The sequence below is a fragment of the Dorea sp. MB18-49 genome (assembly GCF_023669465.1).
Taxonomy (GTDB): Bacteria; Bacillota; Clostridia; order Lachnospirales; family Lachnospiraceae; genus Dorea_A; species Dorea_A longicatena.
The window spans coordinates 1-57,671 of record NZ_JAMOYX010000003.1; the positions used below are offsets into that span (position 1 = coordinate 1).

47 protein-coding genes and 3 pseudogenes (1 of these 50 running past the window's edge) are annotated in these 57,671 nt (G+C 41.8%); 13 read left to right on the top strand and 37 right to left on the bottom strand.

Features of this window, described 5'->3' with window-relative positions; all coding sequences use genetic code 11:
* Positions 1 to 70 precede the first annotated feature (70 nt).
* The 4 genes from murC to NCY30_RS02350 all read left to right on the top strand — a co-directional run bounded on the left by murC (position 71) and on the right by NCY30_RS02350 (position 4,949).
* Positions 71 to 1,450: a UDP-N-acetylmuramate--L-alanine ligase gene (gene murC, locus NCY30_RS02335; RefSeq protein WP_139009166.1), complete on the top strand. Its 1,380-nt coding sequence runs from the start codon at positions 71 to 73 to the stop codon at positions 1,448 to 1,450.
* Positions 1,451 to 1,595: 145 nt separating this feature from the next.
* Positions 1,596 to 2,714 carry a DnaD domain protein gene (locus NCY30_RS02340; protein WP_006427503.1) on the top strand — a complete coding sequence of 373 codons (1,119 nt, stop codon included), beginning with the start codon at positions 1,596 to 1,598 and terminating at the stop codon, positions 2,712 to 2,714.
* Between the two features lie 50 nt (positions 2,715 to 2,764).
* The gene (locus NCY30_RS02345) at positions 2,765 to 3,778 is read left to right on the top strand and encodes an ATP-binding protein (protein ID WP_055195390.1); all 1,014 of its coding nucleotides are present in this window, start codon (positions 2,765 to 2,767) and stop codon (positions 3,776 to 3,778) included.
* Complete coding sequence (locus NCY30_RS02350; protein WP_055195387.1) at positions 3,765 to 4,949, top strand: ribose-phosphate pyrophosphokinase; 1,185 nt, start codon at positions 3,765 to 3,767, stop codon at positions 4,947 to 4,949. The genes NCY30_RS02345 and NCY30_RS02350 overlap by 14 nt, the downstream gene beginning before the upstream one ends.
* Positions 4,950 to 5,035: 86 nt before the next feature.
* Here the strand turns inward: NCY30_RS02350 and NCY30_RS02355 are convergent, their stop codons facing one another.
* The 5 genes from NCY30_RS02355 to asnS form a co-directional block, all read right to left on the bottom strand.
* Positions 5,036 to 6,604: an ATP-binding protein gene (locus tag NCY30_RS02355; RefSeq protein ID WP_139009167.1), complete on the bottom strand. Its 1,569-nt coding sequence runs from the start codon at positions 6,602 to 6,604 to the stop codon at positions 5,036 to 5,038.
* 9 nt (positions 6,605 to 6,613) lie between these two features.
* Positions 6,614 to 7,669 (bottom strand): metallophosphoesterase family protein, encoded by a 1,056-nt coding sequence (locus NCY30_RS02360; RefSeq protein ID WP_139009168.1) that lies wholly within the window; start codon positions 7,667 to 7,669, stop codon positions 6,614 to 6,616.
* Entirely contained in the window at positions 7,596 to 8,819 is a 1,224-nt protein-coding gene (locus NCY30_RS02365) for a sensor histidine kinase (protein WP_022415293.1), read from the bottom strand. Before NCY30_RS02365 ends, NCY30_RS02360 begins: the two co-directional genes overlap by 74 nt.
* Positions 8,809 to 9,498, bottom strand: coding sequence for a VanR-ABDEGLN family response regulator transcription factor (gene vanR, locus NCY30_RS02370; protein ID WP_022415292.1), 690 nt, complete (start codon positions 9,496 to 9,498; stop codon positions 8,809 to 8,811). The genes NCY30_RS02365 and vanR overlap by 11 nt, the downstream gene beginning before the upstream one ends.
* A 104-nt stretch (positions 9,499 to 9,602) precedes the next feature.
* Positions 9,603 to 10,994 carry an asparagine--tRNA ligase gene (gene asnS / locus NCY30_RS02375; protein ID WP_006427511.1) on the bottom strand — a complete coding sequence of 464 codons (1,392 nt, stop codon included), beginning with the start codon at positions 10,992 to 10,994 and terminating at the stop codon, positions 9,603 to 9,605.
* A gap of 164 nt (positions 10,995 to 11,158) precedes the next feature.
* Here asnS and NCY30_RS02380 point away from each other — a divergent pair, with 164 nt between their 5' ends.
* Together NCY30_RS02380 and NCY30_RS02385 are read left to right on the top strand one after the other, a co-directional pair.
* Positions 11,159 to 12,382, top strand: a complete 1,224-nt coding sequence (locus NCY30_RS02380; RefSeq protein WP_022415291.1) for a 6-phosphofructokinase — start codon at positions 11,159 to 11,161, stop codon at positions 12,380 to 12,382.
* A 235-nt stretch (positions 12,383 to 12,617) separates the two neighbouring features.
* The gene (locus NCY30_RS02385; RefSeq protein WP_022415290.1) at positions 12,618 to 13,106 is read left to right on the top strand and encodes a QueT transporter family protein; all 489 of its coding nucleotides are present in this window, start codon (positions 12,618 to 12,620) and stop codon (positions 13,104 to 13,106) included.
* 69 nt (positions 13,107 to 13,175) lie between these two features.
* On the opposite strand, the gene NCY30_RS02390 is transcribed toward NCY30_RS02385, so the two are convergent.
* The 4 genes from NCY30_RS02390 to NCY30_RS02405 all read right to left on the bottom strand — a co-directional run bounded on the left by NCY30_RS02390 (position 13,176) and on the right by NCY30_RS02405 (position 20,296).
* Positions 13,176 to 15,623, bottom strand: coding sequence for a hypothetical protein (locus tag NCY30_RS02390; protein ID WP_022415289.1), 2,448 nt, complete (start codon positions 15,621 to 15,623; stop codon positions 13,176 to 13,178).
* A complete protein-coding gene (locus NCY30_RS02395) occupies positions 15,624 to 16,835 on the bottom strand; it encodes a class I SAM-dependent methyltransferase (RefSeq protein ID WP_130096743.1) in 1,212 nt (403 codons plus the stop codon). It abuts the gene before it with no gap.
* A 143-nt stretch (positions 16,836 to 16,978) separates the two neighbouring features.
* A complete protein-coding gene (locus NCY30_RS02400; protein ID WP_250818443.1) occupies positions 16,979 to 19,585 on the bottom strand; it encodes a sensor histidine kinase in 2,607 nt (868 codons plus the stop codon).
* 12 nt (positions 19,586 to 19,597) lie between these two features.
* On the bottom strand, positions 19,598 to 20,296 hold the full coding sequence (locus NCY30_RS02405; RefSeq protein WP_330371007.1) for a response regulator transcription factor: 699 nt from the start codon (positions 20,294 to 20,296) through the stop codon (positions 19,598 to 19,600).
* A 283-nt stretch (positions 20,297 to 20,579) separates the two neighbouring features.
* Between NCY30_RS02405 and NCY30_RS02410 the strand changes: the two genes are divergently transcribed.
* Positions 20,580 to 20,939, top strand: a complete 360-nt coding sequence (locus NCY30_RS02410; RefSeq protein WP_081019696.1) for a sporulation initiation factor Spo0A C-terminal domain-containing protein — start codon at positions 20,580 to 20,582, stop codon at positions 20,937 to 20,939.
* A gap of 286 nt (positions 20,940 to 21,225) precedes the next feature.
* On the opposite strand, the gene NCY30_RS02415 is transcribed toward NCY30_RS02410, so the two are convergent.
* The 11 genes and pseudogenes from NCY30_RS02415 to NCY30_RS02465 form a co-directional block, all read right to left on the bottom strand.
* On the bottom strand, positions 21,226 to 21,555 hold the full coding sequence (locus NCY30_RS02415; RefSeq protein ID WP_173784885.1) for a cupin domain-containing protein: 330 nt from the start codon (positions 21,553 to 21,555) through the stop codon (positions 21,226 to 21,228).
* A 268-nt stretch (positions 21,556 to 21,823) separates the two neighbouring features.
* Positions 21,824 to 21,994, bottom strand: a complete 171-nt coding sequence (locus NCY30_RS02420; protein ID WP_155115982.1) for a hypothetical protein — start codon at positions 21,992 to 21,994, stop codon at positions 21,824 to 21,826.
* A 127-nt stretch (positions 21,995 to 22,121) separates the two neighbouring features.
* Positions 22,122 to 22,244: pseudogene (locus tag NCY30_RS15290) on the bottom strand (GntR family transcriptional regulator); the annotation flags it as partial.
* A gap of 94 nt (positions 22,245 to 22,338) precedes the next feature.
* Positions 22,339 to 23,271, bottom strand: a complete 933-nt coding sequence (locus NCY30_RS02430) for an alpha/beta fold hydrolase (RefSeq protein ID WP_022415285.1) — start codon at positions 23,269 to 23,271, stop codon at positions 22,339 to 22,341.
* Entirely contained in the window at positions 23,268 to 24,647 is a 1,380-nt protein-coding gene (locus NCY30_RS02435; protein WP_081022617.1) for a citrate/2-methylcitrate synthase, read from the bottom strand. Before NCY30_RS02435 ends, NCY30_RS02430 begins: the two co-directional genes overlap by 4 nt.
* Positions 24,644 to 25,522: a 16S rRNA (adenine(1518)-N(6)/adenine(1519)-N(6))-dimethyltransferase RsmA gene (rsmA, locus tag NCY30_RS02440; protein ID WP_055182256.1), complete on the bottom strand. Its 879-nt coding sequence runs from the start codon at positions 25,520 to 25,522 to the stop codon at positions 24,644 to 24,646. Before rsmA ends, NCY30_RS02435 begins: the two co-directional genes overlap by 4 nt.
* A gap of 176 nt (positions 25,523 to 25,698) precedes the next feature.
* A pseudogene (locus NCY30_RS15295) lies at positions 25,699 to 26,456 on the bottom strand (alpha-amylase family glycosyl hydrolase); the annotation flags it as partial.
* Positions 26,457 to 26,619: 163 nt separating this feature from the next.
* Entirely contained in the window at positions 26,620 to 28,806 is a 2,187-nt protein-coding gene (locus NCY30_RS02450) for an alpha-galactosidase (protein WP_055182252.1), read from the bottom strand.
* 44 nt (positions 28,807 to 28,850) lie between these two features.
* Positions 28,851 to 29,693: a carbohydrate ABC transporter permease gene (locus NCY30_RS02455; RefSeq protein WP_055182250.1), complete on the bottom strand. Its 843-nt coding sequence runs from the start codon at positions 29,691 to 29,693 to the stop codon at positions 28,851 to 28,853.
* Complete coding sequence (locus NCY30_RS02460) at positions 29,693 to 30,571, bottom strand: carbohydrate ABC transporter permease (RefSeq protein ID WP_178413685.1); 879 nt, start codon at positions 30,569 to 30,571, stop codon at positions 29,693 to 29,695. The genes NCY30_RS02455 and NCY30_RS02460 overlap by 1 nt, the downstream gene beginning before the upstream one ends.
* Before the next feature lie 45 nt (positions 30,572 to 30,616).
* Positions 30,617 to 31,900, bottom strand: coding sequence for an ABC transporter substrate-binding protein (locus NCY30_RS02465; RefSeq protein WP_022415278.1), 1,284 nt, complete (start codon positions 31,898 to 31,900; stop codon positions 30,617 to 30,619).
* A gap of 235 nt (positions 31,901 to 32,135) precedes the next feature.
* Here NCY30_RS02465 and NCY30_RS02470 point away from each other — a divergent pair, with 235 nt between their 5' ends.
* A complete protein-coding gene (locus tag NCY30_RS02470; protein WP_022415277.1) occupies positions 32,136 to 32,999 on the top strand; it encodes an AraC family transcriptional regulator in 864 nt (287 codons plus the stop codon).
* 83 nt (positions 33,000 to 33,082) lie between these two features.
* Here NCY30_RS02470 and NCY30_RS02475 read toward each other — a convergent pair whose 3' ends face one another.
* The 6 genes from NCY30_RS02475 to NCY30_RS02500 all read right to left on the bottom strand — a co-directional run bounded on the left by NCY30_RS02475 (position 33,083) and on the right by NCY30_RS02500 (position 39,497).
* Positions 33,083 to 34,489 carry a subtype B tannase gene (locus NCY30_RS02475; protein ID WP_195369409.1) on the bottom strand — a complete coding sequence of 469 codons (1,407 nt, stop codon included), beginning with the start codon at positions 34,487 to 34,489 and terminating at the stop codon, positions 33,083 to 33,085.
* 63 nt (positions 34,490 to 34,552) lie between these two features.
* Positions 34,553 to 35,893, bottom strand: coding sequence for an MFS transporter (locus NCY30_RS02480; RefSeq protein ID WP_195369408.1), 1,341 nt, complete (start codon positions 35,891 to 35,893; stop codon positions 34,553 to 34,555).
* A gap of 197 nt (positions 35,894 to 36,090) precedes the next feature.
* Positions 36,091 to 36,981, bottom strand: a complete 891-nt coding sequence (locus tag NCY30_RS02485; protein ID WP_195369407.1) for an AraC family transcriptional regulator — start codon at positions 36,979 to 36,981, stop codon at positions 36,091 to 36,093.
* Between the two features lie 19 nt (positions 36,982 to 37,000).
* Entirely contained in the window at positions 37,001 to 37,378 is a 378-nt protein-coding gene (locus NCY30_RS02490) for a prenylated flavin chaperone LpdD (protein ID WP_022415275.1), read from the bottom strand.
* An 18-nt stretch (positions 37,379 to 37,396) separates the two neighbouring features.
* On the bottom strand, positions 37,397 to 38,032 hold the full coding sequence (locus NCY30_RS02495) for a UbiX family flavin prenyltransferase (RefSeq protein ID WP_022415274.1): 636 nt from the start codon (positions 38,030 to 38,032) through the stop codon (positions 37,397 to 37,399).
* Between the two features lies 1 nt (position 38,033).
* A complete protein-coding gene (locus NCY30_RS02500; RefSeq protein WP_022415273.1) occupies positions 38,034 to 39,497 on the bottom strand; it encodes a UbiD family decarboxylase in 1,464 nt (487 codons plus the stop codon).
* Between the two features lie 171 nt (positions 39,498 to 39,668).
* On the opposite strand from NCY30_RS02500, the gene NCY30_RS02505 reads away from it, so the two are divergent.
* Positions 39,669 to 40,544 carry a LysR family transcriptional regulator gene (locus tag NCY30_RS02505; RefSeq protein ID WP_022415272.1) on the top strand — a complete coding sequence of 292 codons (876 nt, stop codon included), beginning with the start codon at positions 39,669 to 39,671 and terminating at the stop codon, positions 40,542 to 40,544.
* A gap of 95 nt (positions 40,545 to 40,639) precedes the next feature.
* On the opposite strand, the gene NCY30_RS02510 is transcribed toward NCY30_RS02505, so the two are convergent.
* From NCY30_RS02510 to NCY30_RS02540, 7 genes are all read right to left on the bottom strand, one after another.
* A complete protein-coding gene (locus tag NCY30_RS02510; protein WP_022415271.1) occupies positions 40,640 to 41,401 on the bottom strand; it encodes a TatD family hydrolase in 762 nt (253 codons plus the stop codon).
* Positions 41,402 to 41,742: 341 nt separating this feature from the next.
* Entirely contained in the window at positions 41,743 to 43,683 is a 1,941-nt protein-coding gene (gene metG / locus NCY30_RS02515) for a methionine--tRNA ligase (protein ID WP_022415270.1), read from the bottom strand.
* A gap of 311 nt (positions 43,684 to 43,994) precedes the next feature.
* Positions 43,995 to 44,144 (bottom strand): hypothetical protein, encoded by a 150-nt coding sequence (locus NCY30_RS02520; protein ID WP_006427528.1) that lies wholly within the window; start codon positions 44,142 to 44,144, stop codon positions 43,995 to 43,997.
* A gap of 52 nt (positions 44,145 to 44,196) precedes the next feature.
* On the bottom strand, positions 44,197 to 45,186 hold the full coding sequence (locus NCY30_RS02525; RefSeq protein ID WP_022415269.1) for an aldo/keto reductase: 990 nt from the start codon (positions 45,184 to 45,186) through the stop codon (positions 44,197 to 44,199).
* 247 nt (positions 45,187 to 45,433) lie between these two features.
* A complete protein-coding gene (locus tag NCY30_RS02530; protein ID WP_022415268.1) occupies positions 45,434 to 46,066 on the bottom strand; it encodes a hypothetical protein in 633 nt (210 codons plus the stop codon).
* 13 nt (positions 46,067 to 46,079) lie between these two features.
* On the bottom strand, positions 46,080 to 48,113 hold the full coding sequence (locus NCY30_RS02535) for a S8 family peptidase (protein ID WP_022415267.1): 2,034 nt from the start codon (positions 48,111 to 48,113) through the stop codon (positions 46,080 to 46,082).
* 15 nt (positions 48,114 to 48,128) lie between these two features.
* Positions 48,129 to 49,382: a hypothetical protein gene (locus NCY30_RS02540; protein WP_250818444.1), complete on the bottom strand. Its 1,254-nt coding sequence runs from the start codon at positions 49,380 to 49,382 to the stop codon at positions 48,129 to 48,131.
* 112 nt (positions 49,383 to 49,494) lie between these two features.
* Here NCY30_RS02540 and NCY30_RS02545 point away from each other — a divergent pair, with 112 nt between their 5' ends.
* The 4 genes from NCY30_RS02545 to NCY30_RS02560 all read left to right on the top strand — a co-directional run bounded on the left by NCY30_RS02545 (position 49,495) and on the right by NCY30_RS02560 (position 52,769).
* Complete coding sequence (locus tag NCY30_RS02545) at positions 49,495 to 49,710, top strand: helix-turn-helix domain-containing protein (protein WP_022415265.1); 216 nt, start codon at positions 49,495 to 49,497, stop codon at positions 49,708 to 49,710.
* Between the two features lie 96 nt (positions 49,711 to 49,806).
* Positions 49,807 to 50,574, top strand: a complete 768-nt coding sequence (locus NCY30_RS02550; protein ID WP_022415264.1) for an AzlC family ABC transporter permease — start codon at positions 49,807 to 49,809, stop codon at positions 50,572 to 50,574.
* On the top strand, positions 50,564 to 50,875 hold the full coding sequence (locus NCY30_RS02555) for an AzlD domain-containing protein (protein WP_006427531.1): 312 nt from the start codon (positions 50,564 to 50,566) through the stop codon (positions 50,873 to 50,875). The genes NCY30_RS02550 and NCY30_RS02555 overlap by 11 nt, the downstream gene beginning before the upstream one ends.
* Positions 50,876 to 50,987: 112 nt before the next feature.
* On the top strand, positions 50,988 to 52,769 hold the full coding sequence (locus NCY30_RS02560; RefSeq protein WP_243857004.1) for a DUF885 domain-containing protein: 1,782 nt from the start codon (positions 50,988 to 50,990) through the stop codon (positions 52,767 to 52,769).
* Between the two features lie 28 nt (positions 52,770 to 52,797).
* Here the strand turns inward: NCY30_RS02560 and NCY30_RS02565 are convergent, their stop codons facing one another.
* From NCY30_RS02565 to NCY30_RS15035, 4 genes and pseudogenes are all read right to left on the bottom strand, one after another.
* Positions 52,798 to 53,787 (bottom strand): hypothetical protein, encoded by a 990-nt coding sequence (locus NCY30_RS02565; RefSeq protein ID WP_022415262.1) that lies wholly within the window; start codon positions 53,785 to 53,787, stop codon positions 52,798 to 52,800.
* A 330-nt stretch (positions 53,788 to 54,117) separates the two neighbouring features.
* Positions 54,118 to 56,010 carry an extracellular solute-binding protein gene (locus NCY30_RS02570; RefSeq protein ID WP_022415261.1) on the bottom strand — a complete coding sequence of 631 codons (1,893 nt, stop codon included), beginning with the start codon at positions 56,008 to 56,010 and terminating at the stop codon, positions 54,118 to 54,120.
* Positions 56,011 to 56,015: 5 nt separating this feature from the next.
* Positions 56,016 to 56,852 carry an ABC transporter permease gene (locus NCY30_RS02575; RefSeq protein ID WP_250818445.1) on the bottom strand — a complete coding sequence of 279 codons (837 nt, stop codon included), beginning with the start codon at positions 56,850 to 56,852 and terminating at the stop codon, positions 56,016 to 56,018.
* Between the two features lie 499 nt (positions 56,853 to 57,351).
* Positions 57,352 to 57,671, bottom strand: a pseudogene (locus NCY30_RS15035) (ABC transporter ATP-binding protein) (its annotated part continues 760 nt past the right edge of the window); the annotation flags it as partial.

Below are 57,671 nucleotides of genomic sequence, written 5' to 3' on the forward strand. Positions count from 1 at the left end.
AATAATATGAAGAACATGTAGTTTTTATGATGATCTTTTTACCTATATTATTAAAAAAGGATGGTATATTATGTATAAAATTAATTTTGAAAAACCTGTACACGTACACTTTATCGGAATCGGCGGTATCAGCATGAGTGGTCTTGCCGAGATACTTTTAAAAGAAGGTTTCATTATTTCCGGATCTGATAATAAAGAATCCGCCCTCACAGATCATCTGGAAAAGCTGGGGGCCAAAGTATTCTACGGACAGAAAGCTTCTAATATTATTTCCGGCATCGATGTTGTTGTATATACTGCCGCAATTCATCCTGATAACGAAGAATTCGCAGAAGCTGTAAAACAGAATCTTCCTATGCTGACCCGTGCAGAACTGCTCGGACAGTTAATGACCAACTATGATGTACCGATCGCAATTTCCGGTACCCACGGCAAGACAACGACAACTTCTATGCTGTCACACATTTTACTTGCCGGAGAAATGGATCCTACCATCTCTGTCGGCGGCATCTTAAAGGCTATCGGCGGTAACATCCGTGTAGGTAATTCTGAATATTTTGTCACAGAAGCCTGTGAATATACGAACAGTTTCCTGCATTTCTTCCCGAAGATCGGCGTAATCCTGAATATTGACGAAGATCATCTGGATTTCTTCAAAGACCTGGCTGATATCCGTAATTCTTTCCACCGCTTTGCGAAATTACTTCCAAAGGATGGAACACTTGTTATCAACGACAACATTCCTGATCTTGAAGAGATCACTGCTGACCTTGACTGCCGCGTGATCCGTTACGGTAATGACAGCTCTCTTGACTACAGTGCAACCAATATCCTTCATGATAAGAAGGGAGAGGCCTCTTTCGATCTGGTAAAATCCGGTGAATTTATCGACCGTATCTCATTATCGGTGAATGGAGATCATAATGTATCCAATGCATTATCAGCCATTGCCGTTGCAGACCTTCTCGGAGTTCCATTTACCAAGATCAAAGAAGGACTAAAATCGTTCCACGGCACAGACCGTCGTTTCGAATATAAAGGTGAAGTTAATGGAGTTACCGTCATTGATGATTATGCTCATCACCCAACAGAGATCAATGCAACTTTAACAGCGGCCAAGGAATACCCGCACAAAGAAATATGGTGCATCTTCCAGCCACATACTTATACACGTACCAAAGCATTATTCCCTGAATTTGTAGATGCTCTGACACATGTCGATCATGTGATCCTCGCAGACATCTACGCTGCCCGTGAGACAGATACTCTGGGCATGTCTTCTGAGATGATCGCAGAAGAATTAAAGAAAAAAGGATGCGATGCTTACTATTTCCCAAGCTTTGAAGAGATTGAAAACTTCTGTCTGGACAAGTGCCAGAAGGGAGATGTGTTGATAACTATGGGAGCCGGAAACGTTGTAAACATTGGGGAAAACCTGCTTAAACACTAGTTATCCACATTATCCACACAATTTTATCCACAAAAAAGTCGGATTTTGACTCAAAAATTTCTTTTTTCCCCGTCTTCCCGGTGCTATAATGTGTCTACGATGAAACGAAAGATACAAAAAGTTCTGGGGAGGACGGGGAATTATTATGAAGGAATTAAAACTTACGAAGTATGTACAGACGAACGCGACTGTACTGGACAATGAATTTATCGACCAGTATATGGTCAGAGCCAATGGAGAATATGTCAAAGTATATCTCCTGCTTCTCCGTCATATGAATCAGTCCTCCGGATGTCTTTCTGTTTCCGAGCTGGCTGATCTGCTCGAGTGCACAGAGAAGGATGTACTCCGCGCATTAAGATACTGGAAGAGTGAAGGACTCCTTGATTATCTGGATGACACTCCGGATGATCCGACTCCGCAAAGTACGGTCCGTTCATCCGTACCAACTTCCGAATTACACGATGTACAGTCCGGCTATATGACTGCGTCCGTTCCATCTATGACAAATCAGATGGATTACCCTGTTGATTCTGTCGAAGCCCCTGTTTCTGCGGTTCCGGCATCTACAACAAATATACAGCAGTACCGTAGCCGTAAGGAACGTGCAGAATTCAAAGAATTACTCTTTGTTGCCGAACAGTATCTCGGCAAGACACTTTCCGCTACTGATATTGACCAGATTACTTATTTTTATGACACACTGAATATGTCAGCTGAACTTATTGAGTATCTGATCGAATATTGTGTCGAAAATGGTCACAAGAGTATGCATTATATTAATAAGGTGGCCTTATCATGGCATGAAGAAAACATAACAACTGTGAATCTTGCCAAGACAAGTTCATTTCTTTATAATAAGAACTGTTATTGCGTCCTGAATGCATATGGGATTAAGGGCCGCGGTCCTGCCGCTTCTGAGATTGCCTATATCCGCAAATGGTCAGAAGAATATGGTTTTGCTCTGGAAGTAATCCTTGAAGCATGTGACCGTACGATGAATGCCATTCATCAGCCAAGCTTTGACTATACCGATTCCATTCTGAAGCGCTGGAAGGACAAGAATGTCCGTCAGTTAAAAGATATCGATGCGGTAGATGCTGATTATCGCAAAGAGAAGGAACGTGCGAAAGAGCTCGCAAAGGAACGCAAAAGACAGCAACAGGCACAGAAGCCTGCAATTAACCAGAACAATAAGTTCAACAATTTCGACGGACGTTCTTATGACATGAATGATCTGGAACGTCGTCTGGTTCAGCAATAAAGTATACATATCAGATTCTATTATGCGAATGCAGAGGAGTTTTCCATAACATGGCACTTTCCAATTCTCAGTACGATCATTTAATGCGTACTTATGAACAAAAACAACTGGATAATGAGTTTCAACTCAGAAAACGCTATGAGAAGGCATACGCCCTCATTCCTGAATTAGAGGAAGTGGATCATTCCATCTCCTCTTTAAGTGTTAAAAAGGCAAGACTGCTTCTGGACGGAGATCAGACTGCTCTTTCTTCTTTAAAATCAGAAATCAAAGAACTCTCCGCCAGAAAGCCGGCTTTATTAAAAGCACATGGTCTTCCTGCCAATTACCTTGAATTACACTATCAGTGTCCGGATTGTAAAGATACCGGTTATATTGGCACACATAAATGTCACTGTTTCAAAAAAGCGATTGTGGATTATTTATATACGCAATCTAATCTCAAAGATATCCTTGACAAAGAGAACTTTTCAACCTGTTCTCTGTCCTATTATTCCAGGAATCATATCGATCCGCTTACCGGACGTTCTTCTCTGGAATCAATGGAAACTGCATTAAATGTCTGTCACAACTTCGTAGATACATTTTCTAAAGAATTTCATAACATACTACTGTATGGAGATACCGGTGTCGGAAAGACTTTTCTTTCTCACTGCATCGCAAAAGAATTAATGGATTCCGCTTATTCCGTTATTTACTTTACAGCAGCCGGACTTTTTGATATCCTTGCAGAGAATACATTTGGTAAAAGACAGGACAAGGATTCTGATGTATTTGAACACATCTATGACTGTGACTTGCTGATCATTGATGATCTGGGTACAGAACTGCCGAATTCATTTACTGTATCCCAGTTGTTCATTTGTCTGAATGAACGCATATTAAGGCAGAAATCAACCATAATATCTACCAACCTTGCATTGGAGGATATAAAATCAATCTACTCGGAACGGACATTCTCACGAATCAGCAGTAATTATACAATTCTGCGTATTACCGGTGACGATATCCGTATCCAAAAAAAATTATTAAACCTGGGAGGTACTAATGATGTTACGCCGTAACGATCGTAATCTTGAGAATATACCGGTAGGAGCACTTGGACTGATCGCTCTTGACGGTTGTACAGAGATGGGAGCAAAAGTAAATGATTATCTCGTAAAATGGAGAAAGGAAGATGGACATATTCATAAGAACGATGTCGCTTTTATAGGCTATGAGAAAGACACTTACTTAATCGATGCAAAAGTTCCACGTTTTGGTTCAGGTGAAGCAAAAGGTATTATTAATGAATCCGTTCGTGGTAAAGATCTTTATCTTATGGTCGATGTATGTAACTACAGCCTGACATATTCCCTGACAGGAAATATTAACCATATGTCCCCTGACGATCATTATCAGAACTTGAAACGTATTATTGCAGCAGTAGGTGGAAAAGGACGTCGTATTAACGTCATTATGCCATTCTTATATGAAAGCCGTCAGCACAAGAGAAGCAGTCGTGAATCTCTGGACTGCGCACTCGCTCTTCAGGAGCTTGTCCGTATGGGTGTTGACAATATCATCACATTTGATGCTCACGATCCTCGTGTACAGAATGCGATTCCATTAAACGGATTTGAAACAATCCGTCCGACATACCAGTTCGTCAAAGGTCTTCTCCGTACCTTCAAAGACCTTCAGATCGACAGCGATCACATGATGGCAATCAGCCCGGATGAAGGTGCTACAGGACGTGCAATTTATCTTGCCAACGTACTGAACCTTGATATGGGTATGTTCTACAAACGCCGTGACTTCTCACGTGTGGTAGACGGCCGTAACCCGATCGTTGCTCATGAGTTCCTTGGATCTTCCGTAGAGGGAAAAGATGTGATCATCCTTGATGACATGATTTCTTCCGGTGACAGTATGTTAGACGTTGCCCGCCAGTTAAAACAGCGCAAAGCAAAACGTATCTTCTGCGCTGCTACATTCGGTCTGTTCACAAACGGTCTGGAGAAATTCGACCAGGCATATGAAGAAGGTATCTTAGACGCTGTTCTGACTACCAACCTGATCTACCAGACACCTGAACTTCTGGAACGTCCATATTATATTAACTGTGATATGAGCAAATATATTGCCCTCGTGATCGACACTCTTAACCACGATGGTTCTATCAGCAGTATCCTGAATCCTATCGAAAGAATTCAGAATGTTGTCAATAAGTATAAAAATGGTGAAGAGATTTAATAGTATCTACAGGACCTGCCACGGGCAGCTCCTTACGAATGCACGTGATTAAAAAATGCTGCCGGGAATTTCCCGACAGCATTTTTTTAAAGTTCTATCTTGTGATAAACAAGTCCGGCTTCTTTCATCACCTGTTCTTCTCTCGTCTGACAGGTAAATATGATCACTTGTTTCTTATGTTCTTTCAACCATCTGAGTGTCTGAAGCATTCTCTCCTCATCATAATATGCAAATGCATCATCCAGTATCACCGGCATCTCTTCCTCACATAAAAGCTCTCCCACTGCCATACGGAGTGCCAGATAGACCTGTTCTACCGTTCCACGACTTACCTGTTCAATCTCTACTCTCTTTTCATCTGTCATAAGCGATACATGAAGTTTTTCATCTGTCACAAGCTTTTTATATTTTCCACCTGTGATCTCACAGATGAATGATGACGCTTTCTCATTCAGATCTCTTTTTAGATATCCCCGCATCTCCTCTGACAGCTGTTCCAGATGATCTGCCGCCATCTGGACCGCCTGGCGTTTCATCTCATATTCCCTGGAACGCTCATTAACTTCATCCAGTTCCGCGAGCTGTTCTCCCAGGTTGTCATACTGAATTCTCTTCTCTTTTAATTCCGCTGTAATATGCGATTTCTCCCAGCGTAACCTCTCTATCGGAACTTTCTCCTCTTCCTGCGTGATCTCTTCAAGGATAATCTCTGGCTCTGTTTTTACCTGTTTTTTTCCAACTTTCATCCGATTCCATATATATAAGCCGAACGCAAGGAATAACACAATAGCAATCAGATAATTCCACGGTTTCGAGAACAAGATGACTGCAATCACAATAACCAGTGCAAACACCAGAAGCTCCATTGGATGGATCCTCCATTTTTCCGGACGAATCTCATCCATGACACCTTTTCCATGTTCTTCTTCCCTCTGGCGCTCTTTTTTCTTTTCTTCTTCCTTTTCCAGCCGATACGCAAGTTCTTCTTCTACACGTTCCAGTTCTTCTTCCAGATGATGTACATCACGCCAGACAAAAGATACTTCCTGCTCAAGTTTTTCACGTTTCTGCTGCTTTTGAGCCATTTCCATACGGATCTCATTTTCCAGGATCTTCTTCCTGCCCCTTAACTGTTCCAATGCACCGGCCAGGTCGATTTCTCCGTTTCCCGAGGTGTAATAGTTTGTCGCATAATTTTTCAGCTCTGCCACAATACTTTCCCCCATCTGTGCATTCCTCTGGCTCATGGAAACGGTATTATCGTAACGTTCTGCGTCCATCTCCCCAAGCAGCATCTCAAGATCTCCGTCTTCTACAGACAGTACTTCACCGTCCTCTTCACAGATCAGTTCCGCTTTTTTAGAATATTTATCAAAATTTCTTTCGATACGGAAATGTTTCTCTCCACTTTTGAACTTCAATATACCAGAATAGTAATTAGGATTTTCCCACGGTTCGTATATACTGAAAGTATCATTTTGCGCGGCCCGTCCTCTCCCTCTTTCTATTCCGAAAAGCATTCCCCTGATGAATGTATGGATTGTAGACTTTCCTGATTCGTTTTCCCCGTGAATCAGGTTGATCCCCTCATCCAGATCTATCTGCCGGTCATGGAATTTTCCAAAGTTTTTTAACAATAATTCATTAATCTGCATCTTTCGGTTCTATCCTCTTCTCGTCTCCATCAAAGCTTGCACTCCTTCACAGAGTGCCTGGTACTCCAGACTGTCGGCCGGATAGCCACTCAGGCTTTCAATATATTGTCCGAGAATGTTTCCTTTATTTTCATTTTTTAATTTTTCAAAGTCATATGCAGGCTTTGTGTGGTCTGTAATCTCCACCACATTACCGTATGGATCCATATGATCCAGCTCATACCAGATATCCGGATCTCGATAACCAGTCAGTGTAATCTTATACATGTTCTGCTTTCCCTGCTCTTCGATCATATCTGCAATCTTTTGCCTCAGTACATGGCCGGTCACAGATTTATCCACCTGTACCTCGCAGTGTCTGTATTCTCGCAGTGCATGTGGCACAAAACGGATCTGACAACCATTTCCGGTGATCTTTCCTTCGATATAACCATGAGCTCCTGTATCACCTACATCCGTCGGCTCCAGCGATCCGGCATATGCCATCCGGTTCTCCACCAGCATCTGCGGCTTGTGGATATGTCCAAATGCAGCATAATCATACCCAAGCGTCATGATCTGACTACTCTTGATCGGAATATGTTTCTCATCCCCGCCGTGTGCAAGCAAAATCTCATACTTCTGCCGTCCTTCCGGAACTGCATGATCATATAACGGCTCCAGAATTTCTCTGGAATGATAACTGCATCCATAGACAGCCGTCTGGATCCGGTCAAGTTCCACACAGCTCATTTCCTGCGAGCAGATCATGTGCACATGCGGTGCCCAGGTAAATGTTCGGTAATAAGAGTTTTTCCTGATATGATCATGATTACCGGCGATCATAACAACTTCTGTCTGCTCCAGCATCTCCAGTATGGAATTCATTTCTTTTAATTCTCTTAAAAGTGGCTGCCTGTGGAACAGGTCCCCCGCGATTAGCAACAAATCTGTCTTTTTCTGATTGCAGATTGTTATGATATCACGAAAGCTGTCCCAGAGCTCCTGTTCTCTATTTTGACTGTACGCGTTTCCCGCGTCCGGCTTTGCCCCTAAATGCAAGTCTGCGATGTGTATGAACTTCATCCTCGCTTCCCTCTTTCTGTTCTGTCTTCTCTTTCGATGGCAGTGTTACGACAAACTGTGTCCGGTTGTCATCACTTTTTGCCAGGATTCTTCCTCCGTGCAGCTCCACGATCTGTTTGGCGATCGCAAGTCCCAGACCTGCGCCGCCGGTTCCTGTCGATCTGGAACCATCCACGCGATAGAATTTCTCGAATATCGTCTGAAGCATATCGCCCGGAATCTTATCACCTGCATTGGTAAATGTGATCTCGATGTCACCATCCTTCATTTTCGCTTCGATCCGGATCTCCGTATCTGCATAGCAGTAAGCAATTGCATTTCTTAAGATATTATCGAATACTCTTGCAAGCTTATCCGGATCTCCGTAGATCATCAGATCTTCTTCTACATCCACTTCACAGGTCAGCTTCTTTTCCTGGAGGACTCCGTACAGCTCATCTGCAAGCTGTTCAAGCATCATCGTAAGATCAATCTCTACCGGTTCCAGTTCGATATTCTGAAGATTATATCTTGTAATATCAAAAAATTCATTGATCAGCTCTCCTAATCGGATGGATTTTTCCAATGCGATGTGAGTATATGCTTTTCGTTCTTCTTCCGGCATGTCGGGATGATCTTCGAGCATCGTAAGATACGCCACAATCGAAGTCAGCGGCGTCTTCAGATCATGCGCCAGAAAAAGCACCAGGTCGTTTTTCTTCTTTTCGCCTTCCGATGCCTCCAGCTCCTGCCGTTTTAATGTTGCTTTAATCTCATTCAAACGGATCTCTATTGGTTTTAATTCTGTGATCAGATGAATGGGATCTGTAGATTCCGATATAATATTTTCAATTCCATGATCGATCTGATCCAGATATTTTGTCATCTGAGAAAGCGCAACATAAAAAAACAGCGCAAAAAGGATCAGATAACCAACAATCATGAAAAATGTCTTGTTATCTCCGATCAGCTGCCAGTAAAGATGGACCGCCGTCTTTTCATTTATATTCAGAAATACCAGAACATCTACAAAAGTTCTGGCAAAACTGTCATTATAAATTCCATCGATCACAAATTTAAGCAGTACCCCCCCTACCAGAACGGTAAGCGCTGTGACCAGCACCGTCTGCAAGAGGATACTGAATTTTAATTTCCGATAATTATTCTTCAACCTTATAGCCCACTCCCCACACAGTCTTGATAAAATCAGACTTGCCTGTCGGTGCACTCATCTTCTCGCGGAGATGACGGATATGCACCATCACCGTGTTGTTACTGTTCTTATAATATTTCTCATGCCATACTTTCTCGAACAATTCTTCTGAGCTTATGACCTTTCCCCGGTTCTCACACAGAAGCCAGAGGATGTCGAATTCGATCGGTGTCAGTGTCAGCGGCACTTCATTGTATACACACTCATGAGAAGTCCGGTTCAGAAACAGCCCTCCGAAATCCAGGACATCTCCTTCTTCTTTGGTCCCTTCATTATACTGTGTACACCGGCGAAGCTGTGCTTTCACTCTCGCCACCAGCTCCAGTGGATTGAACGGTTTCGGAATATAATCATCCGCTCCCAGCGTAAGCCCGGTGATCTTATCCATGTATTCCGTCTTCGCCGTCAGCATGATCACCGGAAATGTATATTTCTGCCGGATCTGCTTGAGGATCTGGAATCCGTCAATATCCGGAAGCATAATATCCAGGATCGCAAGATCGATCTTCGTACTGTTAATACAGTCCAGTGCATCCTGGCCGTTGTAAAATTTGAATACTTTGTATTGGTCATTCTGGAGATAAAGCTCTACTACATCAGCGATTTCCTTTTCGTCATCTACTACTAATATATTCATACTGCCCTCCATTCTATATGGGGACGGCGGATTTTTATAAATCCCCCGTCCCCATATACGTTTTATATACGTTTTTCACGTGTTGTTATCCACATGATCCTCTATTACAGTTCACAGTTGTTGACAGTTCTTGGGAATGGAATTACGTCACGGATATTGCCCATTCCTGTCAGATACATGACGCATCTTTCGAATCCAAGTCCGAATCCGGCATGTCTTGTAGAACCATATTTACGAAGATCCATGTAGAACTTGTAGTCTTCTTCTTTCAGTCCCAGTTCATCCATTCTTGCTTTCAGCTTATCGTAGTCATCCTCTCTCTGGCTTCCTCCGATGATCTCACCGATTCCAGGTACCAGACAGTCTACTGCCGCAACGGTCTTGCCATCGTCGTTCAGCTTCATGTAGAATGCTTTGATCTCCTTCGGATAATCTGTTACGAATACCGGACGTTTGAAGACTTCTTCTGTCAGGTATCTTTCGTGCTCTGTCTGAAGGTCTGTTCCCCATGTTACTTTGTATTCAAATTTATCATTGTGTTTCTCAAGAAGTTCTACAGCCTCTGTATATGTCACTCTTGCGAAATCAGAAGATACTACGTTGTGCAGTCTCTCCAGAAGTCCCTTGTCTACGAATGAATTGAAGAAGTTCATCTCTTCTGGTGCATTCTCAAGCACATAGTTGATGACGTATTTTAACATTGCTTCCGCAACGAACATATCGTCATCCAGATCTGCAAATGCCATCTCAGGCTCGATCATCCAGAACTCTGCCGCATGACGTGTTGTGTTAGAGTTCTCTGCACGGAATGTCGGTCCGAATGTATAAATATTGCGGAATGCCTGTGCGTAAGTCTCACCATTTAACTGTCCGCTTACAGTAAGGCTTGTCTCTTTTCCGAAGAAATCTTTGGAATAATCTACGCTTCCGTCTTCATTCTTCGGTACGTTATTCAGATCCATAGTCGTTACCTGGAACATCTCTCCTGCACCCTCACAATCACTTCCTGTGATCAGTGGTGTATGCACATATACAAAACCTCTCTCCTGGAAGAACTTATGAATCGCATATGCTGTCAGGGAACGTACACGGAATACTGCCTGGAATGTATTTGTTCTAGGTCTTAAATGTGCAATTGTTCTCAAATATTCAAAGCTGTGACGCTTCTTCTGAAGTGGGTAATCCGGTGCGGATGCTCCTTCTACTTCTACAGTATCTGCCTGGATCTCGAATGGCTGCTTTGCCTGAGGTGTTGCTACCAGTGTACCTGTAACGATTACTGCTGCACCTACATTTAACTTGGAGATCTCTGCAAAGTTGTCCATCTTGTCGTGATATACAACCTGTAAAGGCTCAAAGAATGTTCCGTCATTTACCACGATGAATCCAAATGCTTTGGATCCGCGGATACTTCTTACCCATCCACCGATGGTTACTTTCTGATCCATGTAAGAATCACTGTTTTTATATAATTCTCTAATTGTTGTCAATTCCATGCCAATTATTCTCCTTTTTAAAAACTCACATATATTTCTATTATACCATATCGGCCAGATTTATGTTATACTATATTTACTGAATTTACTATCTTACTTATCCGAATTTTTCAGTTAATAAGTCAGATGGAAGAAATATCAATCAAAAGTTAGGAGATCATCATATGAAGAACTTACTAGTTGCACAGTCCGGCGGACCAACTTCTGCGATCAACGCAACTCTTGCCGGAGTAATTGAGAACGCTCTTTCCAGCCCATCCGTAGACAAAATCTATGGATCAGTCAATGGAATCCAGGGAGTATTAAATGAGAACCTGATAGATCTTAAAACCAAAATCACAAATGTATCAGAACTGGACCTTCTTTGTCAGACCCCTGCTTCTGCACTTGGCTCCTGCCGTGTGAAATTAAAAGATCCTGCCGTATGCGCAGATGAATACGAGACAATCATCTCTGTTCTGCGCAAATACAGCATCGACTGTTTCATCTACATCGGTGGAAATGATTCCATGGATACAGTAGACAAGCTTTCCAAATATCTGAACGACAAAGGAATCACAGACATTACCGTGGTCGGCGCACCAAAAACCATCGATAATGACCTCTGCGGAACGGACCATTGTCCAGGTTTTGGATCTGCAGCAAAATATATCGGAACCACATTTGCCGAACTGGAACGTGACTGCCACGTATACACAACCAAGGCCGTAACAATCGTAGAAGTGATGGGCCGTGACGCCGGATGGCTGACTGCAGCTTCCTGCCTCGCCCGTGCAAATGGTGCGAAAGGACCTGACTTTATCTATCTCTGCGAAGTACCATTCAGTATTGACACATTCCTGAAAGATGTGAAAGCAAAACTGGAAGAACAGGATGCCGTGATCATCGCTGTCAGCGAAGGTGTGAAGAACAAAGACGGTCGCTACATTTCCGAAGAAGTACAGAGCTCCGCTGTCGATTCCTTCGGCCACAGCTATATCGCCGGTGCCGCAAAGGTTCTGGAAGATGCTGTAAGAAATGAGATCGGATGCAAGGTACGTTCTATCGAGCTGAACCTGATGCAGCGCTGCGCCGCACACCTTGCAAGTGCAACCGACATTCAGGAATCCAGAATGCTCGGAAAGGCTGCCTGCCAGTATGCACTTGAGGGTGCAGGCGGTATGATGGCTGCTGTGATCCGCACTTCTGACAAGCCTTATGCTACGGAATTTAAAGCACTCCCGGTATGTGATATTGCGAATGCAATCAAGAGTGTGCCTGCAGATTATATTAATAATGCGGGAAATGATGTAACGGAAAAGATGGTGGATTATCTGACACCGTTGATTCAGGGAGAGATGAATACGGTGTATGAGAATGGGATTCCGAAGTATATTTATTTGTATTAAGTTGCTGTTGAATTTAGTATCATGGACCTGGGTAAGCCACGATGATGAATTAAACGGCAAATTCCCACACTTGATTTTTACTCTTCCGCATGCTATACTATCACCCGTCACAAAGCCCACAAAACCAAGGTCGAACAGGGCTGACCGCCGCTTTCCGGCGTTAAATGAAGATCCGCTACGGCGCGTGTGTTCGTGACCTTCCACACGTAAAACAAAACTAAAGGAGAATTGAAAAATGAAAAACAAAAATCTTAGTTTCATGACCCAGGCAGCCATGATCGCTGCGATCTACGTGGTGTTGACTTACATTTTTGCACCATTTTCTTTCGGAGAAGTACAGGTTCGTATCTCCGAGGCACTCACTATTTTACCAATATTTACACCAGCTGCTATTCCGGGACTCTTTGTCGGATGTCTGATCGGTAATATTCTGGGCGGTGCGATCCTTCCGGATATTGTATTTGGCAGTATTGCAACATTGATCGGTGCATTTTTTACATGGAAACTGCGTGAGCAGAAACCAGTTGTCGCAACATTTCCACCAATCATTTCGAATATCATCATCGTTCCGTTCGTACTGCGTTACGGTTATGGTGTAACACTTCCTATTCCGTTTATGATGCTGACAGTCGGAATTGGTGAGGTGATTTCCTGCACCGTTCTTGGTCTGATCGTGTATGGGGCATTGAAGAAATATAAGAGTACGCTTTTCCGTACAGCCTAAAAAAGTGGCGTGTGAAAAAACAAAAGTTTTTTCACACGCTCTTTTTTATTATTCATTCTGTATTCTCTATTATCCAATATACGTATTACCGCTTCCGGACGTCATCTGATCCATCTCTTCATACTTCACGCTGTGTCTTGTACTGTCATTCAGATCTTCATACACAACATTTGTATCGCTGTATCCCACCAGAATGACGGCATTCTGCGAATCCAGCATTGCAATGACCGGACGGCCCTGGTTGATGATGTACAGAATCTCTTCCGTCGTACATCCTGTCAGGTCGTAAGCCTCGCCGTTATTGACATCTTTTAAGATATCAATCGGTTTTTCCTGATTCTTCAGGCGGTCTTTGATTGTATTTAACACATCATCTTTATCGGTGATCGAATACTGCAGATTGCGGTTACCGCGCTCCCATACATAATTCTGGGATGAATCGACTACCACACCATTGTAATCATTTGCTTTCTTGATCGCGTCTCCGGCCTTTGTATATACGCCCTGTATATCACCATGTCCATAGACATAATATTTCTCCGGTGCGTCTTTATCGGAAAATGTGATTGTCTGTGGTCTTTCGAACAGAATCTGTTTTGGCTTGAGCACTTTTGGTTCTTTGTCTGCGATTCCGTCGTTATACGTCAGTCTTACCTGTGTCTGTTTCAGGTCTGTTGCATAAGTTTCCAGTGCAATATTGCTCTTGGTCTTCTGTTCATTATTCGTAATATAATCCGGTGCTGTTGCTGTATAAGTATCTCCGTCTTTCGATGCACGTTCCAGCGTGATCATATCTTCATCGAATGATGCACTCAGAATATAAATGCCGTCTGTCTGATATTTTTTGATCACTTTTCCTTTTTGATTCCGGATCTCCAGTTTGTACATTGGAACGGTTGCCTCTCCGGATACGGTATTTCCTATATCCTCTGTCTTGGCAACTCCATATACAAAATCACTTCTGACAAATCCAAGTGGGCGGATGCATTCTCCTTTTCCGCAGGTTACTTTCTGCTTCTTTCCTGTCTCTACATTCAGGATTGTCACTTTTGTTGCGGTCTCAAGATCTCCGTTTGCCTGATATGCGATCAGACTTCCGTCTTCCGACACAACATACTGCTGTGCATCCAGTCCTTTGACCAGTGCTTTCTTCTCGGCATCTTCGACGCTATACTGATAAAGGGTGCCGTCTACCATTGTGTACAGCATATCCGTTTTCGCATCGTAATATGACATCTCTCCGAGTTCACTTTCTGCCTGTGCATATGATTTATTTGTGGAAATAAATACTTTCTCTTCCACTGAATTCTTCTCTATATCATAATAATAGACAGCTACTCCCACTTCTCCTTCGTGCTCGCCGCGGTCCATATAACCGGACACCAGGAAGGTTGTATTGCCTTTGGCATCTACCTTAAGAAGCTTGATCTTATGATCTGACACCATATTTCTCACATCTGTATTCTCCGCATCTGCGAAACCAAATACCAGTGAAATCTCGTCTGAATCTTTGTTATAATTCCAGAGTTCATTTGCCTCTACAAATGATACGATCGTACCATCTTTATTCACCTTATAAGACAGATTTGCAGGCGCGATGCCGAGGATGATTCCTTTCTCATTCAGAACCTTCTGTGTCGCGTCGAAGATCTGTTCCATTGTCCGATCGTAATCCAGAAGATAGGTTTTCTTGGCATCTGCAATATATCTTACGCGGAAAAACTCTTTGACCGCATAGCGGTCTGCCTCATTCTCTTCTCCTTTGCAGCTTACCCGGTATTGCAGCTGTACCGACATACAGGTACTGTTCAGTTCCTTGATGCTCCAGCGTTCTCCCTGTTCTACCTGTGGTTTCAGACTGCCCCATGTGACCTGTTCATAATTCGAATTAATCGTCACGTGCTGAAGTGTGGTGTTGTCCGCATCATCAGTCGGTTCAAGCGCTGCTCCGACGCCTGCATTTTCCACCTTGCCAAGTGCATTTTCATGATAATCGCTGATGTAATTCAGGCATTCTGTAACATGTGCATCTTCATCACTGACGATACGGGTATAGAAATATACCGGATCCGCACCATTTCTGTTCAGGCGGACTTCCAGGATCCGCTCTTCATCCAGTACTTTTTTCCCGCTCAGATCCAGGGTAAATCCTTTTCCCACCTTTTTAATCTTCTTATGTTCCAGCTGGCTTGTACCGTCCATCGTATAGACTTTGTAGCTGGCTCCCGTGAATTTATTCCCATATGCTTCTACGTTTACATCCAGGCTCTGGTTCGCTACCGGTGTGATCGTGTTGTGCATAGAGGATATATCCATGCGTTTTGCATAACCTGTCAGTGTATTGATCTTATATTCTCCATAAGAAAATGATATCTGTGGAAATGTTGCGGCTCCCATATCGGCCGTCATATTGTCATTCCCCTTATTTGTCACGTAGCTGAATATAATGACAGCTACGATAAATACTGCAGTCAGGATTCCTGCATTCTTTAACCTTTTTTTTAAAGTCAATGTCATTTATACTCCCTCTTTATCCTCTTTCTCCGGATGATCTTTCTCTGAATTTGCGGACTCCGTGGCGAACCCGTCCAACAGACGTCCCAGTGTCGGTGATACCCGGAGTGCTGCTTCACATCTCTTGATGGAAGCCTCTATATTATTGTCTTCTTTGGCATGCCGCTTCTTTACTGCACGTATCAGGATATTCTTTGGTGTATGCTCCATATCTATAAATTCCAGTATCTGCGCTTCATACCCCTCACGCTCCAGATACTGTGCTCTTAAGCCATCTGTGATAAGTGCTGCCATACGTTCTTTCAGAAGCCCGTATTTTAATATTGGTTCTAATATCTCATTTTTTATCTGACGGTTCAGTTCATGCTGGCAGCATGGTACCGATAAGATCACTTTCGCATCCCATCCCACGGCTTTTGCCAACGCATAATCGGTTGCGGTATCGCAGGCATGCAGGGTTACCACCATATCTACCTTATTGACACCGGTATAATCCGCAATGTCACCCTCCAGAAATCTCAGCTTTTCATAGCCATATTTTTCACTTAATTCATTACAATGACGGATCACATCTTTCTTCAGATCCAGTCCTATGATTCTTATGTCATATTCTTTCAATTCATGCAGATAATAATACATGGCAAATGTGAGATAAGATTTACCACAGCCAAAATCCAGGATTGTAAGTTCTCTTCCCTTATCAAGCTCCGGCAATATATCCTCGATAAATTCCAGGAACCGGTTGATCTGCCGGAATTTGTCGAATTTCGCATGCACGATCTTTCCATCCTGTGTCATAACACCAAGATCCTGAAGAAATGGTACCGGGACTCCCTCTTCCAGTACATACTTCTTCTTGCGGTCGTGGCTCATATTAATCTGCTTCTTTTCGCCTTTTTTCATCTTGCTTTTTATTGTTACTTTTCCCTTTTTGCTTACAAGAATTGTATAAGCTGCTCTTTGTGTCTCCATCTGCATCTGGCGCATATTTTCCATATACTTAAGAAGTATTTCACAAGCTTTTTTCTCCTCCACATTCTCGTGAAACGCCTGATTATTCCGGAATGACTCGAGCTGAAAATAAAGGACATCTTTTTTCAGGATCGGTCTTACTTTCACTTTTTGTACACCGTCTTTATTCTTCGGGTTACTCAGCGTTGCTGATATAAATTCTATATTTAAATTTTCCTGTAATAATTTGCTTAATTCATTCATAATATTATATTCTACTGTTTTTTAGACAGTAGCGCAAGTAGCGTAAATGGCAATTTTATTAATGGTTCCGTAGAATTTGCGAAAAAGGGACAACGGTAAATACAGTTTGGGCCGGAGGATTTTAAAAAATCCTCCGGCCCAGACTATGAAATCGGAAATTTTATCGTTACTTTAAACAAATCTCCATCCAGATACAATTCAAATGTCCCGCCCTGCATTTCTGTCAGCGACTGTGCGATAGACAGTCCAAGTCCGCTGCCTTCCGTACTTCTTGATACATCTCCGCGTATGAAACGTTCCGTCAGTTCGTCAGCTGAGATATTTAGCGGCTGCTCGGATACATTCTTAAGGCTGAAATATGCCATACCATCTTTCTTTTCAAGATCAGCATAGACTCTTGTTCCTTGCATTGCGTATTTTGCCGCATTGTTATATATATTAGACAGCACTCTCCACAACCGTCTTCCGTCTGCGCGGATTACAACCTCCTCATTCGGAAGGTTCATCACTTCCTCCAGATCACGCGCCTTGAATTTTTCTTCAAACTCTCCGCTCGTCTGCTGGATCATTTCTACCAGATTCAGATTCATGAACTCCAGTGTGATATTGCCGGAGCTTACTTTTGAAGCTTCCACCACATCTTCCGTCAGTGTCTTAAGCCGCTGTGATTTCTGTTCCAGCACTTCAATGTAGCGTTGGATCTTCGGATCCTTAAGGTCCTCCTGCTTTAACAATTCCACATAATTAATGATAGATGTAAGCGGCGTCTTAATATCATGCGATACATTCGTGATAAGATCTGTCTTCAGGCGTTCACTTTTCATGCTCTTTGCGAGCGCCGCTTCCAGACCTTCGCCGATGGAATTCACCTTTTCTGCAATTTCTTTATGCTCTGCCAGCAATCCATTTACCGGGATCTGATAATCCACTTCCCCGCCGGCGATCTTCTCGATCCCGGTCTTGATCTTTCCGGTTCCTTTCGCTTTCTGTACCATCCAGATAAATGCTGCAACATCTATGATCAACAGAATGACCGCCCATAACCGGTTGCTGAGCCAGATACTACTTCCCGCTGATCCAAATACGTACGTAAGCCAGTGGATCATGAAGAAGATTGCAAATCCCATAATAGATTTCCACAGATGACGGATATTCTGGAACATTTCTTTTACGAAGATCAAAAGCCATCTGAGCACACTGTTCTTCCATACCGTTCCCGCCTTGATTCTTCTCACCAGACTCAAATATCCGAAAAGAAACATTGCGCAGGTATACAATGCCTCCACACTTCCAACCACTATTCCCGGCAGATACGACTCCACATTCTCCATATAGATCGTCTCTCCACTTGCATTCTGCCATGTAAATGCCCCGGCCTTTACTCCTATCAGCGCAACCACCGCCCAGAGTAACAGCACACTTGCAGCTGCCAGTTCTGTCTTAATGTGATCAAATTTCATAAGATACACTTCTTCGTCTTCTTTAACTTTTCCGGCTCCGATCGTAAGAAATACAAGAATGACAAGATATGCCGCTACAGCCGCCATTCCCAGTATTCCGGCCACTTTGGCTCCGGCCCCGTACCTTGTAAAGATCTCATCCTGTTCATAAAAATTATCTTTTACAGGATAATCCGTATCTACAACAGAGACATATATATAATCTGACGCATCGACATAACCGGCCACTGTCTCCTGCCACTTCTGTGCTATCGAATCCCCTTTACCGGCTTTTTCAATATTGCTTTCATAATCTGCAAGCTTTGGTCTTACGATTACATATTTTCCTGATTTTTTCATTTTTTTCAGGTTCTCTTTGTAATTGTCAAAGTTCTGATATTTTTTCTTATTCGTAATGACCGTCTTGTTGTCCAGATTAACATACAGATACGTTATGTTCGTATTGCCTTCCTGATACTGATTCTGAGCTACCGCATAATTATCAACGTCAGAATAGATCGTTTCGGCTGAATTATTTATCATTCTGTACGCTTCATTCAGCTTGCCATTCCATTCTTTTGAATTGTTCACAAGCTGAAGTACCGTCTCTCCATTTACCGTCTTATAATCCCCGACAACTCTTTCACCATCATAATTCCAGCAATTGATATAGGCAATCTTTCCATCGATATCCTGAAGTCCCCGGAATCTGGATTCCCCACTGTTGCTCTCCTGATACTCTCCCTGCTTTAGTTCTGTCAGAATATCATCCGCAGAACTGTCTCCGGTAATTACAAATGACAGCTCTCCGTAATCGATCATCTGTTTAAAATCTTTGTAATGGAAATAATGATAAGTTCCGTCTGAACGTTTACATACGATAATACAGTCCTGTTTATCTAATTTGCTCCTGGCCGCATCATAATCCATCATCGATTCCGAGATTAATTTTCCCCAGGAATACAGATCTCCCAGACGGAACGACAGGCCTGTTTCATCTTTTCCTGTTATCTCACCGGTATCTTCGTATTTTGCCACATCTACGATCTTATCCGGATCATATTTGCCATCTGTATCATATAAGGTCTGATACCGGATCTCATCCAGTATATTATAATTTTCATTCGCCACGGAATCGGCAAATGCATTGCTTTCTTCATAACTCTTCGCCGCATCCGCAGTGAACAGTTCCTGTGTCAGTATCGGATAACGTGTTGCCCACAGTAAACATAATACTCCGATAACGGCCAGTACGTGTGCCCCCACTATCAAAAACAATTTTGCTTTGGGCATTCGGTACCATTTCTTCATATATACCCCTTCCTAAAGCTTTTCTATCTTATATCCGACACCCCAGACCACCTTCAGATACCTTGGTTCCTTTGGATTAATCTCGATCTTCTCTCTGATATGACGGATATGTACAGCTACCGTATTATCTACTCCGATAGCATCTTCATTCCAGATACTTTCGTATATCTGGTCAATAGAAAATACTTTCCCCTGATTTTTTACCAGTAACAATAAAATGTTGTATTCGATCGGTGTCAGTTTCACCGGCTCTCCGTCAACCGTAATTTCTTTCTGATCGTCATCGATCATAAGTCCTCCCACGGTATAAACTGCCTGATTCTCTTTTTCCACTGTACTTCCAAGCTGTGTATATCTGCGAAGCTGTGATTTTACCCTTGCAGTCAGTTCCAGTGGATTAAATGGCTTGGTCATATAATCATCGGCTCCTACATTCAGTCCGAGGATCTTATCGGCATCCTCTGACTTTGCAGACAGAATAATGATCGGCATATTCTGTTTTTCCCGGATTTTTAACGTTGCGCGGATTCCATCCAATCTTGGCATCATCACATCAATGATCAGAAGATCCACTTTATGCTTATCCAAAAGCTTCAATGCTTCCTCACCGTCGTAAGCTTTTAATACTTTATATCCTTCCTGCGACAAATAGATTTCTATCGCCTCTACGATTTCTTTATCATCATCACATACCAGTATGTTGTACATAATTCATCACCTCCCTTATAATATACAAGAATACCAGCCAATTTTTAAGTACTGTTTCTGTAATTTCTTAAGATATTATGAAATTATTCCTTTCCGCCCACTTTATCAGAGATATGCAGAGTGTTAATATTTCGTCAAAAAATAATAAACTATATTTTTCTTAAGCAGATTTTTTATATAATAGATATGGATATCTTTTTAATATTTTTTCATACTGCAAACATTTCTTTTTTAACCGTTACATTTTAAATATTAAAAATTAACTTAGAAAGAAGATGAAAGTATTATGCATGAACCAGAAATAGAATATCTTATCCGGTCTCTTGGCATTGGCGCTACTTATCGGGGATATGCATATTTAATTTATGGGACACGCCTTTGTCTGTCTGATGAAAATTACCTCCTTTTCGTCAGTAAGTATCTTTATCCAGACATTGCACGTCATTATAATACTACCAGCTATAGCGTTGAACGGAATATCCGCACCGTTATAAAGGTCTGTTGGGAGCATGGCAATAAATCCCTCCTCGAAAAGATTGCTTTGCGTCCACTGCATCTTAAGCCGACATCCAGTGAATTTTTTGATATAATAACTGCTCATTTACGAAAAACTGCCATTTCTGCCTCTGATTTTGTTCCTGTTTAGATTCTGTTTTTATATGCTTCATTTTTACTTAAGATTTTTTCGAATTCTTTTATGCTTTTAACATATTTTAGACATATTTTCCATTTATACTAAATGTCAGATAGTTGATGAACAACAACTATCACCCCCCTCATAAAGTAACACACCGAAATCACTCTTCGGTGTACACTTTACTCTCATTCCTTTAGTAATTATAACAACAACAAAAAACTCTCCGTTCCGGAGAGTTTTTTGTTGCGCTTTTTTAATAAAACAGATCACAAGCCACACTGTTTACATATTTTTATTAAAATACAACGACAAGCAGCATCTTAAACTGCTCTTTTCCGTGCACTGCATGTGGATGCTTTGCCGGCATAATAATTGATTCCCCTTCATGTAACTCATATTTTTCGCCATCGATCGTAATCTCACCTACTCCGTCAAGACAGGTTACAAATGCATCCCCGCCTGATTCATGTGTACTGATCTCTTCTCCTTTGTCAAAAGAGAATAATGTAACACTTAATGCATCGTTCTGCGCCAGTGTTTTGCTGACTACCTGTCCTTCCTGGTAAGCTACCTGATCTTTTAATACTAATACTTCTGCTTTACTGATATTTTTGATCATACTCATATCTATTAGTCCTTTCTTTTATCCTATTTGTTATTGTATTCCTCAATAACATTTTTCCCTTGTCTCTTACTATAATACTTTTTTCGTTCTAAAATGTGGTTTTAACAACAAATATCACATTTTTATAAAATGAACATACTTTGTACACATTTTTTGATTATAATAGAAAAAGATAGTTGGATAACAACTATCGCCCCCCTCATAAAGTAAAGGCCACCAGAAGGTCACTTCTGGCGGTCCATTTTACCGGTAATTTCTGCGGATGCTTTTATGGCTCCGCTTTTTTTAATTGTTCATACCAGGCAGTCGTCTGGTCTTTATCCTTATTATTCATGAATACCGTATATTTCTTTGTCTTAATCTGTATGACTTCTGATTGTTCCAGCCACACATACATCCGGCATTTTCCCGATTCTGCTCCGTCAAATTTTCCAAGCAACTGTTTTTCATCAGCCGAACCATTGGTTTTACTAAAATGTTCCTTCGGAAGCCCATTTTTTAATAATTTTACGGATTTTATATCCTCTTTTTCTCCGTATTGGTGTAACCGGATGTGATCTTAAAACTGCTGCCATCTGTCGGACGGTTGGAAGAAGTTCGCCTTCTTCAAATTCTCCTTTTCCAATACCCTTTACGATCTGGTTGCGGAGCTGGAGGTAAATTGGAATTTCAGATTTCATATCTTGCATACTTTGGTATAAAAAATCCGCACAGACACTGAAAATCTTAACATTTCCTCAATTTGTGCGGATTTTTCTTCCACATTTTATTCATTTAACAGTTTTATCTGCGATTTTTTTCCTCGATCCACGCCAGGATATCCTGATACACATTCTGACGGTCTACTTCATTCAATATCTCATGACGGTCGCCCTTATACAGATGGATCGACACATCTTTTATCCCGGCATCTTTATATTTCTCATAGACTCTGATCACATTCTTTCCGAAAGCCCCTACCGGGTCATCGGATCCTGCCGTAAAGAGCACCGGAAGCGTCTTCGGAATCCGTTTCATACTTCCTTTCCGTACCAGAACCTTCATACCGGCAAACATCTGATAATAGGCTCCCAGTGTAAATGTATAGGAACACAGCGGATCCCGCACATATTCATCCCTTTTCTTCTTGTCGGATGTGATCCATTCCTTCGATGTCTCACCAGGTTCAAATTTCTTATTGAAACCTCCAAAGCTCAGATTATCCACAAATGTACTTCTGTATTTCCATCCTTTGAACGCTGCGATGATCCTGCAGATCATCCTTCCCGCACAAAGCGTCAGCATTCCCTGATGACCGGTTCCCATAATGACAACTCCCGCAAGGCCTTCCGCATACATCGTCAGATACTGTCTCAACAGGAATGACCCCATACTGTGCCCCAGCATAAAATACGGCACATCCGGATATTTTTTCCGTGTCATCTCCTGCAGCTGATAAATATCTCCGATCACATACTGATTACCTTTCCGTTCATCAAAATATCCCAGATCAGCTTCTGTCTGTATGGATTTCCCATGTCCCAGATGATCATGTCCGACTACATAATATCCGTGCTCCGACATAAATTCGGCAAATTCATCATAACGGTCAATATACTCCACCATTCCATGACATATCTGTAAGACACCTTTTATATCTCTATCCGGAAGCCATTCGATCGCATGGATCTTTGTCACGGAATCTCTGGATGTATAATAAAATTCATGCTTCATCATCTTTCATCCATTCTGACATACTCTTTGTATTCGGCCAACGGTTTGTACGCCGGACGAATGATCTTATCTACATTCTTAAGCTCTTCCAGACGGTGTGCACTCCATCCGACGATACGCGCTGCCGCAAAGATCGGTGTATAAAGTGACGGTGGAAGATCCAACATACTATATACAAGTCCGCTGTAGAAATCGACATTCGCATTTACACCTTTGTATATCTTACGCTTTTCTGCGATGACCTCCGGTGCCATGTGCTCTACCTTTTCATACAGTGCATATTCCTTCTCACAGCCCTTTTCTCTTGCAAGCTGCTTAACGAACTTCTTAAAAATATCGGCTCTCGGGTCAGATACAGAATAGATTGCATGCCCCATTCCGTAGATCAGTCCTTTCCGGTCAAATGCCTTCTTATCCAATAAATCGGTCAGATACCGGCGTACCTCATCATCATCTTCCCAGTCACTGACTTTTTCCATCATATCGTCAAACATCTGGGTTACTTTGACATTTGCTCCCCCGTGCTTTGGTCCTTTTAAGGATGCCATAGCAGCCACGATCGTCGAATACGTATCCGTTCCGGATGATGTTACCACATGCGTTGTAAATGTAGAATTGTTACCGCCGCCGTGATCCATATGAAGGACAAGTGCCATATCCAGGATCTTTGCCTCTAATTTCGTATATTTCTTATTCTCACGCAGCATCATCAGTATATTCTCTGCTGTTGATAATTCCGGTGACGGTGCATAGATGAAGAGATCTTCTCCCATACGGTAATTATATGCATGATAACCATAGACCATCAGCATCGGGAACTGACTGATCAGATTCAGGCACTGACGCAGTACATTTGGAATCGACGTATCGTCTGCATGAGGATCATACGTGTACAGGCTTAAGATCGATCTCGACAGGCTGTTCATCATGTCACGGCTTGGCGCTTTCATGATCACATCACGGACAAATGTCGGCGGCAATGTCCGTCTTTCCACCAGTGTCTCATGAAATGTCTGCAGCTGCGTCTTATCCGGAAGTTCACCGAATAACAGCAGATAGGCGATTTCCTCAAATCCATAGTGCTTATCTTTCAGAAACCCCTGCACCAGATCTTTGATATTGTAGCCGCGATAGTAAAGATTTCCTGCACATGGCACTTCCTCTCCGTTCACGATCTTCTTCGCACATACATCGGAAATGTTCGTAAGTCCCGCAAGGACACCTTTTCCGTTCAGGTCACGGAGTCCCCGTTTGACTTCGTACTTCGTATACAGCTCTTTGTCTATCGCATTATTCTTCTCGCAAAGTTCTGCAAAATGGCTGATTTCCGGTGTTACCTCAAATAGTGTCTGCCCTTCTTTTCTGTCCATCGTCATCATCCTTTCTTATATGGAGATAATAAATCACTCAATCTTGCGAATTCTTCCAGTGTCAGTGTCTCACCTCTCACACTTGCACCCTTTCCAAGTGCATCAATCGCTGCTTCCACTTCTTCTTTTGTAAAATCTAATGTCGCCGCATTCTTCAGACCGTTCGCCAGTGTCTTCCTTCTCTGGTTGAAAGATGCACGGATGATGTTGAACATCAGCTTCTCATCCTGCACCTGTACCGGTTTCTCCTGATGACAGGTCAAGCGTATAACCGCTGATCCTACCTTCGGTCTCGGCATGAAACAATTCGGCGGAACATTTGCCACAATATACGGGTCGGCATAATACTGTACTGCTAATGACAGTGCGCCATAGTCCTTATTACCCGGTCCGGTCTGCATACGGTCCGCAACTTCTTTCTGCACCATGACAGTGATACTCTCTACCGGAACCTCATTTTCAAAAAGTCCCATGATGATCGGCGTCGTAATATAATATGGCAGGTTCGCCACCACTTTGACCGGCTTTCCGTTGTTCTCTTCGTCTGCAAGCTTCTTAAGATCCAGCTTCAATACATCTTCATTGATGACACGTACATTGTCATATCCGCTTAATGTATCCTCCAGGATCGGGATCAGGTTCTTATCGATCTCCACTGCAATCACTTTGCCCGCCGCCTGCGCCAGATACTGCGTCATCGTACCGATTCCCGGTCCGATCTCCAGTACCATATCATCCTTCGTGATATTTGCCGACTGTATGATCTTATCTAATACATGCGTATCGATCAGGAAATTCTGACCGAACTTTTTCTGAAATGAAAAATTATATTTCTGCAGAACTTCTATCGTGTTCTGCGGATTACCTAACGTTGGTTCTTTCATGATTCCTCCCACGTATGAACTTATTTCCTAACTTTCCACTACAATTCAGGTCTTTTCAGACATACTCTGGTGTGTAAACTGTAGCGATTATTCCTCATTATACAATAATTTTACGGAGATTAATAGCAATAAAAAATGAAATATGTATAAATATATAAATGGAAACACACACAATTTTAGTTTCCATACCAAAGGAACTCATATCCACTTAATCTTATATCTTTCAATTCTGTCTTTTCACCCGTCAACAGATTACGGTACATCCCTTTTTCCTGCATCCATGCTGTCTTCTCCTGATTGCTGAAGTTGAATATTCCAAAGAATCTTCTCCCTTTATATTCCCGCAATACACACAGGATACTGTCGTCATGTACATCATATGTATACACATCTGCATCTTTATCAAATGTTATCTCCTGTCTGCGAATCTTTTCCAACCGGTCAAGTGTCTGAAATATGTTTCCCTGAACCGTTGTGACATCTTCCTTATCCTCAGCGAGTTCCCACGGTAACTTTCCCCGGTGGATATATCTTGAATCAGCACATTTTTCCGGATCGTTCTTATAACTATAATCGTTCACCTGTCCCAGGTCGTTGCCATAGTCGTCACATTATAAAGCATATGACATTCCGGCTTTTCAACCGTTCCAAAATACGGCACAACTTTTTCGGGTTCCATTACAACCTCTCCCAGAAGCAAAACACCCGGGCATACAATTTCTGCTATCATGCGCATCATACGGACAATTGTATACACCTGTTTCAGATTTCTACATGTAGTTCCAAGTTCTTTCCAGATATACGGCACCGCATCGATTCGTACAATATCTATCCCCTGATTTGTCAGATACAGAAAGTTATATATCATCTCATTAAATACTCTCGGATTACGATAATTCAGATCCCACTGATACGGATAAAATGTTGTCATCACCTAATGACCGGTTTCCGGAAGATACTGTCATTTTTCTTTTCTCTTTTTTCCATTTTCTTTTGTTCCTTCCTCTAAAGAATCTTCCTATGCATTATTTTCCTGTAAAAAATGCAGAAGAAACTGCTTGTCAGCAACTTCTCCTGCATTTACAGGTTCTTGTATTCTATTCTTCTCCCACCAGATGCATCTGGTACGCCTTGAATTCTCCCATCTCTACAGGCATCGGGATTCCTGCTTCCATAAGTGCTGCGCCATTATAAGTCTTTCCTGTTTCCGTATCACGATAAACCGCACTGCATTTCAATCCCTGAAGGTTTACATAATTCACAGTCATATTTCCATGAATCTCCTGCATCACTACATTCAGCAGTACTTCTTTCTGATCTTCTGATACGAATGCCCATGCTGCATATTCTTCCTTCGACGGATCAGACAAACGGTAATAAAGTCCCGTCTGGATCAGCGGTGCGAACTTCCGGTATTCTTCTACCTGTGACCGGATCTCTTCTTTTTCTTCTTCAGAAAGTTTTCCGAGATTCAGTTCATATCCAAATGTTCCAGCCATTGCCACTACTCCTCTGGTATGCAGAGATGTAATTCTTCCTGTCTGATGATTCGGTACTGCCGATACATGTGAACCTACAGCGGATATCGGATAGCCAAACGATGTACCATACTGGATCTGTAATCTGTCCAATGCATCTGTATTATCACTGCACCAGATCTGTGGCGTATAATACATCATTCCGGCGTCAAATCTTCCGCCGCCGCCACTGCATCCTTCGATCAGCAGATCTGGATATCTGGTTACGATTCTTTCCAGGAAGTCATACAGACCAATAACATAATCATACATAACCCTGCCCTGATCTTTCGTTCCCCTCGAAAATACATCCATCAGACTACGGTTCATATCCCATTTCACATACTCAATATTTCCCTGGTCCAATACTTTGCAGATCTGATCAAATATATGGTCTACAACTTCCTTTCTGGAGAAATCCAACACCAGTTGGTTTCTTGCATGAACCGGATTTCTTCCCGGGATTGTAAGTGCCCAATCCGGATGTTCTCTGTACAGATCACTGTCTTCTGAGATCATCTCCGGCTCTATCCAGATTCCGAATTTTACCCCAAGATCATTGATCTTCTGTATCAGACTTCCCAGTGTTCCGCCAAGCTTCTTCTCATTAACAAACCAGTCACCAAGACCGCTGTTATCATCATCACGTTTTCCAAACCATCCGTCATCCAGCACCAGCATATCAATGCCTACATTCTTTGCTTCTTTTGCCAATTCATATAAGGTATCGCCGTCAAAATCAAAGTACGCTGCTTCCCAGCTGTTCACCAGGATCGGACGGATACTTTCTTTATACTTTCCTCTGCAGATATGCTGTCTGATACAGCGGTGCAGATTCTGCGAAAGCTGGTTCATTCCACTTCCCGAGAATGACAGGAGCACTTCCGGTGTATAAAACACCGATCCTGTTTCAAGCGGATAAGAAAACATCTCATCCTGCAGGCCAAGAAGTGCACGTGTCTGACCGAACTGGTCTTTCAATGCCTCTCCCTTAAAATTCCCACTATACACAAATGACATTGCATAGCAGTTTCCGCAGCTGTCTGTTGTATGTTCATCTGCAAGGATCATCATCGGATTATACTGATGGCTTGAAGTTCCTCTTACACTTCCGATCACATGGCTTCCATGCGTAACTGGTTCTCTCTGCATCCTTCTTTCCATCGCATGTCTTCCGTAAAATGTCAGAAGATCATATTTACCATAAAGAAAATCAAGACACGCAGACTGTGCTTTCTGGATAAAAATCTTTCCATCGCCATGATAAGCAATCTTTGCACTTCTGGTGATCACATCATAGTCCGGAAGTACACCATACAGAAGTGTTACTTCTACTCCTGTAACCACATCTTCCATTGTAATCTCAAGTGTCTGACTTTCTGTCTCTTCCGCATAGACTGCCGGAAGTCCCGGAATCTTATATTTTCCATTAGAAATCTGATGTGAACGGTATCGAAGATCACACGCTGTACTTCCGTCTGCATTTTCAATTATCAGAGCCACACTTCTGTAATCCCCGGTTCCGTAACACGGATACTCCTGAGGAAGTGCATCCATCGAATAGGTTCTGTCACTTCCGGCATCATACGGATTGCCTGAAAATCCTCTGTCATAATATGTCAGAAGATAATCCATACAGCTTCCATCTGTCTTCTTTCCATAATACAGATGAAGAAGGAATCCAAAACGGTCTACCTGCATCTGATATGTTGTATTTTTTGTCTGTATTGTAAATGTCCTGTCTGCTTCACAGTAAACAATTCCCATTTCTTTGTCTCCTTTTTATGTCTCAAGTTCTATTTGCATTCCGATTATTTTACGGCTCCATTCACCACGCCATTCAGAATATGTTTCTGACAGATCAGATAAAAGATCAGGATTGGCAGAAGTGCCAGCAGGTACGAAGCAAATGCCAGATTGTAGTTCGTTCCAAACTGTGTCTGGAAATTAAGCTGTGCAAGCGGCAATGTATTCTTTCCGGTTCCTGACATGATAACCAACGGTGTCATTACATCATTCCATGTTCCGAGTGCTGTCAGAACCGCTACTGTCGCATGCATTGGTTTCATAATTGGAAAGATAATTTTCCAATAAGTTGTCCATGTACTTGCTCCGTCCACACATGCTGCTTCTTCCAGTGCCATCGGAATATTCGTCAGATATCCGGAATACAAAAGCACATTCATCGGCATATAAAAGACCAGATATAAGATAATAACTCCGGCTCTGTTCGCAAGTCCCATCTGCGCCGTCTGTTTTACCACCGGCATCATCAGGATTGCAAATGGTACGAACATACCGCTGACAACGTAAAAATAAATGAATTTATAAAATTTGCTATGTGCCTTATTTCGTGCAATTGCATATCCAAGCAGTGAGTGGATCAGAATGGCAAACACTACCGTCACGATCGTGATCAGCAGGCTGTTTCCCAGTGAATTCCAGAAATCCGTTACTTTCATTGCCTCTGCAAAATTACTCAAGCTGAAATGCTTTGGAAGCGATAATATTCCCGCAATATCATTTGTCATCTCCGAAGGCTTCTTCAGTGCAATGACAACGGTCATATATAACGGAAATATGACAGTGATCACCCCTGCGATCAAAAGAATCGTTACAGGCCAGTTTATTCTTTCTTTCCCAACTTTTTTCATTACAACTGTTCCTCCTTCTTACCGGTGATGGTCATCTGTGCTACCGAGATCACTACGATCACAATAAAGAAAATGACTGCATTCGCACTCTGGAATCCGAACTGACCGCCGCTCATTCCGTTATTATAGATCAGGTATGAAATAGATTCTGTACTCTGGGCAGGACCACCTTTGGTCAATGCCATGATCTGGTCGAATACCATCAGGAAGTTTTTCACACTCAGAACCATATTGATAGAGAAAAATGGAATGATAAGTGGAAATGTCAGGTTCTTGAATTTCTTCCATCCTGTGGCACCGTCAATGGCTCCTGCTTCATACACATCCTCCGGAACCGTCTGAAGTCCCGAAATATAAATGATTGTATTCATTGCGATCGACTGCCATGCACACACGATCACGATTGCAATCCATGCAAGCTTTGTATTCGAAAGCATACTGGAGCTAAATGTCTCACTTCCGATCATTTTTCCAAACGCCGGAAGAATATAAGTAAAGAAGTAGTTGAAAATATATCCTACCACCAGTGCTCCCAGTACATTCGGGATAAAATATGCACCCCTTAGTGCACTTTTGAACTTAATCTTACTGTTCAATCCGAGTGCCATCAGAAGACTCAGTACATTTGTCAGGATTGTCGCCGCAATTGCCAGTTTAAATGTAAAGATATAGGAGCCTCCGACTCTGGAATCCGTAAACAGATCCTTATAATTCCGAAGTCCTACCCAGTCATAACTTCCATAACCTTTAAAGTTGGTAAAACTATAGATCACTCCTTTGATCAGCGGCAGCGTATTGAAGCAGAAAAATAATGCAACAATCGGAATCGTGATCAGAAGAAATGTCCGCTTTCTATCATTTAATTTATTCTTTTTCATCGTACTAACTCCTTGAATTTCCGTATTACCAGTAACTTTTTTCTCTTAGTTATTATGAGATTTCTCGTAATCCTCAACTTTACGGATAATATCACGATTGTATCTTACCCAGTCTGTATCGAATTTTTTAAGAAATGCTTTTGGATCTTTTTTCATCAGAAATGTCTGGATCTGTGCGTCTACCGCCATTTCCGATGGATAATAATGATCCTGGAAATCAGACATCTTTCCTTCTTTTATGTATTTTTTCATTCCATCAAGTGTTGATGCCAGTTCAAAATCTCCTTCTTTACAAGGGACTGCTTTCTGATCGTCCAGATACGCCTGTACGTTTTCATCTTTCAATAGAAAATCTAACACTTCATATGCTGCCTCTTTGTTCTTGCAGTCTTTCATGACGCAGAACTGAAGATCTATTCCTGAGTTCAACTGATTTTCTTCCGTGTTATTACTTGCCGGCATTACAAACGAATCAATCTCCATATCCGGATTCACCGTCTGGATCTGTGGAATTGCGTAACTTCCGATTGTATACATTGCAGATTCACCTTTTGCAAATGCTGTACATGCTCCGTTGTAATCATATGCAAACGGGTCATCCGGTCCATACGGAAGTAGTTCCAGCATACGTTCCGCTACTTCTTTATATTCTTTCGAAAATGTTGTCTTTCCACGATTCACCTGTGCACATACATCTGCCGGTGCAAGGTCTACCGCGATCGCATTCCATGGTGCAAGGCAGGTCCATGTATCTTTAAATCCAAAATAAAATGGCTGGATTCCTTCATCCTGCATTTCCTGACACAGGCTCATGAGTTCATTCCATGTTGTCGGAATCTTCCATCCATGTTCTTCGAACATTGCTTTGTTGTAAAGAATTCCTGCTGCATTTGCCGCATACGGGACTGCATAAGTTCCCTTTTCCGGAACAAACTCCAGGTTTTTATCAATTTCTTTGTATGCTTCTTTGATATCATCCAGTCCCTTGTAGTCTGAGATATCCATCAACATGTCCGAATCAATAAAGTTCGAATAGCTTACCTCTCCTCCGATTCCGATGATATCCGGGTTATCCTCTCGAATAAATCTTGTCTTCAAAACAGTCATTGCATCATTCGGAGATTCAATCGTAAGATGAATATCATCATGTGTGCGGTTGAATTCTTCTTCTATTTTCTCAAAAGTTTTTACTGCTTCCGGTTTATACTGCACAAGTTCTATTTCTGTCTTTCCTGTCTCTTTTTTCTGTCCGCATCCTTGCAGCATCATAGCCCCAGCCATCGTAAGAACCAGTCCGGCACTTACCAGTTTCCTGTACTTCCTATGCATGTTCCAAAACTCCTTTTTACTCCGTTCCTTCCTGATTTTGAACCTTTCCCGGGATATTTATCTGTTTTCATCGTCAGGTTTTTGCTTTTCATCTATTACAAATGAATTGTAACATATCATAATGCGTCTATAAATATCTTGATTTTATATGTTTTATAGTAAAATGCAACTTTTCCCGTTATATATTGAAGTCATCTAGCATTTTGGTATATACTGATGAAAAAGGAGGTGTCGTATGAGTGACATTTTATTTTCTGTTTTTCCAAATGAGAATTTTGTAGATATCGGTTTGTATCAGTACGGCTGGGAACAGTGTGAACCTTCACATTCTTTCGGACCTGCTGCCAGAAATCATTATGTCTTTCATTATGTAATATCCGGCACCGGTACCTTAATGGCCAATGATTCTTCTGGTAACACGATAGAATATCAAATAAAAAGCGGACAGGGTTTTATGTTATTTCCTAATCAGATCAATACTTATATTGCAGATCAGGATCTGCCATGGGAATATACCTGGGTTGAATTTGACGGACTCCGCGCTAAAGAGATTGTTTCTACCGCCGGACTCAGTCCCGATCATCCGGTCTATCACGCCGGTTCAAAAGACCTTCGCAATGAAATGATGAACGAAATGCTATATATTGCCCGGCATCCGGGTTCTTCTTCCGAGTCGCCATTTCATATGATCGGCCATTTATATCTGTTTTTAGATTATTTCATGCGTTCCGCTGCTACCGTGCGCATGAATCAGAGTGGAAAGATCAGGGATTTTTACATAAAAGAAGCTTTATCTTATATTGAACAGAATTTCCAGAACAATATTACGATTGAAGATATTGCAGCCTTTTGCGGTCTGAACCGGAGTTATTTTGGGAAAATATTTCACGATACCATCGGAAAATCGCCACAGGAATTTCTGATTAGTTACCGTATGACAAAAGCTGCCGAACTTTTGAAGTTAACATCTCTGTCTATTGCTGATATCGGGAATGCTGTAGGATATCCAAATCAGTTACATTTTTCCAGAGCATTTAAGAATGTCTATGGGACTTCGCCAAGAAGCTGGCGGAATACTAATAAGTTGGAACCCGATTAATCTCTTGCATACTATGGTATGACAAAAGGACGTATGAAAAAACTTTCGTTTTTTCATACGTCCTTCCTGTTTTCATATTCACACTATCCACAAATCTTATCGATCCATGCGAATAACTCTTCCAGGTCGTAGTCTCCGGCATGCGGCATGCCCCATGGATACTGAAGTTCTACGTCTACTCCATGATTCTCAAGGCTGGCCGTCAGCATTGCTGAGATTGCCAGTGATGTATCTCTGTCGACTGCTCCGTGACGGATGCGGAAATGTTCTGCTTTTACTGCTTTGTTATCTGCGATATAATTCATCGGATTCATCATCTTGATCTGCTGGCCGTCGGCAAGTTCTCCTTTCACTGCACTGTGTTCTTTACTGAAGGCAGTGAAGTGACGATATTTTGTATCCGGCGTTCCGAACAGCTCATTTTCCGGCGTTCCCATAGATACGTTATCAAATGCCGGTGTCGCTTTCATACGTGTACGGAATCTGATGTATTTGTCAAAATCCACTTTTGTTACGGTACCATTTTCGATCGTCATCCAGTCCAGGCCTGACAGATCGGTGCCTTTTTCATACTCTTTCTGTACACATTTCTTCACATAAGAAAGAACATATTCTTTGAAGTTTCCGTCTCCGTTCTCATCCAGTTCCAGTGCATTTCCCGCCGTGTCTTTCAGACCAAGTCCATTCACATAAGCCGGGAATAATGACTTTAATTCTTCTGCCATCTTCTGCTGTGCTTCGGTCATCGTTCCTTCATCCACGATGAATGTCGGATCCGTCTCCCCTTCCTGCGGAGGGATCTCGATCTTCTTGGAATAATCATTTAATCCGCAGAATTCCCACTCATATGCCATGTCGGCATGATCCAGATTGGTGATCGGACAATAGCAGGATGCTGCATAGATCGCATCGCTTTCTTCTGCTGCTCCAAGCTCTTTTAAATATGGCTCATAGTCCGGATGATCACCTGTGCTCCCAAGAAGAGAAGACATTGCCCCGCCTGCACTGGTTCCGTTGGAAATGATCTTATTCACATCTCCCGGAATGGTCTCTGCATTATGGCGCAGGAAACGGATCGCTGCTTTCAGATCGCAAAGTGCTGCTGGTGCACAGCCTAAGAACTTTCCGTCTGCATCTTCCATCTCTCTTCCACGCGCTCCCGCAGATACTACAACATATCCATGAAGCAACGCGAAAAATGTTGCATTTGTCTTCCCATGTATATTCTTTCCCGGTCGTTCCTGTGGTCCCGGCATATATCCGCCGATTGTATTCGGCAGAAAAATCGGTGCATTTTCCAGGTTATATCCATTCACAGATTTTCCTTCGTAGAATACTTCCGGTACAAATATGCTGAGTCTCTCCATCTTGTCATCAACCGGATTAGTTACATACGGAATATCCTCATATGCCCGGTAAGTAAGTGTCTGTCCCTCCATTGTGACAGTTTCTACTGTATATTTTTCTTGATCGAATACTAATTTACACATTGTCCTTTTCTCCTGCCTGTTTGATTTGTTCAAATATTTTTATAGGTATTCTTTTATGATTGCTTACGCTTTGTGTCTCTGCTCCAGATCTTTCTTGATCTGTCCTTCATATTTATCGATGTTCAGGAGCAGGCTGACTACCAGAAGCAGTGCTGCAAGGATTACTCCAAACCATACATATGCAAAGATGATGGCTGAGTTGGCAGATGCTGTCTGTACTTTTGCAGTTCCCACATATCCGCCGGCTGCGATGATCCAGCTTGCGATAGCTGCTCCAAGTCCTAATCCTACTTTCTGTCCAAAGCTTACACAGCTGTTTACAAGTCCCTCGGAACGCACATTGAATTTCCACTCACCATAGTCAACAACCTGAGCCGATAATGCGAATCCACAAGCGAAGATTGCTCCATTTCCAAATCCTCTTACGACTGTTCCGACAATAGCAAGTGTTCCGCTGTAAGGATTAATTGCCACGATCAGGAAACCCGCCAGCATCAGGATCGAACTGAGGATCAGTGTCTTCTGATGTCCCATTTTCTTAACGATTGCAGGTACAAAACAGTTTCCAATAATAACCGGAAGTGTCAGTGCCATAGAAAGTGGTGTCATCATGTTCATGTCTTTTAAAATATTTCCACAATAATATACAGTCATGGATCCGTTGCCTGACGCAATGCTCAGTACCAGGATAAATAATGCTGCTACAAGGTAGAAATATTTGTTCTTTAAAATAGCCGGAACTGCTTCTTTTAACGGAACCGTCTCTACTTTTACTTCTTCTGTCTCTGCATCCATATCCAGATGTTCTCTGACTCCCCAGAAGCAAATCAGAAGCATCAGCGCTGTGAGCAGGCCGTACACGATAGATACGCTTCTCCAACCGGCTGCCGTTACGAACTTAATCGTAAATCCGGTAACGATAAGCTGTACAATGTTATTGACGATCTGGTTAATGGATGTCATACTCTGACGGTCATTGACGTCTAATGTCACACGTGACAGAAGTGCCGTATGTGAGATCATGTATGCAGTAAATGCAATACAGTTCAAAAATACATATGTAATATACGCATAGATCAGTTTTGCCGAGCTGCTAAGTGATTCCGGCACGTTAAATGTCAGGATCAGACCGATACAGATAACAGGCGCACTGATCAGGATCCACGGTCTTGCTTTTCCCCATTTTGTTCTTGTCTTATCAACGATTCCACCCATCATGACATCGCTGATACCATCCAGAAGTCTTGCAACCAGCATCATCGTTCCAACTGCCGCAGCTGCGATTCCGACTGAATCCGTATAGTAAGCTGTTAAAAATGTTCCCAGGATCTGTGTAATGATATTTCCGCCTCCTGAACCGATACCATAACAGATCTTTTCCTTTACGCTAACTTTCGTATTCATAAAAATTCCCTTTCTCAAAATCTCTGATTATTTTTTCATTTCGAAATGCATGCATCTTGTTGACGGTATTATCTTACCTCTTTTTGCAAATGTCTTCTTTACAATTATTAGCTTTAAAATTACAAAAAATTGCACATCTTCTCTTTTATTTACATAAAAAACAAGCCGGAAAATACAATTTCCCGGCAATGTTTCTATTATCTTGTTTCATGTTCTTTCTTTTGCATATGCATCTTCCGGTACTGATACGGCGTATCTCCATACACCCGTTTGAACGCATTGATCAGTCCTCTGGCATCCGCAAATCCGCAATCCAGCGCAATATCCAGAATTGATCGTTCCGTATACACAATCGGATCATATGCCTGTTTCAGACGGTAATGCATGACATATTCCTTAAATGTCATGCCCGTATTCTTTTTGAAAAATCTGGAAAAATATTCTTTGGTAAAATAGAATCGTTTTGCTACCTCATACTGCGTGATCTCTTCTGTATAATGTACCTCCACGTACTGCATAATTCCTCTTAAACGCTCCAGATTCTTCTGATTATTGATTGGAAATACCGTTTCCCTTACCACCAGATCATCCCGGCATAAAAGATACATCAGCTCATACAACATAGACATAAGTCTTAGATTTTCATACGGTTCATGCTCTTTTTCTTTCCCGGCATAGCCAGAAAATTCTTTCATCAGCTGTTCGATTTTCTCCATATCCGAATCTGCCTCCGGCAGGAAATACATCTGTTCCAGGTTCGGAACCAGCTTTTTTACAAAGTCTACATTTACCAGAAGTACTACTGCAATTACTTCTGGTATTCCAAGTGTTCCTTCATCGGATATTACTTTATGAATACTCTCTGAATTGGTAACGAATAATTTTCCCGGTGCTGCCCGGTGAACTTTTCCATCGATGTAATGTAATGCATATCCTTCAAATGTATATACAATCTCTAGCTCCTGATGCCAGTGTTCCAGAACGTCTTTGATATCGCCCCGGTCGTCCTGTATGGTCCGGCCTGTGAAGTTCTGGATCTGGAATGGAAGGCTGTGTGTGTATTCTACAATTTCGTAATTATTAAACATATTACTCCTTTTGAGGCCATTACTTGTCCACGATTTCCCCCGCAATTATCCGCATGGCTTCCACAATTTCCGCAATCTGTTCTTTCGTGATCCCGTCCATGTGAATACCTCCGGTGCACACCACGGTCGTTTTCTTTCCTGCCGATACTTTCTCAGCAAGATAACGACATACTTCCTCGTCCTTATGGCCCGTCACGTTCAGTACCGATGCCGTGCTGCTCATCTTGCCGCTACCGTCAAGAGACGGTCTTGGAATCGCAAGGACGGTACAGCCTATATGTGGGCATTCCCCACCGCTTACTAATATGTGGTAATCATCGCCGAGTCTGCGAACTTCCACACAGATCTCAGTAAATGTCAGCTTTTTCTTTATTTCCCAGAAGTTATCGGTCTCCATACTGTGACACTCCCTTCTCTACACAAGTCCGGTCCATCGACGGTATTCTCTCGCCTCTATCCCGAACGGTTCCACCAGCTTTGCCGCAATATGATATGTCATCTCTTCGATATTCTCCGGCTGATGGTAAAATGTCATCATCGGCGGAATGATCCGGACCCCCGGAATCGTCGCAAGTTCGGAAAGGTTACGGAGATGTATCGCACTAAGCGGAGTCTCCCTTGCTGCAAGGACCAGTGTCCGCTGTTCCTTGATCGTCACATCTGCCGCTCGCAAGATCAGATTGTCTGCATAGCCGCTGTGGATACCTGCCACAGTCTTCATACTGCATGGAACGATCAGCATTCCTTCCGTACGGAAGGATCCGCTTGCCGGTCCGGCTCCGATATCTTTTGTATCACATACCTGATCTGCAAGTGCTTCGATTTCTTCTACTGTGTCTTTTGTTTCCTGCTGTAATGTGATTTTCGCACTGTCACTTAAAATCAGAATGGATTCATAGTCTGAATCCCCCCGGATGATCTGCAGACACATTTTCAGGATTGGAAGACCGCTCGCGCCGGTTGCCGCCACAACTATGCGTTTTCTGTCCTTTTTGTCTTTTCTGCTTTTCGTCAGAAGACATTCCTTATCTTCTCTACTCTCCCTGCACATCTTATTTCACCCAATGCTCCGGATCTACATCCATGAACTGTGCACGCTTGAATCTGTCTTTCTGATCATACGGAACAGTACAGTCGAAGATTGTCTTGCATGCGATTCCGTGATCGCGGATACTGCCGGAGCAGCTCGGATCATTGGACGGATCCAGCGGATGGCATCTGACTCCCGGAATTGTAATAATATCTGCATCTCCCTGGAATCTTGTATTCATCGCCCACAGTACATCGTTCATATCAAAGCAGTCTACATCTTCATCAACCAGGAATACATGTTTCAGCTCACTGAATGCAGAGAATGCCAGAAGTGCTGCCTGTCTCTGTCTTCCTTCATCACTGGCCGTAAGCTTCTTAAACTGCAGAACGGCCATATATTTTCCGCCGCCCGGTGAAGCGCAATATACGTTCTGAAGTCTTCCAGGCATTGCCTTTTCCACCATTCCGTAAATGCTTGCTTCCGTCGGGATTCCGGCCATAGATACATGTTCCTCACTCGGTCCGATACAAGTCTGCATGATCGGGTTCTTTCTGTGTGTTACAGCTGTTACTTTGATCATCCAGCACTGGTCACTTGCCGGTCCTGTATATCCAGGGAATTCCGGCATAGCATATCCTGTATGGCTGTTCTGATCTTCCTGTACTCTTACATTCGGAACAACTTCCCCTTCGATCACATACTCCGCATTGGCGATCGCACGTTCATTTACCGTCAGGCATTTGCAAAGTCTGACCGGTTCACCCCTGAGGGCACCTGCAACTGCAAGTTCATCATATCCCATCGGTGTTGTTGGCGGCTCAAAGCAAGAGCCGATCTCAATTGCAGGATCTACTCCGATACTGATCGAGATTGGCAGACGCTGTCCAAGCTCTTCTGCTCTTTCTGCCATTGCTCCGATGTGGCGTGCACCCGGTGTAAAGAAGATCGATAATTCATCTTTCCCCTGGATGCAGAGTCTGTGGATCGTCACATCACTTACTCCGGTATCCGGATGCGATGCGTAGCACATTCCAAGCGTAATGTACGGACCCGCATCTACCGGCGTATTCGTCGGTGCCGGTACTAATTTGTATAAGTCAAAATCCGGATCTGTCGCTTTGTGTACAACTTCCTGACAAGGTGCTGCTTCTTCTGTCAGCACCGGCGGGATCGGGTTATCCACGCTGTGATATAATTTCTTTCCGAGATCTTTCGGATCACATTCCAGCAATGCACCGACTCTTGTTCTGCTCGCAAGCACGCCGATCGCAACTCTTGCTCCCGGATGTCCTTTTACATTGTTAAATATCATTGCCGGTCCTTCTTTGGTCGGACGCATAACGGTTCCGCCTGCCCCGACATGACGGTATACACCGGAAAGCTCTGCCATCGGCTCGACTTCCACATCTGTTTCAATCAGCTGTCCCGGCATATCTTCTAACATTTTTAACGCACTTCTGAGATCTGTGACTTTTGCTGCCATAAAATAATCCTCCTATTTCATATTATCATTTCAAATCTGCGGATTTACTTATCCTCTTTCCTCCCATTCTAATAATCTCTCAATAGAAAATCAATTCCACTTATGCTATAATTGATTCCAAAACGGAATGAATTGTTTTATATTTTTACCTAACCCAAGGAGACCTCAGATATGACATTTGATCAGATTCAGTATTTTATTGCCATCGCTGAATGCAATACCTATTTTGACGCTGCTGAAGAACTGAATATCTCGCAGTCAGCACTTTCAAAACAGATCATAAAATTAGAAAAAGAGCTTGGCGTCACTCTGCTCGACCGCTCCCGTCGGAAGGCTTCCCTTACCCCCGCCGGAGAGACCTTTTACCAGGATGCCCTGGCCCTTCGCCGGCAATATGAGATCATGACCGGACATATGAAGAAGTACAAGATTCCCATGGGAAATAAAAATGAACTCCGTATCGGAACGCTGCCGATCCTGACACAGTACGGACTGACCGCACATTTCCGTCAGTTCACCGAATCCCATCCGGACATTCATCTCATTCTCGATGAAGTCGAAGAAAATGACTTAAAAAAAGGACTGCTATCCAGTCAGTATGACCTTATTATCTGCCGGGAACAGATGATAGCCGATCAGAGCGACATTTCTTCCGTCTATCTTGCGGACGATGAACTGGTCACCGTCCTTCCCGTTGGACATCCGCTTGACGGACCCGTATCACTTTCCGCTCTTGCAGACGAGTCATTCATCCTGATGAACCGCTACACCTCCGTCTATCAGATCTGTCAGGCATTGTTCGCAAATGTGCCGGTCCACCCACAGATTTTAAGAACCGGACGTGTCGAATCGATCATCAGCGCCGTTGCCATCGGGGAGGGCGTAAGCCTCCTTCCATACAGTAACTTCAAGCTCTTTCATCATGAGCACGTAAAGACACTGCCGCTTACGCCTCCGGTAAAGCTTCCTGTCGTAATTGCCGGCACGAAAAAACGGATAAATTCCTCTATCTGTCAGGAATTCATCCGTTGTATGACGGAACATTAAGTTTTATAACCAGATTGCCCAGATCATCAATTGGTTGATTTCACATTTCATAGCACGCTATGATAATTTTGTATGTTTTTAGCGTATTTTGTCAGCTATAAACGGTACATATCTCTGGCATTTTTCTCCGTCTGTTCGACTACTTCTTCATACGTAATGCCCTTTAATTCCGCAATCTTCTCTGCCACATAACGGATATAAGCAGAATTATTGCGCTTTCCACGGTTTGGTTCCGGCGCCATGTACGGGCAGTCCGTTTCAAGTACGATTGATGTCAGCGGAATATTTTCCACTACTTCCTTCAACTTCTTCGCATTCTTGAACGTTACCACTCCGCCAACGCCGATGTAAAATCCCATCTTGATATATTCTTGTGCCATTTCTTTTGAATAAGAATAACAATGGATCACGCCGCTTAGTCCTTTCGCATGCCCCTTCATAATCTCCATGGTATCTGCCGCTGCCTCCCGGCTGTGGATCAGAACCGGAAGATCCAACTCTCTTGCCAGTTCCAGCTGCCGTATGAACCATTTTTTCTGCACTTCTCTCGGCTCATTGTCCCAGTAATAATCCAGACCGATCTCGCCTACCGCAACCACTTTCTCCTCTTTAAACAGCTCTTTCATCTGTGCAAAGGTCTCTTCATTCAGGCTTCCTACCTCATCCGGATGAATCCCGACTGCCGCATATACAAATGGATACTCCTTTGCAAGTGCGATAACCTTTCTGCATGAATTGTATGTTGCACTGACATTTATAATTGTGCCAACGCCCTGCTCTTCCATAGAATTCAGCAATTCTACTCTGTCCTCATTAAACTGCTCATCGTCATAATGTGCATGTGTATCAAATATCATATATCCCTCCGGGGACGGAGGATTTTCAAAAATAATGTCTTAAATCCTCCGTCCCAAATCAAAAATGTCCTGTCCCCAGTATCCCAATATTTATCCCATCTTTTCCACACGTTATCCCAAGGAATTTCATGGTTATCCCACCCTTATCCCAAGGTTTTCCACATACTTATCCACATCATGTGGATAACTTGTGTGACAGATACTGTATATAGATGTCGGATATTGGAGATATATATCAAACAAGGACGGTGATTCCAAAAATCCTCCGTCCTCATTTTCATTCTTTCATATACAAAGCCAACTATTATCAACCAGTTTCTTTGTATCTTTCTATACTTACATTAGCAGATTTCTGCACCGGCCGGCATATTTTTCTCCGGTGTCATAAGTGCCAGGTTGCCTTCTGCGTCTTCCGCACACAGTAACATACCTTCAGATAATACTCCGGCAAGTTTTGCAGGTTTTAAGTTCACAAGAACCATAACCTTCTTACCAACCATCTCTTCTGCTGAGTAATGTTTCTTAATTCCGGATACGATCTGTTTTACTTCGCTTCCGATCTTAACCTGTGAGCAGAGAAGTTTCTTAGATTTTTTCACTTCTTCGCAAGCAATGATCTCACCAACCTGGAACTGCATCTTTCCGAAGTCATCGAATGTGATCTCTGGTTTTGCTTCGATGTCGATCACTTCTTCGTCAACTTCTTCTTTTGCCTCTTCCTTCTCTTCTACATGTGGATGAAGTTCTTCTACTTTCTTCATTACTTCATTGACGTCCAGTCTTGCGAAAAGGATTTCTGGTTTCTCTGTTACTTTTCCATCACCAAGCTGAGCAAGAATCTTCTCAGATGTTTCTGGCATGAAGGATTCCAGAAGTTTTGCTCCTGCTTTGATGCTCTCGATCAGGTTGTAGAGAACTGTCTCCAGACGATCTTTCTTAGCCTCGTCTTTTGCAAGTGCCCATGGCATTGTCTCATCGATGTATTTGTTGCAGCGTTTGAACAGTACGAAGATCTCTGTGATTGCATCTGCGACACGCAGTTCATCCATCTTCGCATCGACTCTCTTCGGAGTATCTTCTGTGACAGCCTTAAGATCTGCATCGACAGCCTTTTCTTCTTCTGTCTCGGCAACCCCCTTATCTGTTACAACACCGCCGAAGTATTTATTTGTCATGGAAATAGTTCTGTTTACCAGGTTTCCAAGTGTATTTGCAAGGTCAGAGTTCATACGCTCTACCATCAGCTCCCATGAGATTACACCATCATTTTCAAATGGCATCTCGTGAAGTACGAAGTAACGTACTGCATCTACTCCAAAGAAATCTACCAGTTCATCTGCGTAAAGTACATTTCCTTTGGACTTACTCATCTTGCCGTCGCCCTGCAGAAGCCATGGATGTCCGAATACCTGTTTTGGAAGTGGAAGATCCAGTGCCATCAGGAAGATTGGCCAGTAAATCGTGTGGAAACGAATGATATCTTTTCCGATCAGATGAAGGTCTGCAGGCCAGTTCTTGTTGAACAGCTCTGTGCTGTTGCCGTCACAGTCATATCCGATTCCTGTGATATAGTTGGTCAGCGCATCAAGCCATACGTATACGACGTGTTTTGGATCGAAGTCTACCGGGATTCCCCACTTGAAGGATGTTCTGGATACACACAGATCCTGAAGTCCCGGAAGCAGGAAGTTGTTCATCATCTCATTTTTACGGGATACAGGCTGAATGAACTCTGGATGCTCATTGATGTAGTTGATCAGTCTGTCTGCGTATTTGCTCATCTTGAAGAAATATGCTTCTTCTTTTGCAGGCTTACACTCACGTCCGCAGTCCGGGCATTTGCCGTCTACTAACTGAGACTCTGTCCAGAAAGACTCACACGGAGTACAGTACATTCCTTCGTAAGCTCCTTTGTAAATATCTCCCTGATCGTACAATTTTTTGAAAATCTTTTTAACCTGTGCTTCATGATCTTCGTCTGTTGTACGGATGAATTTGTCATAAGAAGTGTTCATCAGATCCCAGATCTTCTTGATCTCGCATGATGCATTGTCAACGAATTCCTTTGGTGTAACACCTGCTTCGTCTGCTTTCAGCTCAATCTTCTGTCCATGTTCGTCTGTTCCTGTCTGGAAGAATACATCGTATCCCTGACTTCTTTTATATCTTGCGATGGCATCTGCCAGCACGATCTCGTATGTGTTACCGATGTGCGGTTTGCCTGATGCATAAGCGATTGCTGTTGTAATATAATATTTTCCTTTATTACATTTTTCACACATGTCTTTTTCTCTCCTTTTATGTTTACCGGATATATTTTCTTCGCAGGATCTGAATATCTACATAACCTGCTGCCTGCAGGCTTTGGCTGCCAACAGATTTCTTTTCTATATAAACAAAAAATCTTCCCTGAATTCACTCCTCATAACTTCTGTTACAATTCATAAATCTCAGGGAAGACGAAAATCCGTGTTACCACTTCCATTCACTGCCAGTCTCGCAACTGATAGTCTCTGCGGGTGAAGCTGTTCACTCCACCTCACCGCTGTAAAGGGCGGAGCCCTTTGTGAACTTACATCTTTATCTATCTTTATCAATGCTCATCCACACCGCTCAGTAAGCCATCTTCTGTAACGTTCCACCTATCCCTCTCAGCAGCACACTGCGGCATCCTCACCGGCAGTTCACGGGATTCTCTGTAAGATTTCCTGTTACATACTCTCTTCATCACTGCGTTTGTCATATATCCACTCGTAATTTAAATCGTAGCATATAAGCGGGCGGGATGTCAAGGACTACAGACTGTACTCATCAATCTTCTGCAATTCTTCCTCTGTAAATGGCGCACTGTGTATTGCTTTTATATTATCCAGGATCTGCTGCGTTTTTGATGCACCGATCAGGACACTGGTAACTTCTTTTTTCTGAAGAAGCCAGGCAAGTGCCATATCCGCAAGCTTCTCACCACGCTGAGCCGCCAGTTCATTTAACTTACGAATCTGTTCCATACGCTCTGCGGTAAGAATACTTTCTTTCAAAAATCTTCCGTCCTTTCGAATACGGCTGTCTTCCGGGATCCCATTGAGATAACGGTCCGTCAACTGTCCCTGTGCCAGAGGACTGAATGTAATGAGTCCTTTTTTCAGATTGCCGGTCATATCCTTTAATCCATTCTTTTCTACTGTTCTGTCAAATATAGAATAACAGTTCTGATTGATCACAAACGGGCATTTCAGATCTTTCAGGATCGCTGCTGCCTGTTCCAAAGTCTCTCCATCATAATTTGAAAGTCCTACATAGAGTGCCTTTCCCTGACAAACAGCTGTTGCCAGAGCTCCCATCGTCTCCTCAAGCGGTGTCTCCAGATCCATTCTGTGGTGATAGAAAATATCCACATAATCCAGTCCCATACGTTTCAGGCTCTGATCCAGGCTCGCCAGCAGATATTTGCGGCTGCCCCAGTTGCCGTAAGGGCCTTCCCACATATCAAATCCGGCCTTTGTCGTAATGATCAGTTCATCACGATATGGCATCAGATCTTCTTTTAATATTCTGCCGAAATTTTTCTCCGCACTTCCGTAAGCCGGACCGTAATTATTGGCAAGATCAAACTGTGTGATACCATTATCAAATGCTGTGAAGCAAAGCTGCCTCATATTTTCATAATCGGATGCATCCCCAAAATTATGCCATAAGCCAAGCGAAATCTTGGGAAGCAGTAATCCGCTTCTTCCACAGCGGTTATATTCCATGATATTGTATCGTTCTTTTGCAGGTGTATACATTATTCATTCCTCCTGTCTTTCGTATACCTCATGTTTCATATCTTTAAGCAGTTTCTTTATTTTATATAATAGAATCGTCGCAAATGATTTGCAACGATTTTTGTTTTCGTTGCAAACGATTTTCGACGATTCTGTTTTTTGTTGCAAATTGATTGCGACGATTCTAACTTCTTAAATGTATGGATTTCTGGAATCACTATTTCACACATTCACCATTTTACATTTTCTATAATTTAAAAATGTTGTTTTATTTGCTGATGATATATGTAAATAACTGTTCTATGTATTTTCCAAAATATTTCAAAACACTATCTACATATGTATTTTCAAAAACAAAGCTATATGCTTTTGGGTACATTGTCGTTAAAAACATATAACACATTCCAACATAAAAATGCATCCATATCACTTTAACTATAATATTTTGCACCAAATTGATGAAGCCACCTATTTCCGCTTCCATTGCAAATCCCTCATTCATCTTATATGGCAGCCAGGCTCCGCCTCCAAATGCAATTCCAGTTATCAGTAAAATTTCCGCCAAAGCCGGTATAAACATAATTACCATCCATCCTGAATGTGTTTTAAAATTATCAGAAATACAATTCAAATACATCAAAGTAATTGCAATATACCCTGTTTGTAAAATAAGATCGAACACAGTATTGATAATTATATATATAATTGCCTTAATTTTATCCGTTATTTCTCCATATGTTACTATTTCACTTACAAGTACTCCCAATACTGTTATTACAACAATTACTGTTTTATGTTTCAATATAAATGCTACTACTACGCTCGTCACACCTGCTCCTGTTGCTAATCCACCAAAAATCAGCGCAGCAAGCAACACTGAATCAATAAAAATGAAAATCATATTTTCCCACATCCTAATTAGTAATTTTATAAAATTCTTCTATATTCTCATCATATTCAAAAAATATATCTTCATATTGTTGTCCCTCGTTATATTCCGGGTCTTCTGCTATATATTTATTGCGATTTTCGTCAATTCTAAAATTCATATACTTTCCAGATATCTGCAACTCGTACGGCTGTCCATTTTTCACTCCATATAAACAACTGACAGACGATGTTTGATACTCATGTTTTTCATAATTAAAGAAAAGATTTCCTCCTCCTAAAACTTCATCATTCATTGATATGTTTTCTTCTTTTTTAATACACTGACACTCACCATTACTGTCAACAAACCAAATCTCAGCCGTATGATATCCCCAATATGGATCTTTTGAATCATCTGTAGCAAGCGCAAATGATTCATTATTTCCATCCGCATCAAAATCTGCTGTTGTTATGTACACAACTTTTAAATTTGTGGCTTTTTCCATAGCCGCTCTCATGTCTTCTGCTGTTCCTGTAAACTTCTCTCCTTTTGTTTCCGGCTTTTCTTCTGCCATTTCTGCTACTTCTTTTTCTTTTATTTTTTTCATTTCACAATATTGCAGAGCCTTTTTTATATTTAAAAATTTATATATATTTTGATTATTATCTGCTGAATTTGGTGCTTTGGGATTACTCTTTACTTTATCTTCTGCAGTTTCTACTATCGCATTTTTTACTTCTGCTCCTGTCATTTCTGGATATATTGACCATATTCCAGCTACCGCTCCTGCTACCATCGGTGCTGCCATAGATGTTCCACCATCCATAGCATATCCATCTTTAACTGTACTATATACATTATCACCTGGTGCTGAAACACTAATCTTTTCACCCCCATTTGATGTCACATCAAGAATATATCCATCCTTTTTTTCTTCTGCATTAGCAACAATCAATATCCTGTCCAAAATATCATTCACAGAAATATCATCTTTATGATAACAATTTTCTTTAGCAATACAGGCAAAAAAACCTGTATTGCTTGCATCTCTTCCTTTAATATTTGCAATTTTATTCTTTCTATAACCATTACCAGCAGCCTGAACCACTATAAAATCGTCTTTATTACCTGACTGTCTGATTTTTGCCCTGTGCAACATTATGTACATATATTTAGACCAATTATTTCCCATTTCATACTTCTCTATATCGGTTAAATTTTTTTCATCCTCACTAAATCCAACCGAATAATTTATTACTTTACATCCTTTCTCTACACAGGCAATTAATCCATATAACATACACGACTGTGACATCATATATGGTTTTTGATTTTCATCTGGCAAACAGTCATATCCATATAATGTGCAATTTGAAAGAACTCCATTTATTCCATAACTATTATGTTTTGCTCCTATTATTCCGGCTACATGCGTTCCATGATCCTTCTTTTTGGATCTAATCTTAGATAAATCTACAATGTCTACATCCGCATGATTAAAGTCAAATCCAACATCAACAACTCCCACATTAATATGAGATGTTTTATATTGTTCGAAACTTTCTGCTCCTATCTTTTGATACCAGTCCGCTTTATTCGTATAATCTTTTTTAGGATTCTCTGCTTTAAATTCTTTCCTGCTGCTCATATCAATCGGCACTACTATATCACTTGTTGCAGCTAAAACCCCCTCTTTCTCTTCTATAATTTCTATAGTTCTTTTTAAACCTTGATAATCTGTTTCCGGAATCTTTATCTGAACCTGATTTACAGATGGTATGCTGTCAATAATACTTCCTTGAACTTCATCAATAATTTCTGTTTTTTCTGTTTCCGATATACTTTCATCAAAAAAAATATCTATAACATTTTTTACATAATAAATTCCTGTTTGTTTATCCTTAGTAACTTCATTATTCACATATTTGGTCGTTTTTTCCCCATTCTCTGCCTTTTCTATTTTTTTCTCCTTTGTAATTTTTTCTTGATTTCTTCCTTTACAAAATCCCAAGCCAGTTATTACCATTATCATAATAACTGCAAAGATTAAAATTATACACTTCATAGATTTATTCATATCTGCTCTTTCCTCTTATTTTTCGACATAAGGTCTAATCTCTTTCCCTTTAACATCAAAAATTCTGCAGTCTCCAACATTATTTTTTTCACTAATAGTCGAAAAAACAAAGATACCATTTCCAGAATATTTTACTTTAGTTTTTGATATATATTTTGCAGATACCTTTATAGTATTTTTGGACTTTCCATTTACTAAATTTACAATCTCCAAATTATCTTTATTACTTCTTATATCCACCATATATTTACCTGTAATTTCATCATTAAAAATACGAATAGGTTCATATACGAGCTCTCCTGTTTTTTGATTAATATTAGAAATATATGTGTTTCCATCATTTCCATTTAATTTAACAAATACATTTTTTCCATATAACCATGCACTGCTTACATCATATTTGTTAAATGACCATTGTAAATTACCACTTAAATCATAAAAAGAAATTCCGTTTTCGTCTGTCAAAAAACCATTTTCATTTGAATCTAATAAATCAACTCCTTCTTCATGAAGTTTGGTGACATTTCCCTCACTATCAGCCACACAAATCTCATATGTACGTGATGCCTCCCATATCTGATATACCATTTTCCCGCCACAATAATACAAATTTTTTGGCCATACATTAGAGATTGAAAATACTTTATCTGTATTAGAATCAAATACCAGTAACGTACTTGTTCCAGTATTTTTTATACAAAACCCCACAATGCCTTTTCCCAATTGGAATAATTCATCTCCCTTATATCCACTTCCCAATAAATCATTATCCACTTTCCATGGATCTTGTTTCCATTTTCCTTTTGCATTCATAAATCCCAGATATATAGACCTCTCATCTATACTTTCCAGTCTTTCTACAACCAGAAATTTATCTTTATTAAACTCATGTAATACTCTATAACCTCCCTCATCTTCTTCATCTTCAGTAGAATACGATATTTTTCCTTTATCATCTTTAAATTCTATCGTCCAACCATCATTATAAAAATGTCTTTTATATTGCGAATCTTTTGTGATTTTTCCTGTTTTTATATCAATATACCATTCCTCTTTTTCTTGTTTTTCCACCGATTCTTCATCAATATTTTTATCTTCCAGATAAGAAACCAAATATTCTGCTTCTTCAATATCTGTCTTTTGATCCTGATATAGATTTAATACTTGAATCTGTTTTTTGTTTGTTTTTTTTGCCGCATTTACTGGTATAACAACTGTTACTGCCAATACTGCCATACATACCAACATTAAAATTTTCTTCTTTTTCATCAGTCTTTCCTCCATGTATTTTTCCGCATCTTATGTACACATTATATAATGTGCACATCATTCATGCAAGCATACTTTTTCCGATATAATCATCAAAAAGCAGGTGAAAAATATGGTGAAATTAAGAATTTTAGAAATTTTAGAATCTCAGAATCATACAAAATACTGGTTATTCAAACAACTAGATTTAAGTTATCAAAACTTTAACCGAATGGTAAATAACGAAACAAGTTCTATTCGTTTTGAAAATCTCGATAAATTAAGCACAATTCTAAACTGTCCTGTTGGAGATTTATTTGAAAAAGTGGAAGATCCTATTGATGATTAGGTTCTTCCACTTTTCACATCATTGACGCAACCAATCAGAGCGCTTATAATATTCTCGTTATTTACAGAAACTATACATAAGATTGGGGAATTTATTATGACCAGAAGACAATATTTCACCGCCGGTTTCAAGGACGGAATACCGATCTGTCTTGGATACATAGCGGTTTCATTTACATTTGGGATCATGGCAAAAAAAGTCGGAATTTCGATCTTTGATGCGGTTCTGATCTCTCTTACCAATGTGACCAGCGCCGGACAGTTTGCAGGGCTGTCGCTGATCGCATCGACTGCTTCTTATATAGAGATGGCCATCACACAGCTTATTATCAACTTAAGATACTGTCTGATGTCCTGTGCGCTTTCGCAGAAGATTGATCCGGAAGCGCCGCTGTTCCACCGTTTTCTCATTGCTTACGGTGTGACCGATGAGATCTTCGGCGTCACAGTTTGCAAGGGTGGAAAACTGAGTCCGTTTTATTCTTACGGGGTTATATTTATCTCTGTATTCGGATGGGTATTCGGTACATTTCTTGGAATCCTGTCCGGTAATATATTACCGGCTCGTGTTGTCAGTGCATTAAGTGTCGCACTTTATGGTATGTTTCTGGCGATCATCATTCCGCCGGCCCGTAACAACCGTGTACTCGCAGGTGTTGTTGTCATTTCCATGGCAGCCAGCTTTTTATTTGACAAAACACCCGGGCTTAGGAATATTTCATCCGGATTCCGTATTATCATCATTACTCTGATCATTGCAGGAATTGCGGCTTATTTCTTCCCGGTGAAAGAGGACGAGTACGATGAACTGGAAGAAGCTGGCGAATTGAGTGACAGTACAAAGGAGGCACACCATGAATCATAATATTTACATTTACATATTTGTGATGGCGGCAGTTACTTACCTGATCCGTATGCTTCCGCTGACGCTGATTCGCAAAGAGATTAAAAGCACGTATATCAAATCATTTTTATACTATGTCCCTTATGTGACGCTTGCTGCTATGACATTCCCGGCAATCCTCAGTGCCACTGCGAATATCTGGTCTGCACTTGCCGGATTTATCATCGCCGTATTTCTGGCCTACCGTGGCAAGAGCCTGCTGAAGGTATCCTTGTTCGCATGTCTCGGCGTCTTTATTGTTGAGCTGATTACCGGATTATAAGTCATATAAGTTACCGGAAGTTTATGATATTGGCTTCCGGTTATAAACAATGAATACATATTTGCAGGAAATCCCCATATAAATGATACAAATGATTTATATGGGGATTTTTATGCAAAAATTTCTCGAAAAATTTAAACGGAAGCCATTACTCTTTTTGCTTCCGTCTGCATCCGTACTTCTACTCCTTTTTCTTTTGTTCTTTCATTCTCAACAGGATGCAGATCAGGCATTTTCGAAATATACTTCTGAACTTTTCCGACAGGAAATCAGTGGAAATACAATTACTCTCCACTACACCTTAAAAAATCCCGAAAAATATGGCATAGAAAATGCGCCCATTTCTTATGGACAATGTACCACCGATCCCGAACTGGTCCGGTCTAGTGTCGATGCGGAACGGACCAGACTTCGCTCCTATAACAGAACATCTCTTTCCAAAGACAACCGTCTTACTTATGATGTGCTGAATGACTATCTGAATTCTGCCTATGATCTGTCCCCTTATACACTCTACGACGAACCACTTGCACCTCTCACAGGAACTCAGTCACAGCTTCCGGTCATCTTATCAGAATACCGTTTTTATGAGATCTCCGATATTGAAAACTATCTACAGCTTCTTACTAAAACACCGGAATACTTCCGATCTATCCTGAATTTTGAACACACAAAATCCGAATCCGGCCTTTTTATGGCATCCTATACTGCCGACTCCATCATCAAAGAATGCCGGGATTTCGTTCATTTAAAAGAGAGTAATTATCTCTATTCTTCTTTTGTAGAACGGCTGGATGAACTTGCTTCCACAAAAAACAGCGGCCTCACCGAAAAACAACGAAAAGCCTATACCCGGCAGAACAGCGCCTACATAAAAAAATATATTTTCCCGTCTTATGAACAGCTTATCTCCGGCCTGTCCGAGCTTCGCAATTCCGGTAAGAATAATAACGGACTATGCTATCTTCCAAATGGCCGGACTTACTACGAATATCTGGTAAGAAGTGAGACTGGTTCCTCACGCAGTATTGCAGAACTGCAAAACCTTACGAATGCACAGATTCTTTCGGATCTTACAGTTATGCAGCGAGTGCTGACAGAAGACTCCTCCTCTGGCTCATCTTCCGTAACCTCCGACATTTTCAGCTCACAAGGTACTCTACTCTCCGAATCTGATCCTGAAAAGATTTTATCCACATTATCAAACAAGATTACAAAGGATTTTCCACCATATCCACAGATTCATACACAGATCAAATACGTCCAGAAATCCATGGAAGAATACTTAAGTCCGGCTTTCTACATGATCCCGGCCATCGACAATACTTCCGAAAATGTAATCTACATTAACAAGGGGCACATCACCGACAACCTTTCTCTCTTCACCACCTTCGCCCATGAAGGCTACCCCGGACATTTATACCAGAATGTCTATTACGCAAGCCTTCATCCCAATCCAATCCGCTGTGTACTGAACTACGGCGGCTACACAGAGGGATGGGCCACTTACAGTGAGATGATGAGTTACTACTTTTCCACACTGACCAAAGAACAGGCCACAATATTTCAACGCAACTCTTCTGTCATTCTGGGACTATATGCACTTGCCGATATGGGAATTCATTATGACGGCTGGAAACTTGCCGATGCGGCAGCATTTTTCCACACTTATGGGATAACGGATGACGCGACCATTGAGGATATCTATGATCTGATCATTGCTGATCCGGCTAATTACTTAAAATACTATATTGGATATCTGGAATTTCTGGAACTTAAGAAAGATGCTGTGGATAAGTGGGAAGATAACTTTACGCAGATGCAGTTTCATAAGGCGGTTCTGGATGTTGGGCCGGCATCGTTTGATGTGATTCAGAAGTATGTGTTTAAATAGATATGAGGATTCCTTATATAGGAATCCTCTATATAGCCTCACTGTTATCATTTATAAGCTTTTGTATGACCACTATATCCTCATCTAAGTCTTCAGCAATTTCTTCCAGAGTCATTCCTTTCCTTAATCGTTTCTCGATAAATCTTTTCAGGACATTCTCTTCACCAACTTTGATTCCGGCTTGACGCCCAATCTCAATTCCATCCTGGCGCCCGATCTCAATCCCATCCTGACGCCCGGCCTCATACTCCGCCTTCCGCAGTTTCTTTTCTTCAAATTCTTTATCATACTCATAGATGCTCATCTTGATCACCTCTGCCTTATTTTTCGTCAAAAATTCTTCCAGAATTCCTTCTTTTATACACTCTTCAACCGCACGCTCTACAGCTTCTTCCAGCGCCATGCCCGGCTCGGCAGCATACTTTCTCACTCTGGCCACATACTGTGCATATTCCTTCAATGTCCGGCAATGCTCCATCAACTCATTATTATGTCCATCATTTACATTCAACATCGTAACCCGTAATTCTAAGTCCGGATCTTCTGTCGGGTTCTCATAAGCTGATGATAATCGGAATTCACTGCAATCCTCTACTTTCTTTGTTCCATTGTAAAACACGATAAATCTTGGTGCCGGTATCTTCTGTATTGTAGTCGAATATAATGATTTTTGAACAACAAGCCGCTGATATTCATCCGCAATATAGAATAAATTTCTAAGAGGAATATTCGGATTATATGTTGACTGATGCTCATACAGATATAAATTCATATCCATGATAAATGCCAGATCATTTTTCATCCCCATATAGATTGCATTTTCTAAAGTTACGATCTGCAGCTCTTCCGGATTTGTATAATTCCGGTCATTTACCGCATTATATAGCGACAACAGATTTGCTTTATCCCGGTATAACATCCGGAAAACCGTATCTTTATACTGATGATTTGCTCTTACTCTCCGATTATTCACCTGGTATTTTTTGTTACTTCTCTTCTGGTTCTTTCTCTTCGCCATATTCAATTCTCCTTTACCACAGGAGTCCGCATGTTTTTTTCAGTCCTCTCCTGCTTTTCTATCATTGATTGGTATAAAAGCATAGATTTCTGAAATGTAATTAGAATATAGACGGTGATAATCACCTTGAATTTCTTTTGAAATATGCTTTGTTATAGTTTAACACATTAGTAAATATGTCTGCAATATTTTATACATTTATTTATGTATTTTTTATATAATCTACAGAACTTGCTACTGGCAGCTTCTTACGAATACATAGCAATCAACGCGCACCCGCAGAGCCAACAGGGACGGGGAAAATTCCATTTTCCCCGCCCCCATTGGCCCTTAATTCGTATTACTAGCCGCAATCTTCACCTTACTCCAAAGATTACTGATCTCTTTCTTCGTCTCCTCATTATACTCAAAGACTTCATCATTCTTATTATCTGTTCTTGGTATATATGCATCAATTCCTTCGAACTCTCCGCCCTTGTCATACAGATCTTTCATAACCTTCTTATTCGCCGATGTATAACCTACATAACTTGAATTGTCATAAGCTCCGTCATAATCACTTGCATAATTGATAAATGCATGTGCAAGTTCCGGATTCTTCGCATTCTTCGGAATGACCATGGCGTCGGACCACTGGTTGGTTCCGCCTTCCGGCATGTAGTATCCCATGTTTTCATTCTCATTGATCACATATGTCGCATCTCCGGAATAGATCAGACCAAGTGCCTTCCTTCCCTGTGCCATGTTATCAATGATCTCATCGGTAACGATCTCCGGCTTCATGGTCTGTACACACTGAACCAGCCAGTTATACGCTTCCTGGATCTGGCTTTCGTCAGACGTATTCATCGAATATCCCAATGCCTTCAATGCCATCATAAAGGAATCTCTCTCTGAGTCATACAGGTAGATGTCCCCTTTATATTTCTGATCCAGGAAAATGTTATAGCCTTCTTTTTCCAGGTCTTTGATGTCGACTTTTGTCTTATCGTACACGATTCCAACTGTTCCCCAAAAATACGGAACAGAATATTCATTCTCCGGATCATACGGAAGTCCTTTGACCGCATCATATAATTTACCCATACAGTTCAGTTTCGACTTATCCAATTTCTGTAAATATCCTTCGGAAATGAGTCTCTGGATCATATAATCACTTGGTACAAGAATGTCGTAAGCTTCTCCATTTGCAACCTTAATATACATCTGTTCATTCGAATCAAAATTTTCAAGAAGTACCGTTGCCCCTGTCTCTTTCTGGAAATCCTGGATAATATGTTCACCTACATACTCGCCCCAGTTGTAGATACGAAGCGTCTGCCCCTCGAATGGCAATGGCTCTTTCTTGTTATTATATGTTACAACTCCGGCAACCACTGCGAGCGCACATACAACTGCGATTGCAGGTACCAGTACGTTTCGTCTGCCGATGCTGTTTCTCTTCGCACGTTTTGCAAAAAGTGCCGGTGCAGCATTGATGATCACAAGTACGATCGTGATGATCACAACCACCAGTGTCGAGATTGCATTGATACTCGGGTTGACACGTTTACTCATTGTATACACCATGATACTTAAGTTCTTCACACCACGTCCGGTTACGAAGTAAGAGATAATAAAATCATCCACTGACATGGTAAATGCGATCAATGCACCGGCTACGATTCCCGGCGTGATCTGTGGCACGACAACTTTCGTCAGTGCCTGCCACGGTGTTGCACCTAAGTCCATCGCTGCATCTGCGAGGTTCGGATCAAGTGACTTGATCTTCGGCATTACCGATAACATAACATACGGTATACAGAATGCAATATGTGCCAAAAGCATGGTAACGTATCCTTTTTCCACATGGAATGTGATGAATAATAACATGAATCCGATCGCAGTTACGATCTCCGGGTTCATGATCGGCAGGTTATTCGCCTGCTCCATCAGGTCACGTATCAGTTTCTTCGACTTGCTGACTCCGATCGCTGCAATTGTTCCCGCTACTGTTGAGATAAATGTCGCAAGCAGCGCGATACTGAATGTCGTCGACAGTGCATCCATCATATCTGCCGATTCCAGCATATGCTTATACCAGCGCAGCGAAAATCCAGTAAAGCTTGTAAGTGATTTTCCATCGTTAAATGAGAATATAATCATGTACAGGATCGGAAGGTAGAAGAATACAACCGACAGTATCATAAGGATCTTCCCAATTGGACGTTTTCCCTTATTCATAACGATTATACCCCCTTTCCGCCCTGGTTACGAATCTCGATCTTACGGACAACCATCATAAGTACCATCATGATGACCGCCATGATCATGGAAATGGCACTTCCGAAGTTCCACTCGCCGACCGTAATGAACTGGTTCTCGATCATATTTCCGATGAGGAAATACTGACCGCCGCCGAGCAGCTTCGGTATGAAGAAAGAACTGACTGCCGGAAGAAATACCAGCGTAATCCCGTTGATGATTCCCGGCACGGAAAGCGGCAGTGTCACACGCTTAAATGTCTGCGCCGGGCTTGCCCCAAGGTCTGCACTCGCTTCCAGCAAGGAATTGTCCATCTTACTAAGTGACGTCTGGATCTGCAGGATCATGAATGGCAGAAAGTTATATACCATACCAAGAAGCACTGCCCCTTCTGTATAAAGAAGTGATCCCTTTCCAAGTCCCACCATATGCAGGATTCTCTGGATCAGACCGCCGTCACTTAAGAGTCCGATCCATGCATATGTTCTTACCAGCATGTTGATCCACATCGGGATCGTGATCACAAGGATCAGCGCATTCTGCTTTTTCTGCTCACTGCGCGCAATATAATATGCAATCGGATAGCCCAGTAACAGGCAGATCACTGTTGTCTTTACCGCAATCACAATGGAACGCCAGAGGATTAATAAAAAATCCGGGTCGGTAAAAAATTTGGCATAATGTTCCAGTGTAAATGTGAACGACAGGATGGTATTTCCCTGGTCTGTCACTGAATAAAGTGCGATCAGGACCATCGGGAATACTAACATCAATATTGCCCACACGATATACGGAAATGCTAACTGTGAAAATTTCTTCATCTTAGAATACCACCTTCGGCATAACGTGGATATCTTCCGGGAAGAATGTCAGGCCGACCTCCTGTCCTTCCTCCGAATAATCCGTTGTATGGATCTTGAACTCACGTCCCGTAGTGGAAAATGTAATCTCATACACGCCTTCTGTTACTTCTTCCGGATCAAAATCATAGTCTACACTGATGTCCACACTCTGGTCTTCATCCGTCAGCTTCCATCCCTGTGCATTTGCCCAGGTCTTAAGATCTGTATCCAGTGCCTGAGATTCTGTGATCTCGTCTACCGTCTTGAAGAAGTTGAACGCCATAACACCTTCATTTGCCTTCTCATTCTTAACGAACGGCTGGTTGACTACGAAAATGGTTCTCTCGATGCTGGTTCCGTTTGAAGTGCTGAATGTAACCGGATACTGTCCTTCTTTTGCTTCCAGTTCATATTCAATATTTGCAATGGAAATGTACTCATCCGTCTCTGTCTCCCATGCCTGTGCATTCGACAGTGCGACGATTTCCTTATCATCCAGATTCTCTACATCTTCTACGTCTACATAGAAGTTGTTGGCACTGATCTTCTCGCTTCCGTCTTCACTGGTTACGTCATGATTGCGGATGACGCGCATGTTGACCGTAACGCTCGTTCCCGGAACGGTCTCCACCATGATCTCATAGTGCACACCCTTGAACAGGACACTTAAGACTTCTCCCGTCATCTTTCCGTCTTTTACATCCACGATATCAATATCCTCCGGACGGATCACGACATCCACCGGCTCATTCTCCTTGAATCCATGATCCACGCAGTCGAATGTAATATCATCAAAAC

What these genes read in the sequence shown, in the direction of transcription:
- NCY30_RS02455 (WP_055182250.1), bottom strand. Translation starts at nt 29,693, where the DNA reads ATGAAAAAAGTTGGGAAAGAAAGAATAAACTGGCCTGTAACGATTCTT.
- NCY30_RS02480 (WP_195369408.1), bottom strand. Translation starts at nt 35,893, where the DNA reads ATGAATACGAAAGTTAGCGTAAAGGAAAAGATCTGTTATGGTATCGGT.
- NCY30_RS02385 (WP_022415290.1), top strand. Translation starts at nt 12,618, where the DNA reads ATGAAAAACAAAAATCTTAGTTTCATGACCCAGGCAGCCATGATCGCT.
- NCY30_RS02470 (WP_022415277.1), top strand. Translation starts at nt 32,136, where the DNA reads ATGAGTGACATTTTATTTTCTGTTTTTCCAAATGAGAATTTTGTAGAT.
- murC (WP_139009166.1), top strand. Translation starts at nt 71, where the DNA reads ATGTATAAAATTAATTTTGAAAAACCTGTACACGTACACTTTATCGGA.
- NCY30_RS02475 (WP_195369409.1), bottom strand. Translation starts at nt 34,489, where the DNA reads ATGTGTAAATTAGTATTCGATCAAGAAAAATATACAGTAGAAACTGTC.
- NCY30_RS02555 (WP_006427531.1), top strand. Translation starts at nt 50,564, where the DNA reads ATGAATCATAATATTTACATTTACATATTTGTGATGGCGGCAGTTACT.
- NCY30_RS02575 (WP_250818445.1), bottom strand. Translation starts at nt 56,852, where the DNA reads ATGAAGAAATTTTCACAGTTAGCATTTCCGTATATCGTGTGGGCAATA.
- NCY30_RS02390 (WP_022415289.1), bottom strand. Translation starts at nt 15,623, where the DNA reads ATGACATTGACTTTAAAAAAAAGGTTAAAGAATGCAGGAATCCTGACT.
- NCY30_RS02565 (WP_022415262.1), bottom strand. Translation starts at nt 53,787, where the DNA reads ATGGCGAAGAGAAAGAACCAGAAGAGAAGTAACAAAAAATACCAGGTG.
- vanR (WP_022415292.1), bottom strand. Translation starts at nt 9,498, where the DNA reads ATGAATATATTAGTAGTAGATGACGAAAAGGAAATCGCTGATGTAGTA.
- NCY30_RS02505 (WP_022415272.1), top strand. Translation starts at nt 39,669, where the DNA reads ATGACATTTGATCAGATTCAGTATTTTATTGCCATCGCTGAATGCAAT.
- NCY30_RS02355 (WP_139009167.1), bottom strand. Translation starts at nt 6,604, where the DNA reads ATGCAGATTAATGAATTATTGTTAAAAAACTTTGGAAAATTCCATGAC.
- rsmA (WP_055182256.1), bottom strand. Translation starts at nt 25,522, where the DNA reads ATGAAAGAACCAACGTTAGGTAATCCGCAGAACACGATAGAAGTTCTG.
- NCY30_RS02545 (WP_022415265.1), top strand. Translation starts at nt 49,495, where the DNA reads ATGGTGAAATTAAGAATTTTAGAAATTTTAGAATCTCAGAATCATACA.
- NCY30_RS02550 (WP_022415264.1), top strand. Translation starts at nt 49,807, where the DNA reads ATGACCAGAAGACAATATTTCACCGCCGGTTTCAAGGACGGAATACCG.
- NCY30_RS02430 (WP_022415285.1), bottom strand. Translation starts at nt 23,271, where the DNA reads ATGATGAAGCATGAATTTTATTATACATCCAGAGATTCCGTGACAAAG.
- metG (WP_022415270.1), bottom strand. Translation starts at nt 43,683, where the DNA reads ATGTGTGAAAAATGTAATAAAGGAAAATATTATATTACAACAGCAATC.
- NCY30_RS02525 (WP_022415269.1), bottom strand. Translation starts at nt 45,186, where the DNA reads ATGTATACACCTGCAAAAGAACGATACAATATCATGGAATATAACCGC.
- NCY30_RS02345 (WP_055195390.1), top strand. Translation starts at nt 2,765, where the DNA reads ATGGCACTTTCCAATTCTCAGTACGATCATTTAATGCGTACTTATGAA.
- NCY30_RS02535 (WP_022415267.1), bottom strand. Translation starts at nt 48,113, where the DNA reads ATGAATAAATCTATGAAGTGTATAATTTTAATCTTTGCAGTTATTATG.
- NCY30_RS02500 (WP_022415273.1), bottom strand. Translation starts at nt 39,497, where the DNA reads ATGGCAGCAAAAGTCACAGATCTCAGAAGTGCGTTAAAAATGTTAGAA.
- NCY30_RS02530 (WP_022415268.1), bottom strand. Translation starts at nt 46,066, where the DNA reads ATGATTTTCATTTTTATTGATTCAGTGTTGCTTGCTGCGCTGATTTTT.
- NCY30_RS02495 (WP_022415274.1), bottom strand. Translation starts at nt 38,032, where the DNA reads ATGTGCAGGGAGAGTAGAGAAGATAAGGAATGTCTTCTGACGAAAAGC.
- NCY30_RS02460 (WP_178413685.1), bottom strand. Translation starts at nt 30,571, where the DNA reads ATGAAAAAGAATAAATTAAATGATAGAAAGCGGACATTTCTTCTGATC.
- NCY30_RS02465 (WP_022415278.1), bottom strand. Translation starts at nt 31,900, where the DNA reads ATGCATAGGAAGTACAGGAAACTGGTAAGTGCCGGACTGGTTCTTACG.
- NCY30_RS02400 (WP_250818443.1), bottom strand. Translation starts at nt 19,585, where the DNA reads ATGAAGAAATGGTACCGAATGCCCAAAGCAAAATTGTTTTTGATAGTG.
- NCY30_RS02520 (WP_006427528.1), bottom strand. Translation starts at nt 44,144, where the DNA reads ATGACAAACGCAGTGATGAAGAGAGTATGTAACAGGAAATCTTACAGA.
- NCY30_RS02435 (WP_081022617.1), bottom strand. Translation starts at nt 24,647, where the DNA reads ATGATGACGATGGACAGAAAAGAAGGGCAGACACTATTTGAGGTAACA.
- NCY30_RS02360 (WP_139009168.1), bottom strand. Translation starts at nt 7,669, where the DNA reads ATGAAGTTCATACACATCGCAGACTTGCATTTAGGGGCAAAGCCGGAC.
- NCY30_RS02415 (WP_173784885.1), bottom strand. Translation starts at nt 21,555, where the DNA reads ATGAGTATGATCAAAAATATCAGTAAAGCAGAAGTATTAGTATTAAAA.
- NCY30_RS02395 (WP_130096743.1), bottom strand. Translation starts at nt 16,835, where the DNA reads ATGAATGAATTAAGCAAATTATTACAGGAAAATTTAAATATAGAATTT.
- NCY30_RS02490 (WP_022415275.1), bottom strand. Translation starts at nt 37,378, where the DNA reads ATGGAGACCGATAACTTCTGGGAAATAAAGAAAAAGCTGACATTTACT.
- asnS (WP_006427511.1), bottom strand. Translation starts at nt 10,994, where the DNA reads ATGGAATTGACAACAATTAGAGAATTATATAAAAACAGTGATTCTTAC.
- NCY30_RS02350 (WP_055195387.1), top strand. Translation starts at nt 3,765, where the DNA reads ATGTTACGCCGTAACGATCGTAATCTTGAGAATATACCGGTAGGAGCA.
- NCY30_RS02410 (WP_081019696.1), top strand. Translation starts at nt 20,580, where the DNA reads ATGCATGAACCAGAAATAGAATATCTTATCCGGTCTCTTGGCATTGGC.
- NCY30_RS02510 (WP_022415271.1), bottom strand. Translation starts at nt 41,401, where the DNA reads ATGATATTTGATACACATGCACATTATGACGATGAGCAGTTTAATGAG.
- NCY30_RS02340 (WP_006427503.1), top strand. Translation starts at nt 1,596, where the DNA reads ATGAAGGAATTAAAACTTACGAAGTATGTACAGACGAACGCGACTGTA.
- NCY30_RS02380 (WP_022415291.1), top strand. Translation starts at nt 11,159, where the DNA reads ATGAAGAACTTACTAGTTGCACAGTCCGGCGGACCAACTTCTGCGATC.
- NCY30_RS02485 (WP_195369407.1), bottom strand. Translation starts at nt 36,981, where the DNA reads ATGTTTAATAATTACGAAATTGTAGAATACACACACAGCCTTCCATTC.
- NCY30_RS02450 (WP_055182252.1), bottom strand. Translation starts at nt 28,806, where the DNA reads ATGGGAATTGTTTACTGTGAAGCAGACAGGACATTTACAATACAGACA.
- NCY30_RS02540 (WP_250818444.1), bottom strand. Translation starts at nt 49,382, where the DNA reads ATGAAAAAGAAGAAAATTTTAATGTTGGTATGTATGGCAGTATTGGCA.
- NCY30_RS02560 (WP_243857004.1), top strand. Translation starts at nt 50,988, where the DNA reads ATGCAAAAATTTCTCGAAAAATTTAAACGGAAGCCATTACTCTTTTTG.
- NCY30_RS02570 (WP_022415261.1), bottom strand. Translation starts at nt 56,010, where the DNA reads ATGAATAAGGGAAAACGTCCAATTGGGAAGATCCTTATGATACTGTCG.